A 54,635-nucleotide genomic window follows, 5' to 3' on the forward strand; every position below is an offset into this window, starting at 1 on the left:
CGTCAGGCCGGGCACGCTCATGGCACGCTGTGTCATCTCTTCGCGCAGCCCATTTTCCTGCGGCAGAACCGGTCCGACCAGACGCTCGGCGTCCTGAAGCACATAGGCGACGTTGGTCCGAAACCGCTCATTGGCCGCAAGGTCCGGATCCTGATGCTTCTGGGCAAGCAGGGTGATCTGCCCGGCCAGTTGGGGCGCATCCTTCTCAAGTTGGGGCCGCACACGCTCCAGGCTCTGGAAGACGTCCGCGAGGGCAGGGATCTGCGTATCATTCTGGGCCATGTCAGCCTCCGGGATTGACGTTTGGTGATGGGATGGGGGCAAGTCTCTTGGCCTCGCTTTCCTCCTCGTGCTGCGCCACCTGTGTTGCGGCGAGCGAAGACTGGAAAAGCCCGAGACGGTAAGTCTGCAAGGCGAGGTAGTTGGCCTGAGCCTGCTCGATCGCCAGCTCACGCATGACCGTTGCGGGTGGCATCTGCTGAAGGTTCTTGTTCCAGGTCACGCCTGAGACACGGCGATTGACCTCAAGGCTCATCGACGTCAGCCACGAGGCCTGATCCGAGACAGTCATGCCCTCGGCCTGCATCTCGGTTTTCTGCACATCGGTCAGGTTGATCGACGGGATCTCCAGCGAGGTGATGAAATTCATCACGTAGCGCGAGAGCGACATGCGGGCGTTGTAGGCGCGACGACGCAACGCAGCCTCGCGTCCGGACGTGGACGTAAGCTGCTCGCCGCGCAGTGCGGCAGGGGCTACAGGCTGGATAAGTGTGGTGCTGTAGTCGTTGGCAGCGTCCACACCGCCGTCAGCCGACAGGGTGTCCTGCCCGAACAGGGAAATGGCCCTTTGGTCCGCATTGGGCAGACGGGAAAGAGCCGAGCACAGACCGGCTGTGACGTCTTCCTGCGAGCAATAGCGCCGCCCATGCAGCGCCATGCTCGATGCCACACCCTGGCCTTTGCCATAGTAAGACGGCGTTCCAGCGTCGGCCTCTCCGCGACTGTCCGTAATCGTCGCAATCGCGCGGGTTGCCGTTCTGGCTGACTGAGACGCGCCCTGGGTGGCCTGCGACCCGTCGATCCCTGTGCAGAACTCCGGGTTCATCATGTGCTCGTCGCGGATCGTGGTATCCTGCTGGCGGCGAGCGAACTCCGCCATCGCTGTATTGGACGCATCCGCGATGCGCTGTTGAGCAGCGACACCGGCCTTTTCGTAGTTACTGAGCTGTGTGAAGCCCTTGTTCAGCATGGAACTGACGGAGTTCGGGTTCGTCAGGCTATCCATTGAATTGTTCAACTGAGACGTCAGCGTCTTGGTCATCGACGACAGCGCGGAGCCCGTGAACTTCTGCAACGCGCTGATGGCCGCGACGACCGCCGCTTCACCGATGAACGCATTCGCAGGCTTCGGCATCGCGACAAGAACTGTCGTGCAGAGGAGCATCGTTGCGATTGTTGGATTGAGGCGGATCTTCATCAGAATACCCCGTCCAGAGAGGTGCTGGTGTAGCCGGTCGGCAGACGTGGCTCCCCCCGGACATACCCGTTTGAATCGCCATTCCCGAGGCTCCCGGCCGCAAGCTGCGGACCACTGCCGCCAAAATTCAGGGAGGGGCACATGAGGCCGTTTCCGCCTGACAGGCCGAGACCGACATTCACACCGTTCAGGCTTAACCCGCATTGCTGGGCTGCTCCGACGGTATTGTCCCATTCGGTCTGGGCGGCCGAGCAGATTTCTCCTTCGACCTGCCCGACAACGTCATTAATCAGCGCTGCCGGGTTCGCAATGTTCGTCAGGAGATTGAGGCCCGTTCCATTGAAAAACTTGTCCAGGCAGGAGAGGCCACTGACACTTTCAGGCTGCTTCTCATAAGCATTGTTAGCCTTGATGCGCCCGTTTACGGCGTCCGCTGCGGCCTGCGTGAGGGTTGCGCAGGCCTGGCTACCCTGTGTTGCGGCAGATGCGCTCAGAGGGACCGAAAGAGTAGCGGCCACGAAAAGAAAGGATGCCCGTTTCATGCGGCCGCCCTTTCTGCTTCTGGATCGAGAAGGTCGCGCAGAAGCGCGAGACGATCTTCAGAAAAGACGCGCGCGGACAGCTCTGCCCTTTTCTGACTGTCTGTCCATGCGACCAGTTCAGCACGGCTGGAGACCGCAGATGCTACAAGATCCTCTCCGCCGCTGACGGTCGAGACCACTTCGGAAACAAAGGTCCGTCGCTCCTCGCTCGGTAAAGACACAAGGAGGTCGGCCAGAGAGGCGATGATCGCCCCGTCCGTGCCGGAAGTGTGTCCATTCCGGACACGGAAATGCTCAAGCAGATTGTGCCGTGCAAGAGCAAGGTTAGGGGCCAGAGAACTCTGCGGGGTGTCCCTGTGCGGTGTTGGATCGTCTGGTGACATGCCTCTCTCCTGGGTAAGTCCCAGGAGAAAAGCAGCTCGATCTGCGACTAACGCTTATTTCTTCAAAATAGTGACGTGCGCGCGCCCGACCTCGATACGCTCGCCAAGCGGGCTGACTGTGGTGGCCAGAACCTTGTTCCATTCCCGACCGCCCTGCCAGTCCACGGCCTCACCTGGATCAACGCCCGCACCGTAAGTGACACGGACACCTGATGGAACGATCTGCCTCACGGCGAACGACAATGGCACCTGATGACCATAGCCAGTCGTCATGCGGAAGTGATGAACCACTTTCGGCGGCTCGGCCTGCACGGATGGCTCTGCGGGAGGTGCCAGAGAGACTGGTCCCGAAGGGGCTGGCGAAGGAAGGGGCGGGGGCGCATGACTGATCTCGAAGGCCGCTTCAGTCAGCATTGCTTTGGGCATTGCTGGAGCTGGCTGCACATGGGCGGGAGGCAACATTACAAACACTCGGTTTCTCCTGAAATAACTTAATATTCTAAATCGCAGATCGACATGCGACTGAGGAGAGATGTTAAATTCGAACTCAGTTGTCAGGGGCGCTCTCGTAGGTATTTTGCAGTATCCGGACCCGAAGTCCGGTGCGTAAGCCTGCCGAGAGAGAGAACTAGCCATGAACAAGAAAACAGAGACGCAGGCAAATGATGCTTCTGTTGAAGGATATCTGACTGAGTTAGGCGATAGAGTACGCGAAGTTCGGGAGAAACGGGAACTGAATGTGGTACGAGTCTGCTTTATGAGTGGGCTGTCAGTAAATACAGTTCAGAACATGGAGAAAGGTAAGGCGCCCGCCTACAACTCTCTATGGAAACTAATTCAAGGTCTTGAAGAAGTTCCTGAAAACGTATTACCTCCCGACAGACATGAAATATTACCGTTGGAAGGCCAAGCCTCTGATGAGGAGCTACAGGTCTGCCTTTCGCTCAGTAAGATATTCGAAAAGAACAGAGCTTCATTGCTTGAAATCCTTTCAGAAGTGGAGAGGATAAAGACAGACCAAACTCTTAATGAGGGCAAAAAAGTCCCGCCCGACAAGAGACAGCCAGTTCTCGTAGAGCTTGGCGAACGAATACGCGACATTCGCCTGGCCAGAGGCTTGAGCGGTGCTGACTTGGCTGCTGCCAGCGGACTTCATGCGCCCGCAATCCATCTTATTGAGATAGGAATGCGAAACCCCAATCTCGATACCCTCTTGAAGATTGCGGCAGCCCTACGTGTACCGACAGCGTTGCTATTCGCAGGCTTTCCGAAGGTAGACGCCACTTTTGCTCTCTTTCGTGTTCGGGGCCTTTACAGCGGAATCCTATCCACATCCGAACAGGCAAGGATATTGTTCGATAAACTGGACGTTCTGCAGCGCGTCACGAAAGACGTTATGAACTGAAGAGACGATAAGATTATCGTTTGGTGCGGTTTTTTCTTGCATTACAGGTCTCATCGCTAGATAAGCGTATCGTTCGTAACGATAACGGTGCGTCTAGCGATGTCTGTAGCTCTCCATCCGTCATTTGCCCTGTCCACCCAGGCCTATCTGGCTTCGGGGATGCAGCTTCCGAGTAAGGACCAAGACACCTCTCCTTCGTCTGGACTCTCGCCGTTCGGCCCAGCCTTGCAAGCACGATCCCTTTTGAAAAAGATGATCGTTCATGGTGTGAATGTTGCGCACATCGCGGCCGCACTTTTCATAAGCCGCCTGGAGATCGAAGCCATTGCGCGAGAGGAAGGACTTCCTCTCAAGCGCACCGCGCTGAGGAACAGCCCTCGCGCGTGGTCCCTTCTCGACATCAGCCGCCTCAGCCGCGCATGGGCCGAGGGCGAAGACCTTCCCGCCATAGCAAAGCGCCTCGACCGCACAGTCATGGCCGTTCGCAAGAAGCGCGCCGCCCTCGGCTTGCCCGCACGAGAGCGCTATGCCGAGGTGGTCTGGACGGACGCCGACGTTGCCACTCTTCTGGCCCACCGTGAGCGTCGCATCGGGCTCCAGCGCATTGCCAAACAGATGGGCCGCAGTGTCCGCAGCCTGCAACGCAAGCTCATCAGTCTCCAGCCTCCTGCTGAGTCTGTGGCCATTCCCGCTGATCCATCCGTTGTTCTAACCTGGGAGCAGGCCTCCCGCCTGACACCAGAAGAGCGTCGGGGCCGCAGATGGCAGGTCCGGAACTCACCAACCGGGCTGGTTATCGGCTTCAGCCGGAATGCCTGCACCACACGCTGGTCCGTCGAAATGCAGCACGAGCTGGCCATGCGGCATTTTGCTCACCAGTCCCCTGATGCTGTTGCCGAGGACTTCCTGCTGACAGATCGCACCATCGTCAGCCAGTCCGGCTGGCTCCATCTGCCGCGGCGCTCCAAGAAAGACATGCGCAAGGCGTTCGATCCCAACCTGTATGAGGTCTATCTGAAGAAGATGGATTACGTGCGCCGCGAATGCCTCGGCAAGGCCGGGTTCTATTTCTGGACTACCCGCCGTAACGGCCGCCGTATCAGCCGTTTGCACCAGCAGACCGCCGTCATGCGCTCGGGCGATTAATCCGCAAATTTCTCCATTTTTTCAGCTTCAGTCGCAGATCAACGGGTCACGGTGACGATGACACAGTCATCATGAGGTTTGAAATGCCATCCGCAGCCCCGCTGTCGTTCCACGGAGATACCGCGCCATGAGCCGCTCCTCGGGATCCCTGAGCCGACGCCTGACCGATCCTGATTTTCAGGGAAAGATCGTTGAGCGTTCCTTGCAGACGTCCATCGCCCTCGCGGCTGTCGTGGTCGTTCTGGCCGTTCTTCTGGCCCGCGCGTGGTCGTATCATCCGCTCCCGAAGTATTTCTTCGTGGACGGGATCAACGCCCCTCGCCCGGCTATCGCGCTGAACAGTCCGATCCTCAGTCAGGAAGATTTCCTGTCGTGGGTCATCAAGTGGTCGCTCAAGCCCTACAACATCAATTACCGGGATTATCCGTCGCAGCTTAACGCAGCCGGATCGCATTTCACCATCAATGGCTGGAATACGTTCGCGCAGTCCTTCGTCCAGGACGGCAATCTGGCGAAAATGAAAGAGGCCAAGCTGCTCTGCTACGCGCAGCCGACGCGTGCCGCCACCATTCGCCAGCAAAGCATGGTCAACGGTCATCACCATTACGTCGTGCAGTTCCCGTTCGTTCAGACCTGCGAGAACGTCAATGTGGAAAGCTCCCAGACCCTGATTGCAACCGTGCATGTCGAGCGTGTCGATGACGCTGATCACCCTGACGGCATTGCCATCACCCAGCTTGTGGCCAGCCCGCAGTGAGGATCCGTGCCATGAAAACCCGTTCCTTTTCGTTAGCCCTTCTTGGCCTCATGGGCTTCATGCCCTTCACCGCGCTGGCACAGTCGGCAGCCCCTGGTCCGGAGACCGCACCAGCGTCTCCCCCTCTCTCTGCCGAACAACAGGATCAGCAGGCCGCCGAAGATGAGGCCATACCCCTGACGCCGGAGATGATCCGTCGTCTCGGCAACCGTCTCAAAGAGAACCAGAAGGCGCGTGAGGATGTCGCTACGGAAGTCGCGGCTCCGACAAGCCGCCCGGCCATTCGCGTGTCTTTCGCACCCGGTCAGCAGACATCGCTGATTTTCACGACCAAGGGCTATCCCACGGCCGTCTCGTTCGTGGACCGCTCCGGAGCACCCTGGCCGATTGCGTGGAACACGACCAGCACATCCGCCAATCCGGATGGTCTGAAGAACTGCTCGTCTGACGGGGGCAAAGGGGGTTCCCCTGCCGTGCAGACCACGGGTTTTTACACCTGCGTTCCTTATTCTGGCAGCAACACCATCAACATCGAGCCCCTGTCGCTGTCTCCGCGTGGTGGCCTGCTCGTCACGCTCAAAGGCGCCATCAAGCCGATCTCGTTCCTGCTTTTGGCCGGTCGGGGTACCTATGACGACAACCTGACAGTGCGCGTGAACGAAGACGGCCCTAACGCCAAACAGGAAATGGGTCCGGAAGCCGCCCCTGGCACGGCAGAGCCCTTCATGAACGCCATGCTCTCGGGGATCGCTCCGGCCTCTGCCGTGCCCCAGAGCGTCGAAGGTCTCTCCCCTGATGACGTGCGGGCGTGGAGGATGGGGAATGAACTCTACATCCGCACGCGGCTAGCGCTCATGACGCCTGCCTGGGACAGTTCTGAGCGTGGTGAAGACGGTTACACCCTCTACGCCTTCCGCCAGACCCCCTACATTCTCCTGTCGGATTCCGGTCGGACCGTGTCCGCGTCTCTCAAGGACATGACGCCATGATCCCGAAACTGCCCAAGTTCAAATCCGTCCTGTCGAGCGCAACGCGCGGAGGAAACCGTCGCCTGGTCCTGCTCGGGGCCTCGGCCGTTTCGGTTGTCGCTCTGGTTCTTGTCGTCTCGCACCATGAGACCAAGCAGATGCCCAAATCAGACCCGGGCCAGATCGCAGAGATGAATGCTTTGCCCGGGGGGACAAACACCAACCCTGAGCAGGACCGGCTGCGGCATTTGCAGAACACTGAGACCGCGCAGAAGTCCGAGGGCGAAGGCCAGTCCTACACGCCGGATCTGGCACCGGCCGTTGCGCGCGCGGACAAGGGCGAAAAAAAGGATGCGGTCCTGTCCTATGACGGCGCACATGGTCAGCCGCAGGAAGTCGGGTACAACGCGCCGATTACCCCTCCTGCACCGCCGCCAACGCCGCCGCATATCGAAAATGCACCGCAGGCACCGCTTGTGCAGACCGATCCGGCCTATTCCTCTTCTGGCAATGGCGAAACCTCCCAGGCCGAGCAGCAGGAGCGTGAAAAGCGCCGCGCCCGCTATGTCGCCGAGATCGAGCGGATCGAAGGAGGCCTTCAGGCCCGGCCCCCTGTCTCGGATCTTCAGGAAGCCGTGTTTAAGCCAGAGCAGGACGGCCAGCCTCAGGCCGAGAAGACAATGGCCACGCGTGGGGCAACGGGCGCATCCGCAGCGGCCACGGCCTCACACGATACGGCAGCTCCGCCAGCGCTGATTCCTGCCGGTCGCGGGATCTATGCCCATACCGTCACCGCGACGGACAGCGACCTGTCCGGTCAGATCGTGCTTGAGGCCGATAGCGGTCCCATCGCTGGCGACCGCATGATTGCGACAGTCGCAAGGGCACCCGGAAACGAACAGCTCCTGGTCGTGCAGGTCAACAAGATCATTCATCAGGGCCGCAATCTCGCAACAAACGGCGTAGTGATGGCACCCGACACCATGAAGCAGGGTGTCGCCTCCAGCGTCGATCCTCTGATTTTCCAGCGGTTCGTCATGCCAGCAGCGGCTGCATTCGTGCAGGGCCTCGGTCAGGCCATCGAAACCACGTCCAATGTCACGGGCAGCTACAGCGCCCTTGGCGGCATGAACTATATCCAGCGCCTGAACATGGGCCAGCAGCTCGGCGTCGCCGCAGGAAGTGCCGCCTCGGCCGTTAACAGTGCCCTGACACAGGATACGCCAACCCGCTCGCGGATCATTCTGGCCGCCAATGTGAATGTCGGCGTCATGTTCATGGATCCCGTTGTCGATAAGCCCTGAATTTCCGCACTCAGTCGCAGATCGTTCCCCGATCCTTCTGGCAGTCTCAGCCAGAAGGATCTTTTTTATGAGTTCCACAGTTCATCACCTGAACACCGAAACCACTCCGCGTCGGATGGAGCCCGCGTCGGCTGCACCCCCGCCGCCTTCTCAGCACGACAGCGTGGCGGACGATCTGGATGGTCACGAAGCCGACCCAACGGCCCACGCTGACAGTCACACGGTCGAACCGGCATCATCCCGCTCCTCTTCTTTTCTCACGCCCCTGATCTCGCGCTACGAGGCGCTGACACCGCGCCAGAAGCTCTACGGCGGTTCGGGTCTCGGGATCTGCGGCGTCCTTCTCGTGGGGATTCTGGCGGCCAGTGGGCACCATCACCACCCTGTCTCTACGCCTGGTCAGGAAGTGGGCATGGATCAGACGGCAGCGCCCGTTGCTCAGGCCCCCGAACCGCCTCCGGTGGCGGCCCCTCCTGCAACCGCCGATCTTGCGGAAATGCAGACCCTCGGCCACCCGAAAGCTGCGTCGAACCCGTCCGCGCCTGCTGCGTCGCCGAAAGCGCCTCCTGCGGCCGCCGTTGCCACGCCGTCAGCCGCAGCGCAGCCTGCACCAGCCCAGACTGACGCCACCCGGACTGAGGCTCCGGCCGTTGCTCCGCCCACACCTCCTGCCGATCCGGTCAAGACAGCCCAGACCCTTCAGGCCGCGCCCATGGCGACGCAGCAGCAGATCGACGTGCTTCAGCTCGTCACCGAAGAGGCCCGCGTCATCGAACGTGAGCGGGGCGAGGTCGAGAGCCTGCGGCAATCTCTGGCAGGGCGCAGTAAAGCTGAAGAAGACCGCCTGAACGATCTGACACGGCGGATTTCCCTGATTGAAGCCAATCACGCCGTCACGGGTGCTGAAAATTCCGGTGCGGATGAGGCCGCACAGGCCCACGCAGCAGCCGAAAAGGCGCGTGCGGCCCTGAGCGCCGCCATGAACAGGCCTGCGGCTGCGGCCCCGACGTCTTCGAACGCTCCACCCGCTCCGGCCGCCGTGGCCGGCCCGGCTCCAAAGCCTGCCTGGATCCATCACTACCGGATCGTTGCGGCCTCACCACAACTCGCCATGATCGAAGACAGCGCGGCCCCAAGCGGACAGGCCCGTCAGTTCGAGGTTGGTGTTGGCACGGTCATTCCCGGCTACGGCGCAGTCCTGACCATCAGCCAGCAGGGCGCCACCTGGGTTCTGCACACGGCTCATGGCGACCTGAACTGAGGAGGCCAGCATGGAAGGCCTTGTCAATCTCGTCCACGAGATCGCCGTCGGCATGGGCTGGCTTCTGCCCACGGCCTGCTACGCGGCGGCCGTGAGCTGTCTGATCTTCAGTCTGGTCGGGATCTATCAGTATTACCACCCGACCATTCAGGCCCTGCAGGACAAGCCGTGGCTGCCCTATCTGTCGCTTGTTCTGTGCGGTGTCTTCGCCTCGTTCAACGTCATCCTCACCAAAAGCACGGCCTCGGCCGGAACCGACGTGCAGGTCACTCTGGGCGACGCGGCGACCAGTTACAGCACGGCGGACAGCCTGATCACCGGCACCGGCCCCAAGGACGCGATCCTCGCGATCGTCACAGACTTTGCCCTGTTCTTTCAGATGTTCGGGGCCTGGACGTGCTTCTTCGCCGTCCTGACCTGGTTTGCCATCCAGAGAGGCCGCTCAAACCGGGAGCGCCTTGGCTGCGGCATCCAGTACGTCTTTGGCGTCATGCTTCTCAATCCCGTCAAAGACGCCACCTGGATCCTCTCTTTCTGGCCCTGAAACGGGCTGACGAAAAAAAACACCCCTCGCCCGCCTCAGTCGCAGATCACGCGGTCAGATTGGTTGGCAGAGGGGATTGTCCCTCACAACGGAGAAACAACTCATGACATCCCAGACAGCCCCGTCTTCTTCCCGCGCGCTCACCAAGATCGGCGCGACCGTCGCGACAGCAACCATGCTACCGATGGTGATGGCTGGCACCGCCCTTGCTGCCGCAGGTGGTACGGCCTCTAGCAACGGTCTTGGCAAGCAGATCCAGAACATGGCGCAGGAAGGTACGGACACAATTGGTGTCGGCTCTGCCGCAGCCCTCTACGCATTGGCCATTGTGGCGCTCGTGACGGGTATCGTGCTGTTCTACAAGTCCCAGAAGGAAGAGACCAAGCGCCCCGGCATGGCGATTGCCGGCGTCGTCTGCTTCGTTCTGGCCGGTGTGGCGGCTACAGGTCCGAAGTGGATCAACAACTCTGCGAACACGGCCTCCAACGGGAATGCTGAAATCAGCAATACCGCCAAGAGCTACCAGTTCCAGTAAGCTGACATGACCTCCGATCCGTTCTTCCTCCAGCCTGGTCTCGACCAGGAGATCCGGCCCGGGAAAGACGGGTCGGATGGCTCGTTCACCTGCTCCTGCTGCGGTTTGCCGTCGCCCGGGGCAGGTCTTCCCTGGACTGGTCCCTCCTCGGGGGCCGGTCTCAGGGTCTGCCAGGTGTGCAATCTCCTGCAGGACACATCGCGTGCGGCCATCGACGCCGAGGCCATGCTGGTCTGGTGGCCGGAAATCTCCCAGTCGCGCCTGATGTTTCTTGTTCGCACGGCCCACCAGACGCTCCGCCTGATGGCCAGACAACAGGGTCAGTCTGACCGCCAGTTCTGGGACACCGTCCTGAAGGCTATCCCGGACCCTCTGCTCGGCACGCAGTTTTCCCCCTCTTTCCGGACGCCCATGACGCTCCTGCGTCTGCTGGAATCCAGACGTGCGGAAGCCGAGCATCGACTGCAATCCGGCTCCATCCGTCAGATCACAACGGCCATGCGCCTGTGTGGCAGCGCCGATGAGGCCGTCCAACGCAATCTCGCTCTCCTCCGCGCAGGCCTGCGCATTCTGCCAACCGGCAGGCTGCTTGACGCTGGCGCTGACGTTTACCCGACCTTCCTCGACAAGGCCCTTGCCCTCACCCCATCCTGACGCGGAGTTTCCAATGTCTGGCTTTTTGACCGAGTTGCTTGCCAGCGCGAGCCTCTTTCTTCGTCAGCCCCTCGAATCCTTTTGCGATGTCGAGACCAATCATACGGACGCCGTCCATCAGGACCGGCTCGTGACACTCCGGGGCGAGTATGTCTCTGTTCTGCGCGTGAATGGTCTGCGCACCATGTGCTCGCGTGCAGACGTGGAGGCCGTCGCCGAACAGCAGCGCATCGAACTTCAGGGCCTGCTCGAAGGCACCGGTCATGTGATCGAAGGCTGGTATATCTCCGACCCGGATCAGGCCCGCGTCGCCGTGGATCTGCTGGCGCTCAATGGATGCGAGCAGATTTCGCGCATGATGAACGCTGACTTCCACGACATCATCAATGAGCGCCGCCTGCGGTGGCCTCAGGTGATGCGGTGGGAGGATGCCTGCTACATCCTGTGGACCCGACCGGCCGTTCTGACCCGCGAAGAAAAGAAGCAGGTGGCGGCCGAGAGAAAAGAGCAGGTCAAGGCGTGGCCAAAAGCGGGGAGCGGTCAGCGCTTTACCCTGCGCTCCGAACTCATGGCAGGCCGACATGATGCGTTTGTGGCGCGCGTGCAGGACAGCATGTCCAATCTCGGCATCTCCACAACGCTGCTCCGGGCCGATGAATCCATCACGCTGGCGCGTGAAACGCTCTACCGAGAGACGGCCGGAAGCGGCTGGAAGCCCACGCTGGTGGGCGACCCTGTCATGCCGCGTCTTCCGGATGACGAAAAACAGAGCAAAAAGACCGAAAACCTGCTCTGGCCGTCCCTGCGCGATCAGATTTTCAACGCGGATGCCGAAAATCAGGGCGGCCAGCTCGTGACGGTCGGTGACTACACCTATGCGCCCGTGGACATGCTTCTCGGCCCCGAGGATCCGCGCCCGTTCTCGGAACTGCTCAACACTCTGGGCCGCAAGCGTCTGCCCTGGCGCAGTTCCATGATCCTCGAAGGCGGTGGCAAGGCTGCGTTCGCCATCAAGGAAACAGGGGCCACCATGCTCGGCATGTTTCCGGGGAACAAAGACATCACACGGGCTTTTCAGGCCATCAAGCGGATGCGCGAGACGGAAAACCATAATTCCGTCCGGATGCGGATGACCGCCAGCACCTGGGCACCGGTCGGCGAAGACAAGCTGCTGCGTCGCCGTGCGGCCGATTTATCTCAGGGCCTCGAAAGCTGGGGCGGCTGCAAGACCACCCGTGTTCCGGGCGACCCGCTTGAGGCCGCCATGGGGTCGGTGCCGGTGCTTTCTCTGGGTTCCACGGCCACCCCGGCTCTTGCGCCTCTGGGGGATGCCATGGGCATGATGCCGTGGATGCGAAGCGCCTCCCCCTTCCCTCAAGGGTCCATCCTCTTTCGTAAGCCCGATGGCGGGATCTGGCCGTTCGATCCGACTGGCGGCGGTGTACGTGAGCATATCGCGGATATCATCGTCGCCCCTCCAGGCAGCGGCAAGACCGTGCTCGGAAACACCATTCTCCTTGGCCTGCTCCTGAGTTCTGCGGCCATGGGCAATAATGGCGTCAAGCTGCCGCTGCTGGCGAAGCTGGACATCGGCCATGCGTCTCTCGGCTTTATCGAAATGGTCCGCAACGCGCTCGGGCCGGATCGTGCCCATGAGGCCATCTTCGTGGAAATGCAGATGGCGCCCGGCTTTGAGGTCAATATCTTCGACCTTCAGGTGGGCCTGGAATATCCGCTGCCGCTTGAAGAAGTCGCCATCGACAACTTTGTGTCCCTGCTGGCCACGCCCCTTGATGGTCAGCCTTTCGAAGGGATGGACCAGCTCGTCGGCGACGTGATTGCGGAGGCCTATCGTCAGTGCACGGGTGTTGCAGGCGGCAATCCGAAGCACTACCGCGAGGGTATCGAGCCTCTGGTGGATGAGGCTATCCACCGCCTCGGCCTCCAGCTCCCGCACCACGCTGCGGCCGAAGGCGATCTCGAAAGTGCGGATCCGACCTGGTGGCGTGACGTTGTGACGGCCCTGATCGCTGCGGGCGAGCATCGTCTGGCGGGGATTGCCCAACGTCATGCCGTTCCGGTTCTTCAGGATCTGATTGCAGCGGCCCGCGCGCCGGAAATCTTCAATCGCTATTCCAAAATCGTCCTGCCCACGCACGAGACGCTCATTGATGCGTTCGAGCGCTACATCATGGCGGCCATCAAGAAGTATCCGACGCTCTCCGAGCCGACCCAGCTTGATCTGGGCGACGCCCGGATCATCGTGCTGGATCTGGCCCGTGTCGCGCCACAGGGGTCAGAGAGTGCAAACCGGCAGACGGCCCTGATGTATATGCTCGGCCGCTACCTGATCGGCCGGAACTTCTTCCTGCACCCGGAATATGCGGATCTGCCGATCATGCCCGAGAATGTGCGGGAGTATCATCGCAGCCGCTTCACCGAGAAGAAGGAGACGATCAAGCGTCTCGATTTTGAGGAGTGGCATCGTCCCAAGGAGGCCCCGCAGGTCGATAAGCAGGCGATCCGGGACGTTCGTGAGGGCCGTAAGCACAATGTGCAGCTTTCGTTCATCAGTCAGCGCAGCGGTGATTTCAGCGCCGATCTCGTGGGTCAGTCCACGGCCCGCTGGATCCTGAAATGCGGAGACGAGCGCGAGGCCAACGAGATGATCGAAAACTTCAAGCTCACACCTGCCAGCGCCTATGTGGTGCGCAACCGCCTGCCCGGTCCAGGCCGCAACGGTGCGCCCTTCTTCGTGGTGATGAACGCAGCCGAAGGCAAATATGAGCAGCTTCTGGTCAACGTGCTTGGCCCCATTGAACTCTGGGCCTTCTCCAGCACGCCGAACGACACCGCTCTGCGGTCGCGTCTCTTTGCCCGGATGCCCTCAAGCCGCGCTTTGCGGTGCCTTGCCATTGTGTTTCCAGGCGGAAGTGCGGAAAAGGAGCTGGCACGCCGCAAGGCTCTGGCGATGAAAAGCTCGTTTCTTCAGGATGAGCAGGCACAGCAGGGCGTCATGGACGCTCTGGTGGATGAGATTCTGTCGGGTCAGGGCATTGCCGGGGGCTTGTACGAGCGCCTGGAAGCTATGGACGAGCAGCAGCGGGCCGCTGCGTAAGACACACGGTTTACGAAAGAGGGGGATAAGGCCCCCTCTTTTTACAATCGGTCTTTAGCAGTTTCGTAAACGGCACTTTTGTCGCGCTTGCCAACCGCGATCAAAAGAACCGTGATCTCCTGATCGTGGACCTGATACACCCCACGGATGCCATCATCACGCAGTTTGATTTTATAACAATTCGGTAAACCGCGAAGCTTGTTCTTTGGAACATGCGGGTTATGCAGGATCTTGCGGAGTTTTTTTACGAACCGCTCTGCAACGCTGTAATCCAGCGCGTACAGTTCATCCCTTACGACTTCCGGGATGTCCAGAGAGTAGATCGTCAAGGTTCACGTTCCTCATAATTTCCCCCGGGTTCTTCAGGCGTTTCTTGACCAGATCAAGAAGAACGGCGTCATCATCGCTCACGACTTCCTTGCGGATCGGCAGACGGTTGTTTCTGACGACATATTCAAGAACGTCCCGAAACAGGTCAGCAGGCGTCGTTCCGAGTTCCTTGACCTTCCTGAAAGACTCTTCTTTGAAATCGGCTTCAAGCCGCATTCCAAAATGGGCTGTGTTTGCAGTGATTTGGGGCATCGTGTCGGGATCTCTCTTTACTCTGCGGTACTCACCGGCACTCGCATATCGTCTCTATGGGACCGACTTACTAGAAATAATAGTCAAACATATGTTCAACAAAAGCAACACAAAAACCATCAGGGACCGCAAAAATTGTCCCTGAGTGGTGATGAAACGCCTCCAAGTTTTTTCTGAAAGTCGCAGATTGAGCCGCGATGATCCTTTCAACATCTGGAGGGACCCATGCGACACCACTATCTTCTGACACCTGTTCTGCTGCTGGCCCTCTCGGCCTGCGCTACCAAACCGCCCGAGCCTGTGGCGACAACAGGCATGGCCAATCCCGAGCTTGCGCTACAACGCGCCATTGCCACGACCGACGCGGATCTGGCCCAGCTCGGCACGTTGCGGCCGACCCCGCCTCCCATGACCCCGGATCCCGGGCTGCCCGCTGACCTCAAGCGTCAGGTCTGGTTTGTCTGGCAAGGCCCGCTTGAGCCTGCGGTCCGCAAGCTCGGCAAAGACATCGGCTACAGCGTGACCGCATTCGGCCCGCACCGGAAGGTCATTGTCCAGATCAATGCCGTAGCCCCGGTGATTGACCACCTGCGCACGCTCGGCGAGCAGGCGGGAGATCAGGCCACCGTCTCTGTCGATCCCCTCTCCCACGCAATCTCGGTGACGTATCATGGCTGATCGCGCCCTGCTCTGCGGCCTCGCAACGGCTGCCTTCCTCGCATTCCCGTCTCTCGCAGGTGCAGCCAACACCGGCACTATCATGCCGTCCACAAGCTCTCTTCCTCCGCCAGCCCGGAGCGGAACGCTCGTTTCCATGCCAAACCCGCCTGAGCCGGGCGCGGATCAGATCAACGCCAATGATGAGGCCCTCGGCAATCCTGCCAACACCCCGGTCACGGGCGCGCTTCAGCTCGACCGCATCACAGGCGGTGAGGCCCCACCGTCTCTCGAAGCCTTGCAGGACGCGCGACCAAACGATGAAGCCGGCGACGACCTCAAGCCAGGCCGACGCGAGCAGATCCGGCAGGCCGCGCTGACCTACGGGGCACAGGGCGGACAGGCAGCGCGGTCTTTCGCCATCAATGAAATGCTGCGCCACAACGAGCCAATCCTCGACACCACGTTCGATTTCCGCCCCTTCGTCCTGCCGGTCGGTGATGGTCAGACGCTGATGCAGCCCCCGATCGTCAGTCAGGCGCAGATGGCCTTCGCCCTGAACGATACCGGCACCATCGCTCATGAGAGCCGCTGCGTTTTCGAGATTACCCGTGAGGCGCAGCTCACCTCTGCCGCGCCGAACTGGCGGACCTATCTCGTCCGCTCCTGGAACAAGCCGCGTCATCCGGCCTCATCCGCTTTGCCTCACACGGACAAGGAAGTGCGGCACTGGAACGACTGGGTAGCTGAAGGCTGGGCATCCGGAGAAAAGGTGGCTGATGAGATCTACCTGTCCGATCTCTCCCTACTTCAGCGCGACATCACGGGCATGGCCCGCTACCGCGTGCTTCTGCGGGCCGGTCGTGTCGAAGAGCCACGCGTGGTCTTCGAGAACCGTCAGGCCGTGGGCGGCGGCGACAGTCTGCATCTTGGCGACCGTGTCATCCGCATCACCGGACAGCCCGGCCTCCAGGCCCGCACCCGCGTCGCCTATCCGGAGGACTGCCGATGAGCGCCGTCCTCAGACTGCGCGACACCGAAACCTGGGCACACGAGCGGGCGAAGCGCGAGTACCCTTGGGTTGCTGAAGCCCGGAAACATGCACCCGGTCTCGATGACTTTTTGAAATGGGCGCATGGCCTCGGCGCGTCGCGTATTGACCTGCTGACCGGACATCGGGCCACGCTCACGGTTCATGGCCGCAACCGCTACGCCACCATGGACCCCACGACATCGCTGGATCTCAAGCAGATCGTGGATCACGTCTATGGCGCGGACGGCTCGGCGCGCGTGCTGATCAGCCTTCAGCTCGATACGGCCTATAGCGTTACGCTCAACCGTCGTGAGTCCCTGCGCTTTCGTATCAACATTTTCCCCGTGCAGACCATGCGCGGCCCGGGCATGAATCTTGTCCTGCGGCCGATCCCGACCCTGCCGAAGAGCCTGGACGAGCAGCGCGTCGAGCAGGAGATCCGCGACACGAACCTGCTCAGAAGCGGCATGGTTCTCACGGGAGGATCGACCGGATCGGGCAAGACCACGTTGCAGTTCGGGCTGATCCACGAGCGGCTGATGGATCCGACCGTCTCATGCAACATCTCCACGGGCGAGCAGCCGATCGAGTTCCTTTTCGACAGCCTCAAGCCTCCCAACGGCAACCGGATCACCCAGACGGAGATCCGACCGCCAAACATGACGCCGCCGCTGTTTGTCGAAGGCTCCATGCGCCGCGAAAACTCGGATCTGGTGCTGGGCGAGTGTCGTGACGGCCCGACCATGGAGGCGGCCATCAACTGCGCCATCACGGGCGGCAAGCTTTCCACCACCATCCATGCCGACAACGGCCCCCTCATGATCCAGCGCTCGATTGCGCTGTGCCCCCGGGCCGAGCGGGACAATCTCGTCAGCGCTCTGGCGCAGTCGCTGCGCTTCGTCATCAACCAGCGTCTGTTGGATCGCGTCGGCGGCGGACGTGTCGCGGTGCGTGAATACCTGACCTTTCATCAGGATCTCCGCCGTCAGCTCATGCGCACCGAAAGCGAGCTTTGGCCCGATCTCGTGGCTCAGGCCATCGACAGCGACGGCCAGAGCTATGCGGTCGCCATTCGCAAGGCTCTGGAAGACGGGCTGATCACCGAACAGACGGCCAATGAGGCCTGGAGGAGAGACGCCTGATGTGGCGCGCAACCGCAAAACCTGTCCGTCTGGCCATCCTTGATGGCCGGGCCTGTCTGCCGCTTCTCGTGACGGTCACGTACTGGAGCTGGACGACGCTGTATATTGGCGTCCTCGGGACCGCCCTGTTTGCAACGATCAGCTTCTTTGGGCTGACGCTGCCGGCTGCCCTCAGAACCGTCCGCCGCCTCATCACCGGCCCCGTCCGGTCTGGTCGGCCGACCTGGAAGCGGAGGCGCTACGGATGACCGCCTCTCCTGCCATCGGCGTGCTTTCAGACGTTCTGGTCCGTGCTATCGACCGCAAGGGCCTCAGCGTTCTGTTGAGGGATGCCACCAACTCAACCCCCTGCGCCAGCACGGTCGCGGCGTCCAGCAGCGGTTTCCTGCCAGCCTTCCTGATCACCGCCGAGGCGCTGTGGTTTGAAATGACGCGGCACGGTTTTGGCCTGAAGCTGGTCGATGATCCTGAAGCCGCCCTCGGCGTGACCGTCATCGACCATGACGCGCAGTCAGCCGTCACGGTCCTGCTCTGCCTGCTCGATGTGCTGGACGCGCTCCCGGTTCAGAACGGCCAGATCAATCTGTGTGATCTGACCGGCCTCTGGCAGGCGAGCATGGCGCGTCTTCAGCCTGTCTCCGTCCAGAAGGAGCAGGCCACATGAAAACCCGCCTTTTCTTTCCGTTGGCCCTAGCGGCCCTCCTGGCGGCCCCGGCTGCCTCGGCCGACGACGGCGGACGCCAGATTGCGGCCTGCCTGAAGGAGTCCGCTCATAACGCGCATGTGCCAGCGGGCGTCATGCTGGTCCTGCTCTATGTCGAAGGCGGCCATCCCGGTCAGGCCGTGCAGAATACCAACGGCACGTCCGACCTTGGCCCCATGCAGGTCAATACGATCCATGTTCCCGAGATTGCGCGCCACTGGCACACCACCCCGTCCCGCGCCTACGCGGCGTTGCGGAACAATTCCTGCGCCAATCTTGAAGCGGGCGGCTGGATCCTCGGGCAGGAAATGACCAAGGCCCGGGGCGACCTCTGGCAGGCCGTGGCGGGCTATCACTCCCATACGCCCCGCTTTGGCACGGCCTATCTTAAGCGCTTTTACGAGATTTCCCAGACCCTGATCCGCACCAGCCATCCAGGAGACCCGGCATGAGTGGCACAGTTTCGCGGTCCTCAGGCACACGCTCGTCCGGGGAAATCACCCTGATGCTGGCCGGTGTTGCGCTGTTGGGCATGGTTGTCCTGGCCTATATGGTCTGGTCAACATTCCACACCGAGATCAGCCGTTTCTACTGCAAGGCCCTGATCTGGCAGATCGGCATCCTGTCGCCGACGCCCGAGCTGGCGCATCTGAATATCCAGCTTCATCAGGCCCTGCACCATCCGGCATCCATTCGTCTGATTCAGCTCTATTACGGCCTGTCCATCGTCGGGATGCAACTTCGGTGGGTTGCGGTCCTGGTCGGTGGAATCTGCGCGGGCCTGTGCCTCTTCTTCGGGGAGAACAAGGCGCTGCGGGCCGTCCTCGATCTCGAAGGCCTGATTGCCGTGCAGGCAAAAATGTTTCCGACCCTGCGGGGGTTCGCCAAGCGCCGCATCACCCGGCTGGTTGCGCCGTCCACCGGGGCACCTCTTCCGGCCGATCCCGCCCTGACGGCTGACGAATGGCGCAGCAGCTTTGCCACGGCCGCTGATGGCAGTTTCAGTGAGGTTTGCGCGCAGGAGGCGTTCGAGCGTCAGCTCGGCCCGCACTACACAACAGCCGGACCCGTCGCGACACCACCTGCGGCTCAGGTGCTCTTTGCGGCCTTTGCGCTGCACAAACTCAAGCGTCGCGATGAGGCCATGACCCTGCTCGGTCAACTGTCTGAAGGTCTGGCAGACGCAGGACTTGATGGCGATACCGGCCCGAAGGTCAGCCTGAAGGTGCCCGCAGACGTCCTGAAGACCGCGCAGGACTTCCTTGCAGACCCCGAGGTGCAGGCCACGATCGCGCAGAGCTGTGACCGTCACGGATGGACCACGACCGCCCTCATGACGCTTCTGTGCGATGCCCGATTTGAAGCTGGCGTGCTGGCGCCTCCGGCATTCGCCATCGTCAAGCTGATCGACCGGCCGCTTTGGTACGCCCTGCACTCCCTGGGCTACCCGAGCGAAAATCCCAACGAAGACGTGCATCCCAATCCCCGGATCGAAGCCGCTGGCGCCCGCGCCCACTGGTCCGAGGAACAGCGCCTGCGTCGCCCCCTCTACATCCCGGTGCTTGATCGCGCCCTTTCCACGCTCCGCTCCGCCTGAAGGACAGTTTCATGACCCGCATCATTCTCCAGCATGGCCAGAACGCACCCCTCACGCTCGACATCGAGGAGGGCAGCACGGCTCCGATCCATCTTCATTTTTCGCAAGCCCTGCCTGTCGCGGCCCCTCTGGCAGAGATCGCCCCGGTTGGACCTCAGGCCGCTCCGGCCACCAGGATCCGCCGCTTTCTGCCGGTTGCCGCGACAGCCGCCGTCTGCGCAGGTCTGTTGTACACCTTCGGCGGCCTGCACGCCTCCGCGCCTGCGATGCCTGAATCTGCGCCTCTTCCGCCATTGCCCTCCAGCGGCCCGCTGGAGACGCAGCCGCAAGGTCCGGCACCGACCGCACCACAGCAGATCCTGAAGGCGCTGCATCAGCCCGCCCATCTGGAAATGCCGCCGTCCGCGCCAGCACAGGCTGGCTCTCCGTTCGGCCTGGAGAACTAAGGGCATGACGGCTCGTCAGATCGGCGCACCGCTTGGCCACCAGCAGGTCGAGCGGGGAAAGACATACCGCGACACGCGCCCGTTCTGGACAAAGACAAAGGAGGAGCTTCGCTCCCCTCTGGCTGGTTGGCTCGGCCTCGTGGGGGTCGGTCTGGGCTGGTTCGTGCCTGCCATTGATGGAGCGCTGATCCTCGCGGCGCCTGCCGTGGCAGCCTGGGTTGTCCTCCGTCCTGATCGTCTTCCGCTCCATATGCCGCGCTACAGCGGGCTGAAGGATGCGAACGATCTCAATCCCAAGGATCGCAAACCCCGCCAGGCCAACGGCATTCTTTATCTCGGCACCGAGGCGCGTACCCGTCGCCAGCTCTGGATGACGTCCGACGCGGCCCGTCAGCACGCGGCCATTCCGGGCACCACCGGGTCCGGCAAGACCACGGCCATTGTGTCTCTGATGACAAATGCCCTCGCGCATGGCTCGGGCTGCATTTTTGTGGACGCAAAAGGTGATAACACGGTTTATGGCGATGTTCTGGCACTCGCACGCCGCTTCGGGCTGGACGACCAGGTGCTGGCGCTGAACTTTCTCGCCGCCTCCGGTACGCGGGATTCCAACACGTTCAATCCGTTTGCCACCGGAAACGCGGATGCCATCCGCGAAATGCTGGTTAGCCAGCTTGGCGAGCAGTCGGCGAATGACTCCAACGGCGTCTTTCGTGACCGTGCTGTCGGCCTCATCGGCACAGTGGTTCCGGCCCTCGTCTGGATGCGCGACACACATGGCATCCCCATCAATATCGACGCCATCCGCTATGCCACCGACCTGCGCTGGATTGGCACTCTTGCGCGGCACAAGGTCTTCCTTATCCGTAATCCCGGATCCAATCAGGCCATCGAGCGCAGGGTCGAAGACATTCCGGACGATGTGCTGTGGCCGCTTCAGGCGTATCTCGGCGAACTGCCCGGCTATGATTCCTCTCTGGAATGGAACGCGCAGAAGGAAAACAAGCCGTCCGAGCAGCACGGCTATGCCAAGATGTATTTCTCGCGCGTCTTCACCCAGCTTGGCGTCAGCCTCGGGCATATCTTCAGCGCCGAGACGGCCGACATCATCATGCGCGATGTGGTGCTGAACCGCCGCATCCTGATCGTCATCCTGCCGTCTTTGGAAAACTCGTCAGACAGTCTGGCAGGCTTGGGCAAAATCGTCGTGGCCTCGCTGCGCGGTGTGATGGCCCAGCTCCTCGGTGCGAAGCTGCACGGCTCTGCCAGCGAAGTGTTCAAGCTGAAGGCCGGTGCCGGTGATGCGCCATTCCAGATCTTCTTCGATGAGTTGGCCGCCTATGTGACGGACGGCATGGACCGGATGCTCGCCATGGGCCGTGGCCTGAACTGCATGTTCTGGATCTCGTTTCAGGACTTACCCGGCCTGACAGCCCGGATTGGCGAAAAGGCCTTCTCCCTTCTCGGCAACGCAAACCTGACCCATGCACTACGGCTTCAGGATGCCATGAAGACCCGTGAATGGCTGGAGCAGCAGGCCGACAAGGTTGAGGTGACACAGGCAACGCGCGTGGAGAATGACGGCTATGGATATTACAACGGCTCAGGCGCTGAGGTCCGCGAAGTCTCCCGCCTCCCCTGGAACGATCTGCAAAGCCTGATCGAGGGTGAGGCCGTCACGATGTTCGGCGGCCGGGTCATTCATTCCAAGACCTTCTTTGCCGACATCAATGGACGCTCAGGCGAAGTACGACGCGCCCGTCCGGTCATGCTGCCGTCTCCCAAGACCGGCCATGGTGTGGATCCGGATGCCGAGACATGGGGCATTGTCGAAACGCTGGAAAACGGCGACTTCCAGATCGAGACGGCCAGTTCGGCCTTCCCACCAGCGGTCGCTGCCCTGATTGGCAGGATCGCGAATGAAAACCATCGGGACAGCAAGGCCCTCATGGGCGATGTCAGTACCACCCTGACAGATCTTTCAGACTACCTTCGCGCCACTACGGCTCACGGTCATGGAGAAGGTAACACGCCGTTCGCGGGGATGCTGGCCTGGGGCCGCGTCCAGCGCGACGACAACAAGGATGAAAGCCTGGTTCCAGCGCAGCCCATGGACGGGGCGTTTCTGGGGAAGGTTGAACAATTGGAGCGCCTTGTTGGCAGTCGGACAGGGCGGACGCCTCGACGCCGCGCCGTGCTCGTTCTGGCGACACGTGATCAGCTCAGCTCTCTTCCGGCCGATACGTCTGGAGCGAAAGGGGAGAGCGAAAAAGAGATCTTGGCAGCCTTCCGCAAGTTGGGGGGCAGGCTGCAGGCGTGAGCGGTTATCTTAGATGGGTACGGGATAAAGTAAGTAAGTTAGTTGGCGTCCTAACCGTCGCGATCGAAGTATAGGGGCCTCCCCTGCTCGCAGGAAGCGATAAACCGAGCCGTCATTTTTTCGGGTGCCAAAGGTACAAAAGGAGCATTTATCTTCTTGGCTTGCGTCTTCAAAACGGCAAGACGCAAGCCCGCTCCCCCTATCCAGTCTAAAATTTCATTTTCGACACTCTCTGTGTCAAATGTACAAACGTTAACCAAACCGCACGACCGAGCGATCTGCTCAATGCCCTGAGTAGACGACAAGTTAACTTCCTGACATCCGGTAGATACGTATGCTCCGTTATCTACTATCACGATTGATAGATTATCTGGTCCGAATTTCGCAACAGATGCCAGTCCTCCCAGATTCATGAGAAGGCCGCCGTCGCCTTCAAATACGAGAGTACGCAAACCGCTCGCAGTAGCTACACCTAACCCGACGGGAATTGTCATACCCATCGACCCAAGAAGATAAAATGATCTCGGACTATCGGCCACGGAATATGCAAGGTTCGCTAAATCACCCAAGGGAAATATAAACTGGTGATCAGGGAAAAACGATGGGAGGAGCGAAAGTATTTTAGCAAGTCTATCCATAGCTAATTCTCTCCCCAGAGGGCCACACACGGTAGTCTGTTGTTAATCGCTTTGCTTTTCGAAATAGATAGGGCTTCAGTGAAATCAATTGCCGTACAGGTCATTGTCATGGCCCCAAGCGCTGCAACCGCAACCCTGGTAGCATTCCCAACGGGTCTCTGGGTAAGATTATGGTCTGAAGTGCCACCCCGCATACTTATCAAGCATACCAAAGGTATTCGATAGGCGACTGCAAGAGATCCTAAGCAGTTAAGAGAATTAAGTAGGCCTGAAGATTGCATTAATACAATTGGAACGACCCCGCCAAGTGCTAGACCGCACCCGGTAGCGATTGCTTCCTCTTCACGAGAAGCCAAAATTAAGGTTTCGCAAGCTCTTTCGTCGAACACCTTTTTAAACCGCGAACACGGTACGTAAGTCGCCGCACGGAACCCATTGCGAGTAATTGCTATGTTGAGAGAGTGCTTCATCTTGCGACCTCTGCATCATGAACTGATCTCAAACCGACCCACGGAGCAACCACACAAAGGAAGAAAGCAACCAATGCCAACAACAATAATAATATATTTATAGGTATCTCTCTTATAAATGAACCTACTACAGCAGTAGAACACCCACTTCCAATATTGAATGCAGCGCCGAGAGACGCATTCAATTCAGTATGGAACTCCTCATTATAAAGCGCTGATACTAGCATGTAAGAAGAAACAAAAATTGGTGTCATGCCATAACCGAACATAATTGCTGATAATACTTCTGTGAAAATATTATCAGCAATGGAAAATAAGAACAAAGAAACGGTTAATGGGACCCCATAATATATTATCTTCTTACGTTCGTCGGCTTTGTACGGAGACAGGCGATCTCCACATGATGCCGAAATTGCCCCTGAGAGAGATATTACACCAAGAATAACCCCTGAAATCGCCTGACTCTTCGTATAAGAAGAAGCCCACGCAGGCAGCACGATCGTAAGAGTACCGATGCTAATTCCTATCCCCAAGGATGGAAGCAGTAACCCAACACTTTTCAAAGAGAAATATAGCCGAAAGGAGTTTATGCCACGATTTCCGCAGCTCTCGTTCTGCTCGATTTGGGATTGCTTCCGATTAATCGAAAACAATTTTTTTGCATCTGAGTTCTTACCGACCTGAACGACAATGTAACTACCTACAAAGCCCGCGATGGATCCCAGAGGAACTCCCCATTGAGGCCCGATTGAAACCCATATTATCGAGGTTAATATTGGCGTCAGTGCGAATACAGCTTCCTCCATCACCGAATCTATTGAATGCAAAAATTTTTTTTCGCTTGGGGAGCCTGATATTTGATTCCACGCCGATCGTACCACCGCCCCAGTAGGCGGAGCAGAAATTGCTCCCAATGCAATCAATAAGAATGCGAAAATAGTACTATGAAGATAAAATGAAGAAGCAATGCAAAGGCAAAATGATATACTACTAACGATCGCCATGGATACAATTATAACACTGGGGGAGTAGTTTTGTATTATCCTTGATTTAACCGGACCTGATAGCGATACTGCAATCATAAATATTGTTGATGAAAACCCCGCCGAAGCGAAGTCGTTTTTTGACGCGAAATAGGTTATAAGCCCAAAGGGTATCATGCCAGCGGCTATACGCGACGCACACATTGCCGCAAGAATTGAGGCGACACCTCGTTTGCGTAGAACCGACATACGACCCAATCGTTGCGCAGAGGTCATCAATCACGCTCCATAATCACATGGCTGCACGATGCCCAGGTCGACAGTTTCTGTAGCAGCAGCTCAATTTCGTCAGGGGAGATTGAGTCATCGAATTCTTGAGCTTCAATGAAGAGCGTTTCACCCGATTTCCGAGGCGCTACTCGACCGACTATTCTGTGCCCTTTTAAGACCGGCATTCCAAAGTAGCCGAATTTTCGTTTTAATTTGGGCTTATAGCTCTCCAAAATATAATCTCGTTGAAAGAGATTTTTCTGGCGTCCTCGTGACCATACGAGTGAGTCGAGGGGAGAAATAGCTACGATACTTTCGGCAGAAAAGGACATTTCTATATCCTTTGAGATGTACCAAATTGCCGCAGACCCCTCGACCATTACCCTTTCATATTCACTTTCTATTAGAATTTTACGAGCTTCTGGCAGGCTAATCTTGAAATAGTCCGCGACATCTCGATCTGTTGCTATACCAAGTGCGCGCATCGACAAATCAACCACATGCCTCAAACCGAGATCATCGCAGTGGCGAGAACTTCTTATTGGATAAGGTATGCTCTCGGTAGGAAGACTATATATGCGTTGCCAACGGCTATTGCGGCTCGTGCATACAAGGTCGCCTACGCTGAGCAGCCACTCACATGCCCAACGTGTCGCCGATGCTCTATTCCAGCCTTTGCCAACACTCGGCTCCAGTTCGGTCATTGTCTTCGGCCCTTCAGCCGAGATCACTTTCAGTACGCTCTTGCAGACAAGCTTATCAACTTCGGGACCAATGAAGCCTGAGGCCCTTAGCCTTCTGCGACGCCACTCCATATGAGGCCATAGCGACATTGGCATAAGTGAATGAGCGTGCCCCCATGTCTCGAAGTGTTCGGTGCTGACGTCAGTTTCTTTACACGATATTCCTCGGCTCAAGAAAACCAACTCATGAGATCTGCGAACCGCCCGAATAGCATCTATTTGAATGCATCCGAGTTTTTCTAAAACCGTTTGTGAACTTGTCTCTTTGTCAATATTTCGCGTAAGTAGTTGTGCAGAAACGGCTATTTTCTGTGCTTCTGACAATGATATATACTGTATATTTTGGTGACTCACTCAGGAAATTCCGAATTGTTTTGCAATTCACGCTGGAGAAATGTGACGCTACTTCTCCAGCGCGCTCTCTATTCTATGCTAAAACGAGCTTGTCATCTTTACTGTCTTCATGAAGACGTCGTTCAACCTTTGTGGGGTCGAAGGTTGAAACGCTGCACGGACCAAAACCTACGCGAACGCTTTCAAGTGGAATCTCAGCGGTAGGATCGTCCAGATTTGCCCCACTGAGCCGGACTATCGTGACAGCATGAGATGCAAAATCTTCAATGCTATTGTATTCAAAGAATGGAGGGCGGGCAAATAATGCGACGAACGCAATATCTGTTTCGTCAACCGTTACTCCCCGCGGCCCAGGACCAACCTTGATATACTTGGTGACCTCAAGGCTATCGAGGTTTATCACAGCCATCGAGTTATCACGTTCGAGCGTGACAAGCGCATGCTTACTGTCGTTTGTGAAGGCTACTGCACGTGCTCCGCTGGCCCGCAGAGAAACATTCTCGACAACTTCGTCCTTGTCGAGGTCAACAACGGGCACGAACCGTGGGGTATTGCACGCTACCAGGGCAATATTCCGCGTCTTATCGACATTGAGGCTATACGGGAAGGTATCTTCCCCGATAGTAATTTTTTTCAGCAACTTGACTGAATCAATGTCGCCCGCATCCAAGCCTGAAACGTCTATTTTCGCGAGTGCACCCTCACCCCAAAGACAGACATATGCATTGCCGCCTGCAACAATCATGTGGCGGGGATCTCGTCCCACCTCAAGTTCAAGCACTTCACGTCGCTCATTTAGGTCGACCACGGAAATCGTATCTGAGCCCGAATTGGAAACAAGAAGGTATTTATTATTTCCAACAAGGTGAAGGCCGCGCGGCCCTGATCCAACCTCAATGCGTCCGACCTCTTTATGCGTTAACGCATCAATTTCAGAGACAGTATTGGTGCTTGTATTCGAAACAAATCCCCGGCCATCAGGAGTGAATTTAACACTTCCCCGGGGGGCATTTCCAACTCGAATCTGCGCAACGCGTTCGAATTTGCCGTTTTGGTTCCGAATTACTGTAAGAAACCCTGAATCAGTGTCGGTTGAATAGACGTCCATGACTTTTGTTCCTCCGTAGATTATTTACAGGGAGACATTTACTATTCTTTATTTTTGGTTAGGAAGAAGAATCTACCTGATTATTTTTCTCCCTACCCATGGTTACTATCAGTGACGCCAAAAAGAATTTACAACAAAAAATTTCATCATCACGAAAGAGTGAATATACAAGTTTCGCATCTGGCTGCCGGACCCATATTTGATTGCTTTTCGTAAATCATGCGTCGGAAAACCAGCAAACGAATGTACCGATGCGTTTCTGAAACAAGGTGCCGCACCTGTTTTCTGTCCAGAACAGATATTGCTCGATACCGTTGAGAGGCGGGGCCCACTGTAATGCTCTAGCCAGCATTCCTGTCTCTCTCCCATTCTTGTGCTACACGAGGGCCGATAAATGCACCGAAACCCTTTTAATTCGATCAGCACGCAAATCGCGCTCTTGTTGTGACATTGTGACCCGATGATTGGTCATCATCACCTCGATTTTCTGATCCAACTCTTTGAGCCTCGGAGTTGCCGTCTTCTCCAACATGTTCGCCAGCACGCGGTTGGCCACCTCACGTCCGTAATCTCGGCCATCCTGCGCCATTTCTTCCTGCATCTTGCCGAGACGGATCAGCTCCTGAACGTGCTTTTCCCGTTCCTCCTGCGACGTGAAGGGCAGATCCATGCCAAGCGCCTTGTAGGGCTTATTGGACATACCCTTGGCCACATGATTCCACAGATCGTCGCTGGTGATCTCCGTCGTATCACCGAGCGCGCGCCCGTTGCGCACGGCCTCAAACGTCGCGCCGTCTGAGATCATGGTCCAGGTCGTCCCCTTGGCCCGGCTTTCTGCCACGTAGGACGTAAACCCGGTTGCCGTCGCCACGCCTCGTGGGAGTGCGTTGATATGCTCGTCTGAGGTGAGGCCCTGGGCGGCATCAATGGTCATGGCATGACCGAAGCCAAGCAGGATCCGGCCGGTCTTGTGGTCCTTCAGGCGACGCCATTCAACATCCGCCTCCCGTCCGTCCTTCATCCGGACTTTCAGGCCATCCTTGCCGTGCGAGACAACCTCCACGACATCCCCATTGTTGCCAACGGTGGTCCCTGTTCCTTCGACCGCCCCCCAGGTGCGCCGGAAAAGGCGCAGCCTATCGCCGGCAGCGACCTGAAGCTCATAGGTTTCGCCACGCTGATCGACCGCATCCAGTGTCACTTCATCCCGGGAAATCTCGCCACGGTTCTGCAGGATCCTGCGCACAGCGCGGCTGAGGTCGGCCGCGTCCTGGTTGGTCAGGGCCGACATGCTAATTCCGCGCTTTGATCCGGACGCGGCCAGAGCGTCGCGGCGCGTGACATAAAGGTCAGCGATTTTTTGCAACACCTCATCCTGATCGCCACCGACGAGACGGATAGTCCCGTCCTCGCGCTTCATGTCGATGGCGCGGCGGACTTCCTCAAAGTGAAAGGCGTTGCGCGGATCGTCCGCATTTTCCTGATCCCGGTTGGCATAGGCGGCCTTCCCTTTGGGGCGACGCGCCTCCAGTGCATCCGCACTCGGCTTCTCGCCACGAAACAGTCCGGCGATCTCACGATTGCGGGCCGTTGTCTGGCGGACCGTGGACAGCAGCTCCGGCATATCCTCCTTGGCCAGAACCCTGCGTAGGATCTCGACAGTATCACCGGCCTCAATGGATTGAGCCTGCTCCCGGTCGCCCAAGGCCTTGATGGTGCAGCCGCTCGCGCGTTGCAGCTCCAGAAGCTGAAGCATCTGGCGCGGTGCGATCTGGCCGACCTCGTCAATGACCAGAACCGTGTTCTCGTCCACGGTCTGCTCGCCTTTCTCAAGGCGGCTCAGGAAGGGCATCATAGCGTAGCGCTGATGGATCCCGGCATCGCCAAGCGCATCCGCCTGACGCCAGGCCGTCGCAAGGCCAATCATCTCACGGCCCTTCTCCGAGAAGCGGGTATCGCGCTTCCAGGCATCCACAAGCGGCTGAAGCAGCGTTGTCTTACCGGAGCCGGCAACGCCCGTGAGCATCGAAATCTTTCCGGCCTTCCCCAGGGCGTAGATCGCCGCCTTCTGGGACTGGCCGTGTTCGTTGTCGAAATCGAGGTCGCATCGCGCGATGGCCTCTGTGAGTTGGGCGTCCGAAAGGGAAGCAGTGCGATCCGCCGAGGCCCGAACGGCCTCCCTGGCGAGGGTCTCCTCGACACGGATCTGGGCCGTGTTGGTGACGCGCATCCGATCATTCTTCACGCACGACACAAGGCTCACCTGTTCGCCCCGAACCTCAAGGCCTTTGTCCTCGATCAGTTTGACAACCTGGTCGATGTCTTCAATGCCCCCGGGGATGCCCGCTCCGATGAGGCCGCGAGCGGCGTACATCCTCAGCTTGTCATGATCGAGAACGGCCGCCGTCTCAAACTCCTTGCCGAGATGCTTGGCCGCAAACGCGTAGGCCTGCTCATGCCGGTCCGCGACAGATAACTCCTTGGCCTCAGCCATGCCCATGACGCTGTGATGCTCCCAGCCAATCGCAGCGGCGCGTTCGCGCCAGGCCTGAACGTCGTCAGCGGATTCATTCTTCTTCTGCCTGTGCGCCAGACTGGCGGCCTTGAGCATCTTGTTCTTCAGCTCGGCCGTCATGGTGTTCCAGTCGTGCCCCTCCTTCTCGGCATAGGCCCGAGCGGATCGCGTCACCTCGGCCGTGCGGCTGGAAAAAGCGTCACAGGCCTCCTGCGGAACGGCGGAGATAACAGTCGCCTGCTCCTTGGCGTCGTAGGACTGCTCGATCCCTAGTTTGCGCAGCTCATCCGCCAGTTCCGCCTGGAAGAAGGCTCCGAACTCATGCACGCGAGAGCGCAGGCGCTTGGTGTCCAGCGAGCCCACATGACCGCTCTCTGTCACAACCACATTGTAGAGCGAGTTGTGGATGTGCATCTGCGGATCGCCCCCGGTCGGGGCCTCACGCAGATAGGTGGTATCGGTCTCGGCATCATGCAGGGTCAGGGTCGGGCGCGACGTGCGGTGACGGTAGGACGTCCAGGCGACCTCCCCGGCTTCTTCTCCGTCTTCCCCGCCATGCCCACGTCGGGCAAAGCCAAGCTCGCGGGCCACATACTGCATGGTTGCGTCATTGGCCCGTTGCACAGCGTTCCAGATGGCGGCCCCTTCGGCCTGCGTGGGCGCGAGCTCGGCAGCCAGCGTGACCGACTTGTGCGGGGCCATGGTCAGATCATAGGCGCTGATCTTTCGCTTTGCCTGAGACCATTGCTCGCCATTGTCAGCGCGCTTGCCCTCGAACAGGGCCGCAAGTGTTTCGGTCGTGGGCATGGCGCGCCGATCCACGCCGAGGACGTCCGCCATCTGCTGGCTCATGCCCGGATTGAACGAGGCCCGGCCATCGCGGCCGAGATAGTAATTCGTGAGGCGCTGACCATCACCGTCCGGCACCTTGCCGGTGTCCGTGCGGAAATCGTGCTCCGGATCCGGTGCCCCTTCGGTGAAGTATGCGGCCACGAACTTGCCGTTACACTCCGCCGAAATCTTGCGGAAGGTCATCATGACGTGCGGCCGTCCTCTGCCTTCGGACGAACCTTACGGCCTTCAAGGAGGTCGTTGTTGCGGGCGGTCGTGTGGTCGATGCGCCTGATGACCGGCTCCTGATCCTTCATCAGCTCGACGAGGCGCGCAAGAATGTCGTCCAGTGTCGGGCCGTCTCCCTTCTCCGAGGGGGTCAGAAGCTCGATCAGGATACTCAGCTTTTCGCTGATGAACCGGATCTCTTCTCCTTGCTCGTCAGAGCGGGCGAGAAGGTTCTGAAGAAGCTCCCGATCCGAAACGTCGGTCTCGGGAGCGCGGTCGGGGGTCTGGGTCTGATCTGTCATGAGGGCAGGATAGAAAGCCCTCATGCGACTGAGATCATTTCGTCGCAGCCTTCGCTAGCGCCAAGGCTTTGTTTTCCGAAGCTCGCTGGACCCATTGTGCCAGACGGGTGCTTAGGGAGATGGCCTGATCGAGCTGCTGGAGGCCTTCATCAAGTGTCAGCGGTTCATTGAGAATCGCAATCTCTGCGCGATAGCTCCGCCACAGCGACCCCACCAGCTTTGCCGAACTCACCAAAGCCTGCATGTCTGCCTGATCGCAGTCGAGTAAGATCTCGTCCATGTCGCGCGCTTCGATCACGAGTGGCGCATTCGGCAGGCTTAAAACGACATAGCGGCCCGGTGCCTGAAAGCACGCCTTTAGGTGCTGTTGGTCTTCAAGGTTTTCAGATGAACCTCCTGGGAGCGCGTAGAAACCTGTCTCCCGGATGCGAGGAATAACCTCTTCTGTAATCCAGCGGCGGAAGCGTTTAGCGATTGGTTTCCGGGATACGAAAGAGAGATGATACGCGCCGCTCTCGGTGACACACACGACCTGCTGCGGGCCACCTGCGGTCTGAACTCGAATGAGAGTCTTTTCGTCATCGTCCAGTCGCTTCGCCGCATCGGCAGGCCCTTTGATTTCCAGCGCTCCGCAGATGTCCGCAATCAGAAACCATTGCCGCCCCTGGTAGGAGGCAGAGCGCAGCGTCGCTCCGGCGAAGATGAACTCAGACGACGTTTCAAGCGGTAGGCCACCTGCCTTCTGTTGCTCGTAGGTTGTCTCTGCTGCCGGTGTCACTGGCGTCTCCTTCGGGTTGGGACAGTGATCATGACAGCGTGGTCTGCGACTGAACCGATCGTCAAAAGCGCGACCAAAGGGTGAGGCTACTAACCGCACCCTTTTCCTCTTTTGCCTCTCGGCGGCGAAGCCGTCCGCACCAACGGTGCAATGGTCTATGAAGAAGCTCTTTTCTATGCCGTGCTTACGCCGTGCCTTCGCCGCGCTTACGCCGTGGGATCGCCGTAGAAACGCCGTGGAAGCGCCGTGGTAACGCCGTGAACGCGCCGGACTTGCGCCGTGAAAACGCCGTGTGTATAGCTCCAGACGGCTGTATTGGGCTCTGGGACCATGTCACGCAGAGGCCGTCAGTCCCGCGCTGTGCCCAAAACGGACACACTTCGAGGAGACCGCCCGTGACAAATCCACTCCACGACCTGAAGACTTCCAGGAATGGAAAGCGCGCATTGCGGGACCGGGCGAGCCCACTCTACAGGTGGCTGCGCACGAACATGGCCGAGGTCTCCGACCTTCGTGAAACCGGGGTCGCAACGTGGAAAGACATTCTCGGCGCTGCGCGTCTCTCGGGCCTGAACGTCGAGGTCAGTCAGCGGATGGCGAACGTCATCAGCAAACAGTGGTACCGTCTTCAGAATGAGGCTCAGGGGCTCCCAGTGGATGCCAAATCAGACACCTCGGCAGTGAGGCCAGAAAGGATTTTGCCTCCGAGCAAGATTGATCCCGACTGGCGTCCGGACGAAATTGAGGCTCACTGGGCCGAACGCGAGGAGCCTGTTTCAGTGAGGCCGAATGAACCGAGCGGCCCCGAAGAAACAACCGGAGAGGGGCTGGTGCCAGCTCATCCGATCCGGGCGACACCTCCCGTCGCGATCGAAGACAATGAGAAAATTCCGCAGCACAGCAGAGATTCACTGAAGCGCCTGCGCGACAAGATCCGTGCCCGCAAAGAGGAAAAGTACCGTCTGACACCAGACTGATTTTCTTACCCAGGAGCATCTCAGTCGCAGATCAAGCGGTCATCATGGCTTTCGAAAGAGGAAGACCAGTCCGCTTCATCGGGAAGCGGATCACCTCAACAGGAGCCTGACTGTGACCAAGGACGCTGACGTTAAAGCCACCCCGTCTGCACCGGCCCCCAAGGCCACCGCCAAGAAAAAGCCCGTTATCTTCACAATCATCGGTCGTCAGCGGGTTGGCAAAACGACCCTGCTTAATGCTCTCGCACAGACCGTTCATGACCAGGGCGGAACGCCGGAGATCTGGAACACCGATCTCCTGAACCGCTCACACTCAATCTCGAATTTCCATGACGCGGATAGTCCGGCCGCAGGCGACACAAAGCGCCAGAGAAAATGGCTGGAAGAAAAAATCCAGTCTCTTATGGAAAGTCGCCATGACGCCATTCTCGACATCGGCGGCGGATGGACAGCCCTGCACGAGTTGATCAACACGGAATCCCTAAGCCGCGCGCTTGACATGATGGGGATCACGCTCTCGGTGGTCTTTCTGATCGGGCATGAGCGGGCTGATCTGGACTATCTGGAAGATCTCCAGAAAAAGAAGAAGTTCTCGCCCCGCAATTCCGCGATCATCATCAATGAAGGCCTCATCCCTCCTTCACTGGACGTGGATGACGTTGTTGATGTCGTTTCCCACCATCCAGCCGTCGAAGAGGCGATGGAGAATGGCGCGGACATCTTCATGTATCCGGCCGCTGAGCCAATGAAAGACGTGTGCGACCGGGCGATGACATTCTCGGCCTACGCCGCAGGCGAGCAGAAAGACGGCTTCCCGACTAGCTCCATTTTTGATCGACTGGCCATGGACCGCTGGTATCGCCGTGATTTTCCCGCATTTCTTCAGGAACTCGGCGCCAGTCGCCTGCCGAATATGCCTAAGGGCCTCCCGGTTCCGGCCGAAAGTGACGTGTAATGTCTGATGGCCTTACCCAGAGGATTTCCGACTGTCAGGCCAGATTTGAAAGCTCACTGGATGCGCTGCGCGAGCAGACGCATCGTTGGACGCTTCGGCCACGTTCACCTGAGGCCAAGGTTCTGGATGGCCTCATGATCCTGATGGAGATGAACAATCTTCATCAGGCCCTCCTTCTCAAGGATCGTGAACACTCGGAGGCAGCGCATAGAGCGCTGTTTCAGGAGGCCGAGACACGAATGGAGCAGTGCGTTGCCAAGTGCGAGAGCCTGCTGGATCAATGCACACGCTCGGCAACAGAAGAGGTTATTGAGGTCAGGCGTGCTCTTCATGAAGGCGTGGCAGCCTCTCGCCAGCTCCAGAAGATTGACGAAAAGACCGTCAAGGCGAAGGTCGCGGAAGTCCTTGGCACCGTTAAAGGCGAAATCGCCGAAAGCATGAAAGCGCAGATCGTGATGGCGGGCACTCGTGTTCGACGGGACGAAATCAGCAAGCGGGCCGGATGGTTCGCTACCATGATCGTGGGCGGAACCGTCTTCGGAATTATCCTCGATCACCTGATTTAGGTGTGTCCAAAACGGACACACCACCTCGGGCCAACAAGCGCTGTTCAGACAATACTCAAAGTCGCAGACTACAGGCGGATACTGACCACCCCAACACAGGAGTGCTCAATGCCGCCGCCCTTCAAACAATCCTTTTTGATTACAGGTCTGGCTTTCTCGGCCGGACTTGGCCTCAGCGGTTCGTGCCAGGCGCAGTCGATTGAAGTGCCGAACGGCCTGCCGGAAGTCCCGCATGTCGTCTATCCGGAAGTCGGCCTGCCGAACTTCACGGTACCAGCCGGGACTGTCCAGCAGATCGGCGGGGACGGGAAAGTGATTCAGACCACGCAGCCCGTTTCTACCGGCTCGGACTCACTGCAAACGCTCTATAGCCGCGCATGGGGCTATCAGGCCGCTGACAATGCGTCCTCCATTGGCGTGAACCCTGCTGCCTTGGCCGCAACGTGTCAGGTCGAATCAGGCTGCCAGAATGTCTATACGGCCACCGGATCAGGCCACACCATCACGGGCGCATTTCAGATGTCGAACGGCACATATTCAGAAGAAATGAGCAAAGCGCTCGCCGCCAACCCGGGACTGGCCAGCACCATCACCTCGGGGACTGCCGGGCAGCAGGACCCGGCCACACAGGCTGTTGCGGCCGCACAATATCTTAAAGACGCAGCCCTTTCTCTCCAGAAAGCCGGCGTCAGTAATCCGACCGCCGTTGATACCCGTGGCTATTATAATTTCGGCCCAACAACTGGAAACGCCCTTGCCCAGGCAAACTCAAGCGACCTCATGTCCGACTACATCTCCAGCAGCAAGATGAGCAGCAACGGCGTTACAAGCGGAATGACCGTAGGACAGTGGAGGCAGTCTGTTGCGGACAAAATGGGGACTGGAGCCACGAGCCCTGTCCTTTCATCGTAATGTGATAGAGAGAAGAAATGAACAGACAAATCCTCTTAGCGGTTGCCGGTTTCGCCTCTGTCCTTGGGACAGCTCATGCCGCGAACGTCACTCCGGTAAAGCCGATCGAACATCATGTCTGTATGGCATTGGATGCGCCCGATGACGTCATGATGGACACGCACCATCCCATCTCTTTCATGTCAGCTCCTGATCCATCAGCTACCGTCATTTCCGACGCTTCGGTGGTCATGGCTATTGATACCGTCGAGCCAAAGAAAAATGGCTACGCTCTCGCGATGACCTACACGCTCCAGCCTGCATGGATCAGCACGAAGTGGCTGAAGCCGTACTCGGTTGTTCACCCAGGAGTGACATGCACGCCGTATGTGATGAGCAACGGAAAGCTCGGCTTCGACTTCAAGCACCACCAACACTGACGACGGCAAGTTTGTTATTTGAAGGCAGCCTCCGGGCTGCCTTTTTCGTATCCCCTGAGCCTGGACGTGGAGACACCGGAACCCACCACGTCGCGGGCAATGTCACCCGGCTTTGCGGATCTCGGCGAGAATGGGATCGGCCTTTCTCTGCCGGGGACAGGGATGGGCCACATGGGCCGCTTCCAGATCCAGTAACCACAAAGACAGATCAGCCGGGAGAGAGGACGTGCCCTCCAGGCAGCGCCGGAACTGGTTGCGGTGCATGTCGCATTTCTCGGCGGCCTGACGCTCGGACCATCCGATCCGGAACAGGGCAAGAGACAGGCGCGGCCCGGTCAGGTGCTTCGGGCGGCTATCGAGAGGGGAAAGGCTCTTCGTCATAAGAGCATCCTGCCGTCGCGTTCTGCGACTGAGCGTAAAAAATCGCTCCTTCAAAATACGCATCCAGAGAGGCCGCGAAGCCCGGAAAACCTTGCCATTTCTCGCAAAAACCGCTAATTTCTCCCTATGAGTTCAGCCAAAACCCTCTTCGCTCCGACGCCTTTTTCCGCCCTTTCGGATGAAGAGCGCGCGCGCCGTCAGGACGCGGTCGAGTGGACCCTCGCGGCCCAGAGACGGCAGGGCTACACGCATGATCCCCTTATCGAGGATGCCTGCCAGTCGTTCGTCGCCGGACAGATCGACCTTGCTGAACTGGGGCGGAGACTGAATCCCGCCCTCTGACGCGTCGATGCCTTCCGCCCACGGCTACACCTACCCGAACGTCTCGGATGATCCTGACCAGACGGACGTCCTCCGAAACCGCCTCGGCCTGCGCCGCCACTCCGAGCTTCACCCTGAGGAATACCGCCGCACCAGTCACAGGATTCTGGAAATCCGGATGGGTCTGGGGCCATCCGGCCATTTCGATGCCGACCACCTGAAGGCCATCCATCGGCATATCTTCCAGGACGTCTATGAGTGGGCCGGTCACATGCGCCACGAAAGGCCGGTCGTGGACGGGGCACGGGTCGAACCGATCGGCTCCATGCGGAAAGGGTCAACAACCTTTCTGCCCGGCTCCCATATCGACATGGGGCTAAACGAGGCCTTCAAGCCCATTCGCAACCCGGATGTGCTGAAGAACTCCACGCCGGAACAGTTCGCGGCCGTCGCCGGAAAGGTTCTGAACGAACTCAATTATGTCCACCCGTTCCGCGAAGGAAACGGCAGAACGCAGGAGGCCTTTCTTTCAGAACTCGGCCGTCATTACGGGCATAACGTGGACCTCTCCGTCATCACAAGAGCCCGCATGGTGTCCGCGTCTATTGCCGGCACGCAGGATCCGGATCACCCTGCTATGGCGGCCTTGCTGACAGATGCCACCGCTCCCGCCCGTGCGCGTGCCCTAAAGGAGCTGATGCAGGACATGGGCTCTGGCCCTGCCGCAAGGCCGCTGGATGACCTCGTCATCCGCACGGCCGCACCTGGGGAAACGGTCTCGGGGATCTTCAAGGCACGGACCAGCCTCTCCGGTGCGTTCGAAACGCCTGACGGGATCGTGGCGGTGCCTGTCGCAGATCTGCGAAACGCTGTCCGACAAGATGGCGGATACACTGTCACCGTGCAGTCCGATTTTTTGACGGCCTCTGCTGCTCCAACGCTTCGGCCCGTGCCGCGTCCGGTCATCCCGGCTGTCTTCGGGCCTGCGGAAGAGAAGCGCGAAAGCGCGCTCCTGGCGCAGGCCAAGGAAGAAGGCCGCAAGGCCGCCGCCTCTCTTCATGCGTTCTGGTCGGCCCCGCCTTCCCTCGTCTGCCGCGACATCGAGGCCGCGATCCGCCAGGAGGGCGGCGATGCAGCACAGGCCTTCACCGGCATGAAGGCCGGAGGCCGTCATGCGGCGCTCGGGAAAGAGATCGAAAAGGAACTGCGCCACAATCCCACCTTCGCGCGCGAGCTGGGCAAGGTGCAGAAGGACATGGCAGCCTATGGCGACAGTCGGGAAAAGGCCTTTGCGTTTGGGGCCGCTCACGGTCGGGAAACAGCAATCCTGACAGACCTGGCCGGGACGGATCGGGAGATCGCCCGCCATGCCAGCCGGACTCCCACCTCTGAACCGGGCCGCGCCCTGATTCAGACCCTGACCGGCCAGCCGGCCCTAAACGCCCCGGAAGACCCGACAGGCCGCCCGTCTCTTTCGTCCGCCCGAACACCCGGCCCCGGCTAATCGCCCCCTGTTTTCCTAGACCCATCCTGCCCGTGCGGCGAGCACACTGACGGCGACGAGAATGGAACGACGGTGGCGTTTTCCTGAGCCCATCCTACCACTGGCCAAGACGGGCGACGGGACAGGCCGTCAAGCCCGGAGCGTCCTGAGCAAGGGGGGCAGGCTTGCGGCTGATGCGGGGTCGCGTGCGGCCCTGCAGCAGACGCGGGCCTGACACCTGCCGCCGAGGGTCGCGCAGTGGCTTTACGGACTGGCACGGCGACTGTCAGACTGAACGCTGGATGCGAGGCCGCCGTCGTGGAACGTGCCTCCCCGGACGGTCCGCAGGACTGGCCGGGGAGGTTGAGGAGCCGTCTCACGAACCGATCAGCCACACCAGGACCGTCCGTCATCGGAAAAGGATGCGGGTGAACCGTTACCCGGAAGGGCCGAGACGCAGGGGCCAGACGCCCGACCAAGGGCGGCTGGACCTTGTGGCTCGGTGGAGCTTGGCGACGCAGGAGCCTAGCGGAATAGGGTGAACGAACCCGTCAGGGCCGCCCCGATCCTTCTTTCACTTCTGGCTCGGGAAATTAACTTCGGACAGAGTTTTCAGTCGCAAACTGCTCACGCATGATTCTTTCGACGCCACAGAACCGAACTGCGCCCCGAACGGGCCAGTGTTTTGCGTCCGGAGATCGAGACGATGCCTCACTTTCCTACCGTATGGCCTTATTTTACAGCCCTTTTCGTGGTTCAGATTCTATTCAAAACTGCCGTCTCGGCGACGCAAGACGGTTCTGAAAGCGGTTATGGCGCAACTTCCCTCGTTCACTCACTGACCAGAGCCGTCTTCGACACGGCCATGGGATGGGTGAGACGCAGCACGCGCTATGGTCTCTTTCTCGCTGTCCCTCTGACGGCGCTGCTTGGAGCGATGGCGCTTGGAGCGGCGCTAATGGGCCATGAAAAGGAAGGCATGACCTGCCTTGAGGCTGCGTTCATTTCCGGCATGACTGGATGGTTTTTGGATCTGCTATCGAACGCGATTGAGGATTAATGAAACGGGCACGCTCCTGGCGCAGCCCCCCTGTGGGGGGCGAGCATTGGGGGCAAAACACTTCGCGCCGACGAGGCGCGTCCGCCTTCCTGGAAAAAACGACGGGGAAATGAGACGGGCGAACGGGAGAAGAGGCCGAGGGCAACGCCGAGGCCGTCAGCGCGGCCCCGGTGAGTGGCCGGACCTGCTGGCCCGGCCTGTGGGGGTTAGAGAACGGCCCCCCATTGTGCGGCACGGACGTTCTCGGTGAGGCTGCGGGCGTTGTCCTTGACGTAAGGCTTCCAGTCTTCCCCGATCAGTTCGCGGTAGGCGTCACATGCGCCCTGAGCCATGACGGCGAGCGCGTAAGCCTTAGGGGCCTGCTGTGCAGCGAAACGGACGGCCCGATCTACGCGGTTTTCCCCGCCGTCGATGCCTTGGCGGTCTTCGTCGCGGCTTTCGTTGCTGAAAGAGTTCTGCTCGTCGCGGGCAATCTGGCGCTTGTTCTCATAGAAGTTGGCGGCACCATAGGCAGAGCGGATCAGGCCGTCCACGATGCGGCCAAGGTGCATTTCCATGGCCTTGAAATTGCGCTCGCCCCGGAAGTCGGTGACGACAAGCACATCCTCAAGAAGCGTGTACTGGTCGCGGATCATGCTGAGACCGGCCCCCATCAGCTCGTCATAGTCGCCAGCCTCGAAACCGAAATGCTGAACGATAGCGGCGATCTTGTCATCGTTGGGGGCGAGGCGCATGACGTCTGCCAGCGTGGGAGCGGCAATGGCCTTGGTGCGCTCGCGGGCTTCGTTGAAACGGCGGACGGCGGCGGGGCTGGCCTTGTTTGCAGCCTTGCGGTTCTGGGCCTTCGGTGCGATTGTGGTTGCTGCGTCGGACATGAAACTCACCTTTTCTAGTCTAGCGAAGTCCCGGCTTGGTGTTCCAGCACTAACCGGGGCGCTTTGTCTTGAGGGCCAATCCCTCTCGACAAGTAAAAGATAGCCTTTCTGGCCTTTCATGACAAGCGAAAAAGCGCAGAAAACCGCCATAAAACGCGCTTTATTTTCGCATGACAAGTAAAAAGATTACTTGGTTACTTTATGAATACCTGTTGTTTTCCTAGACCCATCCTGCCCGTGCGGCGAGCACATTGACGGCGACGAGAGTGGAACGACGGTGGCGTTTTCCTGAGCCCATCCTGCCACCGGCCAAGACGGGCGACGGGACAGGCCGTCAAGCCCGGAGCGTCCTGAGCAAGGGGGGCAGGTTTGCGGCTGATGCGGGGTCGCGTGCGGCCCTGCAGCAGACGCGGGCCTGACACCTGCCGCCGAGGGTCGCGCAGTGGCTTTACGGACTGGCACGGCGACTGTCAGACTGAACGCTGGATGCGAGGCCGCCGTCGTGGAACGTGCCTCCCCGGACGGTCCGCAGGACTGGCCGGGGAGGTTGAGGAGCCGTCTCACGAACCGATCACCCACACCAGGACCGTCCGTCATCGGAAAAGAATGCGGGTGAACCGTTACCCGGAAGGGCCGAGACGCAGGGGCCAGACGCCCGATCAAGGGCGGCTGGACCCTGTGGCTCGGTGGAGCTTGGCGACGCAGGAGCCTAGCGGAATAGGGTGAACGAACCCGTCAGGGCCGCCCCGATCCTTCTTTTGCTTTTTCTACTGACGGCCCTGATTTCTGCCTGAAGAGTCCCGCGTGAGGAAGAACGCGGCAAACCCGACGGCAAGCACGAGCAGACCTCCTCTGATGGGATGCAGAAAGCCCTGCCAGATCAGAAGAAGAATGGCGAGCTGGATACTCAGCGCACCGACGCGGATGACTGTTTGTCGTGACATGGGGCCAGTCTAGTCTTTTTCTCTGTCCTGGCGCAGCCCCCCTGTGGGGGGCGAGCATTGGGGGCAAGACACTTCGCGCCGAGGAGGCGCGCCCGCCTGACTGAACCGGGCGAGCGGACAAAAAAAAGCGGCCCGGAGGCCGCCTGTCGGTGTCACTGATGGGACGTTCGCAGCTTTGCCAGCCGGGTGGCAATGGGTCCGATCGCAAGCCCCAGACCGATGGTGAAAGCAGCGGCAGGAAGAAGAATAAACAGGATACTCTGGGTTACGTTATCCATTGGTTTTCGCCTCCGTCTTGTCCTCAGGATAGGGGATATACGCCAGAAAAGTCAAAGAAATTGCCTCAAGCGCGGCTCCCAGAAAAAAGCAGGTGACGGCACGCATGGGGGTCAACGGTCCTGTCCCTGAGATGAGCGGGGTCACGATGCCGAGCCCCCACGCGCTGAGGGCGAATGTCTGAAGGACGCTGGCAATCGCCTTGTAGCGGTCTTCCTTGTGTTTGGAGCGCTGCGGCGGGGGCAGCAGCGCCATGAGGCGGTCTTTGTTCATCTGGCGCTAGGCTCCTTTTTCCCGGCACTCAAAATGGGATTTCGTCATCGAGGTCGTTCCCGCCCGGTGCGTCCCAGCCGCCATTGCGGTTTCCGTTGCCAGACGATCCCCCGGACCGGCCGCCATTGCTTCCACCAGCAAAGCCGCCCTCGCCTTCATCGCCATTGCCCCGGTTGCTGTCGATCAGCACCAGCTCACCCCGGAAACGGTCAATAACAACCTCTGTGGTGTAGTGCTCCTGACCGCCCTGATCGGTCCATTTCCGGGTGCGAAGTTCGCCTTCGAGATAGACCTTGCGGCCTTTGCGGAGAAAGCGCTCGGCCACATCACCCAGACGGTCATTGAAGATGACGACCCGGTGCCATTCGGTGCGCTCACGGCGTTCGCCGCTCTGGCGGTCATTCCATGTGTCAGACGTGGCGAGCGTAAAGCTCACGACCTTGGACCCGGACTGCGTATGACGGACTTCCGGGTCTTTACCAAGGTTGCCAACGAGAATGACTTTGTTAACGGAACCAGCCATGAGAGCCTCCAAGACTTAGGGAACGTATCGACTGGACTTGTTCGGCGTTATTGCCTCTGTCCATGAATAGATAATAGGTTTTTACTTGGTATCAGTCAACGAGAAACGGCAGGAAACCGCCATTTCCGAAGAAATAAAACTGAATGTAAAGGCGTTTTATTTGTTGATTACTGAAAGGGTATTTGATGTTTTCCTAGACCCATCCTGCCCGTGCGGCGAGCACACTGACGGCGACGAGAGTGGAATGACGGTGGCGTTTTCCTGAGCCCATCCTGCCACTGGCCAAGACGGGCGACGGGACAAGCCGTCAAGCCCGGAGCGTCCTGAGCAAGGGGGGCGGGTCTGCGGCTGATGCGGGGTCGCGTGCGGCCCTGCAGCAGACGCGGGCCTGACACCTGCCGCCGAGGGTCGCGCAGTGGCTTTACGGACTGGCACGGCGACTGTCAGACTGAACGCTGGATGCGAGGCCGCCGTCGTGGAACGTGCCTCCCCGGCCGGTCCGCAGGACTGGCCGGGGAGGTTGAGGAGCCGTCTCACGAACAGATCCCCAGACCAGGACCGTCCGTCATCGGAAAAGAACGCGGGTGAACCGTTACCCGGAAGGGCCGAGACGCAGGGGCCAGACGCCCGGTTGAGGGCGGCTGGACACTGTGGCTCGGTCGAACTTGGCGACGCAGGAGCCTAGTGAGATAGAGTAAACGAACCCTTCAGGGCCGCCCCGATCTTCTTTTCTTCTGCCCTTCAAATCACCCACGGGTCCGTGTCGAAGAGATGGAAAAGACTATTCTTCCCTTCCCGGCCCGCCTTCCTCGTCTTCCTTCTCAGAACCTTGCGTTCTTGACGGGCCTTGCGCCTTTTCTTCTCGTCAGCCTTCCAGCCGTCCCGGAGAACCGGGCGCAATTCTTGATACTGGCCTGTAATGCGGCCGTAGGACACGCGGCGGTAGCGCGCGAAGCCTCCGAAACGATCGACATTTTTCAATAAAGTGGCTCTCCCCAGCCCGTGATAGAAGATGACGGCAGCGCCGTCCCGTGCATCTGAAGCTGAGGGCAGCCGGAGGAAAAGAGTGGCGAAGCCATCCGAGGTCTGAACCCATCCGGGCGCTGGCCCTGCCAGTTGCCGCAGCGGCATCAGGTCAAAGTCCGGACAGTTCTCGGCTATGGCTGCCGTGAGAGGCGGAGACCTGTGCCAGAAGCTGGCGCTACAGCCCGGCCAGTCTTTTGAGGCGTCCGTCGGAAACAGGATTCCGAAGACGGTGATGAGATCAGCCTCATAGACAAGCTGACCGCCCTGCCATTTGGCAAAGCCCGGATCATCGAAGCAGTCGAAATATTCCATCCCCCGGATACTGACATCGGGGTACTCGTCAGAAAGCCCATCTCCGTGACGGAGGAAGGACGTGCCGATGCCGTTTTCGAGGGTCATCACCAGCGTGGTGTCGTTCTCCCACGCCATCTGGTCCGGTGCGCAGGTCCGGTAGGCGCGCTCTTCGGCGATCTGGCGCAGACGGTCCTGGGGGCCGGTGAGCGTGAAGACTGTTGTGACGGCAGTAGCCACGGAAAACATCCTTTTCTCTTTTCAGATGCTTCCCCGCGAGGCGCAGACGGCTGGACGGGACAATGGCGCGCCCTCCAGGGCGCGGGCCGCGTGCGGCCGAACCATTGTGGCGGCCAGACGGCCTGTGGCGCGTCTTCCCTGTTTTTTCTTTTCTTATTTACAAAGTACGCGTCCGAGGAGTGCACGATTGACGGCTGGTTACGCCTACATCCGACACATACGGGGATGACAGCTCACTTTCCACAAAGCAGACATTTGTAATTGAGGCGACTGCAGTGAGGCAGGTTTCGCAAGGCCGACACTGTATATCGTCGTTCGCTAATAATTCGTGCCCTAAGCCTTAATCAGCCTATATGCACGGCTAAGTTATGCGACCAAGGTCCTACTCCAGCTATTTCAAGCTCGAGATGTACCAGTATTCGACGTTCGACGAGATCTCCCAATATCGCGACCCGAAACACACGTTCGACGCACATGAGTGGCGTATAGGATTCATTCGAGATAGGACTAGAATAAGGGATCGAAGCCAACCTCACGATATCAAGCTTGAGCAGCTCCTCTAACCAAGGAGAGCCCATGTAGTTTACCCAGTATTCGGACAGACGAGAGCCAAAGTCTTGAAAGAAAGGGCTCTCGCCGCGGCGCATCGACAAGCACATCATAAGCTTTTGTGGGAGGGCCGCTATGCCACTCACTACGGCGATGTCTCCACCATCGAGCATGAGGTCGTTATTGGCTGAAAGAGCGAAGTCACTTGGAAGACTTGCGGCGGGAGTGCGGGGGGCGTTTGGTGCCACCTGGCACTCAACGAGTACTAGGGTTCTTTCTCGTCGCACCGAAAGACTCCCTATCGAGCGGCCTTCCCCCAGACTGTTTACCAGCACATATCGATCATACTCCGGTATCGATCTCAGATTGCCGGCCAAACGGACCAGGTCGGAAAAATCGCCGGTTACGAAATGCTCGATCTCAAAGTGCCATTGGTCGTCTTGAGCGTAGTTTATTTCCCCCACCGCCACGATTTCCGGCCCGAATGCAATTAAGTGTTTGATGTTCTGCTCTCCAGCAGCGCCGGTTAGAGCCTGCTTACACCGAGAATAGTGGTCCGCCTTGTACCGCTGCAAAACCTCTACCGTGTATGTAAAGACGTCGGTATCCACGAGGCGTCCGTGGTTAGCGCAGAGCCATATGCCGTTGTCGATGCTGGCGCGCTCACCCGGGGTCATTTTGGAATCATAGCGCGGACCGCCTGGTGCTGCGGCGCAGATGTGTGCCGCAGTTCCTATATTGGAGATCGCGGCTGGCGCCTCGTCACTCGGCCCCACCGTTGCCTGATTGCAGATCGAACATTTGTAAGCTGCCCTCAACGCGAGAGCGTTCCGAACGGATGCTGAAAAGTTATCACGAGCGGCCACGTTTTAAGCCTCAGTTTCAAATGCGTCATCCAGGTAGTCAGCATATTGCCCTGACTCGCCTTGTAACGTTTGTGATTGGCCTCCCTCCAGAGGAGTTGTAAAGTGTATAGCAGCGGTCATTATTCTTTCCCTGTATTCTATACTTCACCATGTGAATAGCAGGAAATGCTCCTCATGTCGGACGCTACTGCGTCAATATACGTTTTCAGAAAACAGACTTGAACTTTCGACGCACGAACGCTGGCTGCCGTCAGTTTCGGAGCGGGTCAGCTTGCGACGGCAAAAAGCATACTAGACGAGTAGGGAAAACATTACTGGACCTCACTTGGTTGAGATAATGAGATCTCTTCGGCATAATCTCATTATGCCAATTACAATCGACAATTCGATCTACGATAAAAGCGGTCGCCTGCTATTTTGTAGCATAGAGAAATTCGTTTCTGAGATATGTGAGGGCAATAATTGTTTTATATGCGGACGACATCCTGAAGGAGTCTCATTCAATAAAGAGCATATAATACCAAATTGGCTGTTGAGACTGGTCAATATTCACTCAGGAGATATTCAACTTCCAAACGGTAGGCTGCATCAATATGGAAGATATACCATTCCATGTTGCACTGAATGTAACACGCTCCTTGCGGAGCATTTTGAAAAACCAATCAGCAAAGCATTAGGGCAGGGATTTTCAGGTGTGCGCGCATTGGTCGAACGCGAGGGGACCGAGCGCCTGTTTTTGTGGATGGCGCTTCTCTTTGTTAAATTACACCTTAAAGATAAAACTCTTTTAGAAAATCCTGATATCCGTCTTGGACGATCTTACATATCAGATCGCTATGATTGGTCAACATTTCATCACATGCATTGTCTTATACGCGCTCATTATACGGGCGCAAAAATTGGAAAGTATGTCCATGGATCAATTTTATTCTTAGAAGTTGGGAATAGTTTCGAAGATAATTTTTTTGATGTTGCTACTATAACCAATGCTTACACCTTGTTCATTCGAGTCAAGAATATTGCTATATACACTGTTTTTGACGATTCTGGTATTTGCTTGGAGGCTATTGAGCCCGTTTTGTCAAAAATAACGGGCGTGATGAATTCGGCGCAAGCTCGCGAGCTGGCCGCAGAACTGGCGGCGGCAAATATTCACCTTAAAACTTCTCCCAGCTTCGGTACCAGCATGTCGAACACGGATGGTGATAATCTTGAAATTATAGCTTTCCATCCAGAAGATGAGGCCGAGTTTTTTCCTAAAAACAATAACTTAATAGGTCACATCAAGCGCCACATTTTAGAGAATTATTGTCAAACAACAATGCATCATACGCGCGAAGAAGCCCTAGAATTACTTAGCTCAAACAAATACTCTTTCTTATTCAACAGCGAGGGGAAGTTTGTCACTGGGGGCTGTAAGGAAAATTCGCAGCCTGCGCGTAGCTAGTGACCCCTCTATATGACAAATCTTGGGTAGGAACGAAGGCAGCTGAATACGGTCTGAATTGCTCCGAGATTGGTGGAGACGTCCGATTGCAACGAAATTTTACCCGATAGCTGCCCGTCTGCTTTCCCCCTCTAATTAGGCGTTGGCATCGGCAGAGTGTGACAGATGTTCTCGCGATGCGGTGCCAAATAGAGAGACCGCAAAGTCGCAAAGCACGTCGCTAGAGTCAGGATATCGTTTGCCAGACCAGAGACATGCCATGCGCTTTACCAAGCCCCATACTTTCGCCTGGAGGCGCGCCTTCGTATGGTGCGCCTGAGACTTCGGCCGCGTGGCGGCCCCTCTCGCATCGAGCGGAGCGACAGCGCGCACGCAGCCTGGAAGAGCCTTCAGGCCGAACTCAAAGGCGCGAAAGGCGAAGACAGGATCCGCACCCTCCTGAACGATCTGGGACGGCCAAGCCTCCATGACGTTCGTCTTCCCAAGGCCTCTGGTGATGGCACAACCCAGATTGACCATCTCGTCCTTTTGCCCCGTGCCCTCATGGTCATCGAGACCAAACACTATGCGGGCCACCTGAGTGGGCATCCGAATGACGAATACTGGCGTCAGCGTATCGGAAAAGAAGAAGAGGGCCGGCTGATCTACAGCCCTCTTCGCCAGAATGCGGGGCATTGCGCAGCCGTCCGCGCTGTGACGTCACAGGCCTGTCTGGATGTGGAGATCCTGAATCGCGTGGTCCTGACAGGACGCGCTAGCGTCAGCCCGGCCCTTCAGGCCAGTGTCAGAACCCCGGACGCCCTCGCCGACGAACTGCGACACAACTGCGGAGAGGCGTCAGGACTGATGATGGGCTTGTGGCAGAGGATCGTGCGCGTCGCCCATCACACAAAGAATTAAGCGCGCAACGCCTTATTCCACGGCAATACCGATGGCGGCCGCTGTATACCGGGTTGTCGGAAGGATCCTGACCACCACCTCCCCGCTAACGTCGGAGAGATAGAGAAGCCCGTCTTTCGGGCAGCCCAGAGGGCGCCCATCAGGATCGAGCACCAGGCGAAGGCTGGTGATCGGGCTGACTTCATAAACATGATGCTCGTCCCAGGAGACGAACGCATGAATCCGCCCTTTTTCGACCACCGTATGCAGCGTTCCCGGGAGAATCCCTCGGGTTTTCTGCTTCAAACGCTCTGACATGAACTGACCAACAGCCTCTTTCTGCCGCTCGGTCAGGCTCTCATATGTGCAGGGGGCGGGATAGATCGGTTCACCAGTCACGCGGCCAGTCCTTCCTTGCTGAGATGGATAAGGAAAGCGCCAGAGGGGCCTCCCTTATCGGGACAGGTCAGTGTTTTGCCGACGCCTGGCGTTGCTCGTCAATAAAGTCCGTGACGTCTTTCAGGACGCCATCCGGAATTTCCTCGCCGTCATCAAGATCGACTTCCAGACCTTCAGCCGGTGCCTCCGTGCTGCCAGCAGACAGGCCCAGGCAGAGATCCGGATCTTCGGGATCGTAATCGACCCGCACAGCCCATCCATCCGACAAAAAGACGAAATCGCTGAGCAGGCCGTCATCCTCTAGATCGTCGTCATCCTCAGCCTCATCGGCATCTGACGGCAGATCGGAGGCCTTGCAGACACCCGCATACAGGCCAGGAAAGGCCGTGTTCAGCGCATCCACAATCTGCTGGGTCTGCGGACGGAACGGTCCTGCCTTTGAAACCGGCATCACATCGCTCATCAGTTCAGCTTCCAGCACAAAGAGGACACATGCTGACTGAAGGTCAGACGCGTATTGCCGTTGTGATCGCCGATCAGCTCGCACCGCACCCATTTTGACGGGGAGGTCCGATCCACAAATTTCTCAAGGGTCAGGATATTACCTTCTTCGCCAGCCGACGTGCGAAGAACGTAGCCGGCATCGAGCAGTGTCTGAAGACTTTCGGGAATGGCGGCAAAAGACGTGGACACGGAGGCCGCGTGGCCTTTGGATGTCGGTGTCGGAGGCGCAAACCCCATACTCCCAAGCGCGGGATCGAGGGCCATGGCTGGCGAAAGGGCAGCGGCCGTGAGGCCGGCTGCCAGGGCGAGAGAAGAAAAAAGGCGGGTCACGGTCTGTCCTTGCGGTTCATTGGATCTGAAAAGATCCCTTTACCCCGCAAAGGTAAAGACCGCTTCTGCGACTTCCTAAAAGAGACTCAGCCCTTTGCAGGGCGTCCGCGACGCTTCTCCGGGATTTTCCGCACGGGCACCTCAGGCTCGGTCTCTTCGGGCTCAGGTGCAGGCTGGCTCCGACCACCCTTCGCGGTCCCAAGACCGATCTGATGAGCCAGCTCGGTCCGATGCCGTGAATATCCTGGCGCCGTCATGGGATAGTTGGACGGCAGTCCCCATTTTGAGCGGTACTCATCCGGGGTGAGATTATAGACGCTCTTGAGATGGCGCTTGAGCATCTTCAGCTTCTTTCCGTCTTCGAGACAGATGATGTAGTCCTCGAACACGGACCGCTTCGGATGGACGGCCGGGACCAGCTCAACTGGTTCTGGCTCCGGCGGCTGGCCGGCCGACGCAAGAGCTGTATGAACACTGCGGATCAAATCAGAAATCTGCTCTGCGGGAAGTTCATGGGCACTCACATAGCTTTCCACAATATTGGCTGTCAGACGCCGAAAATCTGTCTCACTATTTGAGGTCATTGCAAATTCCCTTTTCAAATTTCGACTGTGCAGGATCGCACCCTATACGAAAGATAACCTGACAGGTCACTGCGGCCGCGTGGTTCGCGGCATGGGGGCCGGAGCCACGCCTCGTCCCAGATGACGGTGTTCGGAGCAGTAGTGCGTATCGCCTTTCGGCCCGGTGAACCCGAAAGCCGCGCCCTTTCCACAAATCTCGCAGTCATAAAGCCAGCCAGACTTCGTCCTGGGCCGCTGAGAGATGTAAGGCCTGTCGTCAGGACTGTGATGATCGGACATCCCTTAAAACCCCATGGCATCAAGAGCGGCGGCCGTGTGGCGGAACCGGCCCCCTGTCTCTCTTCTCTTCGATTGCCCCTGCTGGCGCAGCCAGCCCGTCACGCGATGCTCGGCTGGGATTTCCTCAATGAATCCTGACGGCCTCGCTGAAACACCCTGACGATAGCCGACACTGCTGATCGTAGCCTGCTGCATGGCCCGGGTCAGCGACACATAGGCCAGACGGCGCTCTTCCTCATAATTGCGCTCGCCCATCCCCGGAAAGACTGTCTCCTCCCAGGCTGGCAGGAAGACGTGGGGAAACTCCAGACCTTTGGCCCGATGCATGGTCATGAGCTGCACCCGGTCGCGTCCGCGCTCATTCGGTGAGGCCGTGGCCAGGGCTGCGTGCTCCAGAAGATCCTGAAGCCGGGTAAAGCCCTCGGCCAGCCCGACCAGCTCGGACAGGTTCTGCAAGGCCGTCTCCCCCTCTTCGGACGCGGCCTCCCTCCACATCGTGTAGTAGCCCGTCTCTTTCAGGAGCGTATCGAGGCGATCGCAAAGCCGCATGTCCGGGATCTGCCCGATCCGGGAGACCGTCTCTCGGAAGGCAAGCAGGCTGTCACGCACCTTGGCGGGAAGCGTTGCCGTGGTGACGGCCGCACACAGGCTGAGGCCGCGATCCTGCGCTTCCTGTTCGATCTGGCCAAGCGCCTTGGCGCCAAGGCCTCGCCTGGGCACATTGGCCACGCGCCGGAACGCCTCATCGGACTGGCGCCTGTCCGGACAGGCCGCCAGCATCAGGAAAGCGAGCGCGTCCTTCACCACGGCGCGATGATAGAAGCCGACATCGCCGATGATCTCGTAGGGGATACGCGCCTTGAGCAGCGCTTCTTCCAGAGAACGGGACAGACGGTTGATCCGGTAGATCATCGCCATGTCATGCCAGGCGACACCTTCTGCCGCACGACGTCCCATCTCGGCTGCAATCGCGTCGGCCTCATCTGACGCATAATCGTAGGAGAGCACCTCAATCTTCTGACCGTCGCCCTTCTGGGTAAACAGCGTCTTCGGGATCCGGCCCGGGTCTCGCGCGATGATGGCGTTGGCAGCCTGGAGGATATGATGCGTCGAGCGGAAGTTCTCTTCGAGCTTGAAAAGTCTGGCCCCGTCAAACTCCCGAACGAAGTTCCGGATGAAGCCAATTTTGGCCCCACGCCAGGAATATATTGATTGCGAATCATCGCCCACGGCAAAGAGTTCTCGTGAGTATTCAGACATATAGGTGAGCCACAGCATCTGCGCACGGTTCACGTCCTGAAACTCATCGGCCATCACGGATGTGAAGCGCTGCGACCACCTGTCACGATAGGATCGGTCATTCATCAGCGCAAGCGTTGGCCACATCAGCAGGTCCGAAAAGTCAGCGGCATTCTGCTCGCGCAGGGTCGCCTGATAGATCTGGTAGAGCCGGACCGCAAACTCCCAACCTTCGACATCGACCATCTGACGCGCCGCACGGCGGCGCTCGATCAGCCCGCGCACCCAGGCCGGCGCGGCCTCAGGTGTGACGAGGTTCTCCTTCATATGCCCGATCCGCTCGCCCATCTTTTTGACCTGCCGGACGTCACACTTCTTGCCTGTGTCCGGTTCGGGCACAGTGTCGGGGTCCATGGCCTTCATGAGACGACGGATCAGCGCCGTCGCATCGTCCGCATCGCGGATATCGAAGCCGGGGTGTAGCTGGGCAACCTCAGGCTCCGCCCGGAGCTGCCGCGCGCCGAGGCCGTGAAAAGTGCCAAGCCAGAACGGAGCCTGTCCCTCACCTAAGACGGTCGTGATGCGCTCGCGCATCTCCTGAGCAGCCTTGTTGGTAAAGGTCACGCACAGGATCTGTGACGGGCGCATCCCATACATCTGGATCCGGCACGCCACACCGGCCGTGAGCGTCTTCGTTTTTCCCGTTCCGGCCCCGGCCAGCACCAGCACGCGGCCAAGCGCCATGGCGGCCTCACGCTGCACTGGGGTCAGCGGATCCAGTACGGGTGCGAGGGATTGGGGATAAGCGCTCATGCGGGCACCTGCTCAACCGGATAAACTTCAGACGCCACCGGATCCTCAACGGCCACGACATTGCTGCTGTCAGTAAAGAGGGTCAGCGGATGATAGAGGTTGAAGCCCTCATGAGGGCCGTCCCACCGTCCGGCAATCACCAGGGCCAGTGCGCGGTTCAGGCCGCTGCCCAGCCACACGAGCTGATGCGGGACCGGCATCTCCGGCGCTTCAGGATCCGTGCAACCGAGGCGGCGCGCATGATCCATCCAGATCGCAGAGGCCTTTTCATGGCCCAGCATGTTGAAGGTCAGGCCGCTCTTGAGGACCATCCGGTCGATATGCTGGCGAGCCGTGGATCGGGTGTCGTTATACATCATGACGTCCTCAAAAGCCTTGGGGCAGGCTGACAAAGTGAGCGTTGAGAGTTCAGGTCCGTTCAGACGGACGATCGTGGATTTGCGGGTGAAGACGATCAGCTCGCCGTCGCGGTCCCAGGCGTCATTCAGGCGATCACCGCCGATCACGACCCCCTGCACCAGACCCTCGGGCGTCTGCGCCTCACAGAAGACTTCAGGGGCAGAAGATCCCACCCCGGCACGCTTCCAGACGTTCATGGCCTCTGCGTCCTGCCGCCACAGGATCAGGGTGATGGCCTGCCAGCTCAGACGGGATTTACTCTGTTTCATGCGGCCACGTCCTGACGGGCGCGGCGCTGCAGGACGGCGTTCCAGTCCTTGTCTCGGGCACTGGGTGAGTACCGCAGGGGTTTCAGCCCGGCCTCACGGATCATGGGCGCATAGATCTCTTCGTAACGGTCGCCCTGAGCATCGCAGTCCACGGCAATCATGACGCGGCCGCCTGCCTCAAGGGTGCCAAGAAGCGCACGAAACTCCTCCAGGGCCTCGGGGCTCATGCCGCCACCTGATGAGACATACAGGCTGGGTTCAAAATTGAACGGGTCCATGGCGGCATAGGACAGCACGTCGATGGCAGACTCACCGATGACCAGACGAACGGGCGTTTCCCCTTTTTCGCCAGTCCTCATCCGAAAGAGCAGCTTGCCACCGCCGCCCGAGGAGAAGCCGCGATAGTCCGGACCGCGCATTTCCATGCCGGTCAGCTCACCGGCATTGTTGCTATGGGCGAACCAGGCCGTTCCCTTCATACCTTCACGCAGGAGACCCTGCTCGATGGCCAGACGCACGATGCTCTCCGGCAACGCCCGGTCGCGGGTCAGATAGATCCAGGCGGCCGACCCGGGACGGGGAGCCTGACGGTTCTTCCACATATATTTCGGATCACGCGCGGGCTTGCGCTCCTTCGGTTCCGCCACGTACTCGGCCCCGCTCGGCGCAAGGCCCAGCATTCCACGGAGTTCCACGCGCGCATTGCCAAGGGACATGCCCGGATTGAGGAACCGGACCAGGTCGATGACCGAGCCTTTGACGATCGAAGAGGAATTGTGCGGATCCCACCAGCCCTTGCCACCGTGCGTCACGATGATGCTCTCGCCCTTCTGCCGACGAAAGCGCATGTGACGGGCCGAGCTTTCGGAGCGGTCGAACCTGTAACCGGCCTTCTCCAGAACCACGATGCAACTGATCTCGTCACGAAACTTCTGGAGTTCGTCGTTCATCTGCTGGGGCGAGTTCTGGTAAGCCATGGCGGAATATCCTCCCGAACGTCCGTTACTTTCGATCTGTGATAAGTATAGTAAATTCCCGCCATAATATCCAATGAATACAACATAATATCGCGGAATATATTTACTTGCTTTGGTGAAATAGTTCTTGCGTCCAGAGCGACAAAAACCGGTTTTTCTTGTTCGTCCTGCGGGGGTTTCGGGGGCAGCGCAGCCCCCGGTGTTGCCGCTGAAAGGAGGTGTGTGGAGACGTTTTTCTCGTCCCGTCCTGCCAGGAACACGACAGTTGCGGGCCGAGGGTGTCAGGACCGGAAGACTGCGGATCGGCAAGAGCGGGTTGCGGGCAGCGCGGGACACCGTCCTGCGATGAACGCGGCCCTCTTTTGACGAAAGACGCGGTCTGGAGCCCGAAGGGTTGTCTTGAGACCCTCGGACCGTGACTGTCACACTGATCGCATGACGGCGAGGTCGGAACACAGCTCCGTGCCACCCCGCAAGGGGTGGTTGAAGCGGCAACGTCTGATGATACGGCATGAACGGATCCTTCAAGAAGTGTCACCAGTCTGCCCGTGCCATCTGCGACTGATGCCCCCCGGCCTCAGCTTTTTTTCGAAGGCCCTGTGTCGGCCATCCCGTCTTCGTCCTTCTTCGTCTGCCCTTTCTGTCGCTCCAGCTCCGCCAGTGTGCGTCTCACGGCCTGTGAGAACCGCGTTTTTCCTTCCCAGAAACGGCGTGAATACGCGCGGCGGTCCACCGTCGCCGTCCTCATGCCACACCTTCCGGACGATCGAGGCTGTCCAGGAGCTTCTCCTGCGAGCGGCGGCGCAGCGTCGCGGCCTTGCGGCGGAAACCGGCCGTCAGGCGCGATGGCAGCATGAGGGACTGATCCGTGTCTTCCAGGAACACGGCCTCTGCCATGAGGCGCACACTCAGGGCGCGCGCCTGACTGCGGGGGACTGTGAGGGGAGCGGGTGTCGAGTAGAACATAAAGCCTCCTGAAACCCGCCTCCTTCAGGAAGCGGGTATATAAAGACCGGCTCCAGGGCCGGTTTACGTGCATGTTTCGAAGAAAGAGGGCGTCAGCGGCCTGTGTCGGTGAGGATCCTCACGTCCCCGTCTTGGGCGCTCACGACGATCTCGGGTTCAGGCGGCCCCTGATCGGTACCCGGGCGGACTTCGTAAGCGCCGCGCACGAACACGAGTTGACCCTTGCGGGCGCGTCGCTCCAGAAGATCCGTCAGAAAGTCGTTGTGGCAGACGATCCTGTGCCACACAGTCTGGGGGACGCGGCGGCCGGTGTGTGTGTCGGTGCGGTGGCTGTCCGTCGCCAGACGGAAGAAGGCCACACGGTGTCCGTCCTGCCCCGTGCGGATCTCGGGATCCGCGCCAAGGTTGCCAATGACGATGGCAAGGCTGAGGGTCTGAGCCATTGCTCTGTCCTTTTCTCTGGCCCGTGTCAGAAAAGCTCGGCCTGCACGGGCGCGGCAGGGAGAGGCTGGTGTTCGGATGGCAGGGCGATCCGGAAGCGTTGCGCCAGGCGGGCCAGATCGGCCCGGTCGCGTGCCTCCTGCTCGGCGGCAAGGGCGCGCGTGTAAGCGTCGATCAGCCCACTGCCGATGATGCGGTTGCGGATGTCGCGTTCGACGTCCGACCAGGTCCAGGCCGGATCGCCATAACAGCCGTACAGGACGATGCCGCGCAGGAAGCCCAGACGCGCCTGTGTCGTGGAGAACTGCGCCCCCCAGAAGCCGTGGATGTCGTAATGGGCGATATGCCCGAACATCTGGCTCAGGCGGTTGTAAAGCG

At 59.0% G+C, this 54,635-nt stretch carries 64 protein-coding genes (2 of these 64 cut by a window edge); 31 read left to right on the forward strand and 33 right to left on the reverse strand.

The window, feature by feature from the left end; all coding sequences use genetic code 11:
• The 5 genes in view from GAL01_RS10965 to GAL01_RS16020 are tightly spaced (at most 54 nt apart) and all read right to left on the reverse strand, a layout consistent with a single transcriptional unit that may run on beyond the window.
• Window positions 1–282 carry the beginning of a hypothetical protein gene (locus GAL01_RS10965; RefSeq protein WP_062028281.1) on the reverse strand. It extends 1,266 nt beyond the left edge of the window, so only the first 282 of its 1,548 coding nucleotides appear in the window; its start codon is at window positions 280–282; the stop codon falls past the left edge of the window.
• Between the two features lies 1 nt (window position 283).
• A complete protein-coding gene (locus GAL01_RS10970) occupies window positions 284–1,477 on the reverse strand; it encodes a hypothetical protein (protein WP_062028283.1) in 1,194 nt (397 codons plus the stop codon).
• A complete protein-coding gene (locus GAL01_RS10975) occupies window positions 1,477–2,019 on the reverse strand; it encodes a hypothetical protein (protein ID WP_062028285.1) in 543 nt (180 codons plus the stop codon). Before GAL01_RS10975 ends, GAL01_RS10970 begins: the two co-directional genes overlap by 1 nt.
• Window positions 2,016–2,402 carry a hypothetical protein gene (locus GAL01_RS10980; protein WP_061501009.1) on the reverse strand — a complete coding sequence of 129 codons (387 nt, stop codon included), beginning with the start codon at window positions 2,400–2,402 and terminating at the stop codon, window positions 2,016–2,018. Before GAL01_RS10980 ends, GAL01_RS10975 begins: the two co-directional genes overlap by 4 nt.
• 54 nt (window positions 2,403–2,456) lie before the next feature.
• The gene (locus GAL01_RS16020) at window positions 2,457–2,873 is read right to left on the reverse strand and encodes a hypothetical protein (RefSeq protein ID WP_145995626.1); all 417 of its coding nucleotides are present in this window, start codon (window positions 2,871–2,873) and stop codon (window positions 2,457–2,459) included.
• 163 nt (window positions 2,874–3,036) lie between these two features.
• On the opposite strand from GAL01_RS16020, the gene GAL01_RS10990 reads away from it, so the two are divergent.
• From GAL01_RS10990 to GAL01_RS11035, 10 genes are all read left to right on the forward strand, one after another.
• The gene (locus GAL01_RS10990) at window positions 3,037–3,807 is read left to right on the forward strand and encodes a helix-turn-helix domain-containing protein (RefSeq protein ID WP_062028295.1); all 771 of its coding nucleotides are present in this window, start codon (window positions 3,037–3,039) and stop codon (window positions 3,805–3,807) included.
• Between the two features lie 99 nt (window positions 3,808–3,906).
• The gene (locus tag GAL01_RS10995) at window positions 3,907–4,953 is read left to right on the forward strand and encodes a hypothetical protein (RefSeq protein WP_255308584.1); all 1,047 of its coding nucleotides are present in this window, start codon (window positions 3,907–3,909) and stop codon (window positions 4,951–4,953) included.
• A gap of 127 nt (window positions 4,954–5,080) precedes the next feature.
• Window positions 5,081–5,710 (forward strand): DotI/IcmL/TraM family protein, encoded by a 630-nt coding sequence (locus GAL01_RS11000; protein WP_062028298.1) that lies wholly within the window; start codon window positions 5,081–5,083, stop codon window positions 5,708–5,710.
• An 11-nt stretch (window positions 5,711–5,721) separates the two neighbouring features.
• Complete coding sequence (locus GAL01_RS11005; protein ID WP_062028301.1) at window positions 5,722–6,699, forward strand: DotH/IcmK family type IV secretion protein; 978 nt, start codon at window positions 5,722–5,724, stop codon at window positions 6,697–6,699.
• A complete protein-coding gene (locus tag GAL01_RS11010) occupies window positions 6,696–7,982 on the forward strand; it encodes a DotG/IcmE/VirB10 family protein (protein WP_062028304.1) in 1,287 nt (428 codons plus the stop codon). The genes GAL01_RS11005 and GAL01_RS11010 overlap by 4 nt, the downstream gene beginning before the upstream one ends.
• Before the next feature lie 67 nt (window positions 7,983–8,049).
• Window positions 8,050–9,243 carry a hypothetical protein gene (locus GAL01_RS11015; RefSeq protein WP_062028319.1) on the forward strand — a complete coding sequence of 398 codons (1,194 nt, stop codon included), beginning with the start codon at window positions 8,050–8,052 and terminating at the stop codon, window positions 9,241–9,243.
• 10 nt (window positions 9,244–9,253) lie between these two features.
• On the forward strand, window positions 9,254–9,787 hold the full coding sequence (locus GAL01_RS11020; protein ID WP_062028327.1) for a hypothetical protein: 534 nt from the start codon (window positions 9,254–9,256) through the stop codon (window positions 9,785–9,787).
• 103 nt (window positions 9,788–9,890) lie between these two features.
• Entirely contained in the window at window positions 9,891–10,322 is a 432-nt protein-coding gene (locus tag GAL01_RS11025; protein WP_062028329.1) for a hypothetical protein, read from the forward strand.
• A gap of 174 nt (window positions 10,323–10,496) precedes the next feature.
• On the forward strand, window positions 10,497–10,976 hold the full coding sequence (locus GAL01_RS11030; RefSeq protein ID WP_231865245.1) for a hypothetical protein: 480 nt from the start codon (window positions 10,497–10,499) through the stop codon (window positions 10,974–10,976).
• Window positions 10,977–10,989: 13 nt separating this feature from the next.
• Window positions 10,990–14,094 (forward strand): secretion protein, encoded by a 3,105-nt coding sequence (locus tag GAL01_RS11035; protein WP_062028333.1) that lies wholly within the window; start codon window positions 10,990–10,992, stop codon window positions 14,092–14,094.
• Between the two features lie 41 nt (window positions 14,095–14,135).
• Here GAL01_RS11035 and GAL01_RS11040 read toward each other — a convergent pair whose 3' ends face one another.
• Together GAL01_RS11040 and GAL01_RS11045 are read right to left on the reverse strand one after the other, a co-directional pair.
• Entirely contained in the window at window positions 14,136–14,423 is a 288-nt protein-coding gene (locus GAL01_RS11040) for a type II toxin-antitoxin system RelE family toxin (RefSeq protein ID WP_015074959.1), read from the reverse strand.
• On the reverse strand, window positions 14,380–14,676 hold the full coding sequence (locus GAL01_RS11045; RefSeq protein ID WP_062028335.1) for a type II toxin-antitoxin system RelB/DinJ family antitoxin: 297 nt from the start codon (window positions 14,674–14,676) through the stop codon (window positions 14,380–14,382). Before GAL01_RS11045 ends, GAL01_RS11040 begins: the two co-directional genes overlap by 44 nt.
• 225 nt (window positions 14,677–14,901) lie before the next feature.
• Between GAL01_RS11045 and GAL01_RS11050 the strand changes: the two genes are divergently transcribed.
• From GAL01_RS11050 to GAL01_RS11090, 9 genes are read left to right on the forward strand one after another with little or no spacing between them, the layout of a single operon-like run.
• Window positions 14,902–15,354: a DotD/TraH family lipoprotein gene (locus GAL01_RS11050; RefSeq protein ID WP_061500982.1), complete on the forward strand. Its 453-nt coding sequence runs from the start codon at window positions 14,902–14,904 to the stop codon at window positions 15,352–15,354.
• On the forward strand, window positions 15,347–16,345 hold the full coding sequence (locus GAL01_RS11055) for a type IV secretory system conjugative DNA transfer family protein (protein WP_082790647.1): 999 nt from the start codon (window positions 15,347–15,349) through the stop codon (window positions 16,343–16,345). The genes GAL01_RS11050 and GAL01_RS11055 overlap by 8 nt, the downstream gene beginning before the upstream one ends.
• Complete coding sequence (locus GAL01_RS11060) at window positions 16,342–17,508, forward strand: type IV pilus twitching motility protein PilT (protein WP_062028337.1); 1,167 nt, start codon at window positions 16,342–16,344, stop codon at window positions 17,506–17,508. The genes GAL01_RS11055 and GAL01_RS11060 overlap by 4 nt, the downstream gene beginning before the upstream one ends.
• The gene (gene icmT / locus GAL01_RS11065) at window positions 17,508–17,756 is read left to right on the forward strand and encodes an IcmT/TraK family protein (protein ID WP_015074953.1); all 249 of its coding nucleotides are present in this window, start codon (window positions 17,508–17,510) and stop codon (window positions 17,754–17,756) included. Before GAL01_RS11060 ends, icmT begins: the two co-directional genes overlap by 1 nt.
• Window positions 17,753–18,172 (forward strand): hypothetical protein, encoded by a 420-nt coding sequence (locus GAL01_RS11070; protein WP_062028339.1) that lies wholly within the window; start codon window positions 17,753–17,755, stop codon window positions 18,170–18,172. Before icmT ends, GAL01_RS11070 begins: the two co-directional genes overlap by 4 nt.
• The gene (locus GAL01_RS11075) at window positions 18,169–18,663 is read left to right on the forward strand and encodes a lytic transglycosylase domain-containing protein (protein WP_062028341.1); all 495 of its coding nucleotides are present in this window, start codon (window positions 18,169–18,171) and stop codon (window positions 18,661–18,663) included. Before GAL01_RS11070 ends, GAL01_RS11075 begins: the two co-directional genes overlap by 4 nt.
• The gene (locus tag GAL01_RS11080) at window positions 18,660–19,808 is read left to right on the forward strand and encodes a secretion/conjugation apparatus DotM-related subunit (protein ID WP_015074950.1); all 1,149 of its coding nucleotides are present in this window, start codon (window positions 18,660–18,662) and stop codon (window positions 19,806–19,808) included. Before GAL01_RS11075 ends, GAL01_RS11080 begins: the two co-directional genes overlap by 4 nt.
• 11 nt (window positions 19,809–19,819) lie before the next feature.
• The gene (locus tag GAL01_RS11085; RefSeq protein ID WP_015074949.1) at window positions 19,820–20,254 is read left to right on the forward strand and encodes a hypothetical protein; all 435 of its coding nucleotides are present in this window, start codon (window positions 19,820–19,822) and stop codon (window positions 20,252–20,254) included.
• A 4-nt stretch (window positions 20,255–20,258) separates the two neighbouring features.
• The gene (locus GAL01_RS11090; protein ID WP_062027316.1) at window positions 20,259–22,574 is read left to right on the forward strand and encodes a type IV secretory system conjugative DNA transfer family protein; all 2,316 of its coding nucleotides are present in this window, start codon (window positions 20,259–20,261) and stop codon (window positions 22,572–22,574) included.
• A 50-nt stretch (window positions 22,575–22,624) separates the two neighbouring features.
• Here the strand turns inward: GAL01_RS11090 and GAL01_RS11095 are convergent, their stop codons facing one another.
• The 7 genes from GAL01_RS11095 to GAL01_RS11125 form a co-directional block, all read right to left on the reverse strand.
• Complete coding sequence (locus tag GAL01_RS11095; protein ID WP_016738535.1) at window positions 22,625–23,212, reverse strand: thiamine pyrophosphate-dependent enzyme; 588 nt, start codon at window positions 23,210–23,212, stop codon at window positions 22,625–22,627.
• A 466-nt stretch (window positions 23,213–23,678) separates the two neighbouring features.
• On the reverse strand, window positions 23,679–24,941 hold the full coding sequence (locus GAL01_RS11100) for an MFS transporter (RefSeq protein WP_082790599.1): 1,263 nt from the start codon (window positions 24,939–24,941) through the stop codon (window positions 23,679–23,681).
• Complete coding sequence (locus GAL01_RS11105) at window positions 24,941–26,032, reverse strand: DNA glycosylase AlkZ-like family protein (RefSeq protein WP_015074944.1); 1,092 nt, start codon at window positions 26,030–26,032, stop codon at window positions 24,941–24,943. Before GAL01_RS11105 ends, GAL01_RS11100 begins: the two co-directional genes overlap by 1 nt.
• A 73-nt stretch (window positions 26,033–26,105) precedes the next feature.
• Window positions 26,106–27,140, reverse strand: a complete 1,035-nt coding sequence (locus GAL01_RS11110; RefSeq protein WP_062027314.1) for a YncE family protein — start codon at window positions 27,138–27,140, stop codon at window positions 26,106–26,108.
• Between the two features lie 376 nt (window positions 27,141–27,516).
• A complete protein-coding gene (gene mobF / locus GAL01_RS11115) occupies window positions 27,517–30,693 on the reverse strand; it encodes a MobF family relaxase (protein WP_099253264.1) in 3,177 nt (1,058 codons plus the stop codon).
• Complete coding sequence (locus GAL01_RS11120; RefSeq protein ID WP_015074940.1) at window positions 30,690–31,040, reverse strand: hypothetical protein; 351 nt, start codon at window positions 31,038–31,040, stop codon at window positions 30,690–30,692. Before GAL01_RS11120 ends, mobF begins: the two co-directional genes overlap by 4 nt.
• A 10-nt stretch (window positions 31,041–31,050) precedes the next feature.
• A complete protein-coding gene (locus GAL01_RS11125) occupies window positions 31,051–31,794 on the reverse strand; it encodes a BRO-N domain-containing protein (RefSeq protein WP_015074939.1) in 744 nt (247 codons plus the stop codon).
• A gap of 395 nt (window positions 31,795–32,189) precedes the next feature.
• Between GAL01_RS11125 and GAL01_RS11130 the strand changes: the two genes are divergently transcribed.
• The 5 genes from GAL01_RS11130 (at window position 32,190) to GAL01_RS11150 (ending at window position 35,623) form a co-directional block, all read left to right on the forward strand.
• Window positions 32,190–32,771, forward strand: coding sequence for a hypothetical protein (locus GAL01_RS11130; protein WP_062027991.1), 582 nt, complete (start codon window positions 32,190–32,192; stop codon window positions 32,769–32,771).
• Window positions 32,772–32,883: 112 nt separating this feature from the next.
• The gene (locus GAL01_RS11135) at window positions 32,884–33,726 is read left to right on the forward strand and encodes a P-loop NTPase family protein (protein WP_062027993.1); all 843 of its coding nucleotides are present in this window, start codon (window positions 32,884–32,886) and stop codon (window positions 33,724–33,726) included.
• Window positions 33,726–34,292, forward strand: a complete 567-nt coding sequence (locus GAL01_RS11140; RefSeq protein ID WP_062027995.1) for a hypothetical protein — start codon at window positions 33,726–33,728, stop codon at window positions 34,290–34,292. Before GAL01_RS11135 ends, GAL01_RS11140 begins: the two co-directional genes overlap by 1 nt.
• A gap of 108 nt (window positions 34,293–34,400) precedes the next feature.
• Window positions 34,401–35,204, forward strand: a complete 804-nt coding sequence (locus GAL01_RS11145) for a hypothetical protein (RefSeq protein ID WP_062027997.1) — start codon at window positions 34,401–34,403, stop codon at window positions 35,202–35,204.
• Window positions 35,205–35,221: 17 nt separating this feature from the next.
• The gene (locus tag GAL01_RS11150; protein WP_062028000.1) at window positions 35,222–35,623 is read left to right on the forward strand and encodes a hypothetical protein; all 402 of its coding nucleotides are present in this window, start codon (window positions 35,222–35,224) and stop codon (window positions 35,621–35,623) included.
• 102 nt (window positions 35,624–35,725) lie between these two features.
• On the opposite strand, the gene GAL01_RS16025 is transcribed toward GAL01_RS11150, so the two are convergent.
• Window positions 35,726–36,004: a hypothetical protein gene (locus GAL01_RS16025; protein ID WP_225198652.1), complete on the reverse strand. Its 279-nt coding sequence runs from the start codon at window positions 36,002–36,004 to the stop codon at window positions 35,726–35,728.
• 126 nt (window positions 36,005–36,130) lie between these two features.
• On the opposite strand from GAL01_RS16025, the gene GAL01_RS16030 reads away from it, so the two are divergent.
• The 4 genes from GAL01_RS16030 (at window position 36,131) to GAL01_RS11165 (ending at window position 38,868) form a co-directional block, all read left to right on the forward strand.
• Window positions 36,131–36,346, forward strand: a complete 216-nt coding sequence (locus tag GAL01_RS16030) for an antitoxin VbhA family protein (protein WP_063905511.1) — start codon at window positions 36,131–36,133, stop codon at window positions 36,344–36,346.
• 7 nt (window positions 36,347–36,353) lie between these two features.
• On the forward strand, window positions 36,354–37,829 hold the full coding sequence (locus GAL01_RS11160; RefSeq protein WP_082790629.1) for a Fic/DOC family protein: 1,476 nt from the start codon (window positions 36,354–36,356) through the stop codon (window positions 37,827–37,829).
• Between the two features lie 61 nt (window positions 37,830–37,890).
• A complete protein-coding gene (locus GAL01_RS15715; RefSeq protein WP_169926421.1) occupies window positions 37,891–38,043 on the forward strand; it encodes a hypothetical protein in 153 nt (50 codons plus the stop codon).
• A 516-nt stretch (window positions 38,044–38,559) separates the two neighbouring features.
• Complete coding sequence (locus GAL01_RS11165) at window positions 38,560–38,868, forward strand: hypothetical protein (protein WP_156476368.1); 309 nt, start codon at window positions 38,560–38,562, stop codon at window positions 38,866–38,868.
• A gap of 206 nt (window positions 38,869–39,074) precedes the next feature.
• Here the strand turns inward: GAL01_RS11165 and GAL01_RS11170 are convergent, their stop codons facing one another.
• Window positions 39,075–39,743, reverse strand: a complete 669-nt coding sequence (locus tag GAL01_RS11170; protein WP_062028005.1) for a hypothetical protein — start codon at window positions 39,741–39,743, stop codon at window positions 39,075–39,077.
• A 251-nt stretch (window positions 39,744–39,994) separates the two neighbouring features.
• Here GAL01_RS11170 and GAL01_RS15720 point away from each other — a divergent pair, with 251 nt between their 5' ends.
• Window positions 39,995–40,162 (forward strand): hypothetical protein, encoded by a 168-nt coding sequence (locus tag GAL01_RS15720; protein WP_156476369.1) that lies wholly within the window; start codon window positions 39,995–39,997, stop codon window positions 40,160–40,162.
• A gap of 348 nt (window positions 40,163–40,510) precedes the next feature.
• Here GAL01_RS15720 and GAL01_RS15725 read toward each other — a convergent pair whose 3' ends face one another.
• The 6 genes from GAL01_RS15725 to GAL01_RS11190 form a co-directional block, all read right to left on the reverse strand.
• Window positions 40,511–40,687 (reverse strand): hypothetical protein, encoded by a 177-nt coding sequence (locus GAL01_RS15725; RefSeq protein ID WP_156476370.1) that lies wholly within the window; start codon window positions 40,685–40,687, stop codon window positions 40,511–40,513.
• A 152-nt stretch (window positions 40,688–40,839) separates the two neighbouring features.
• Complete coding sequence (locus tag GAL01_RS16035; protein WP_255308585.1) at window positions 40,840–40,965, reverse strand: hypothetical protein; 126 nt, start codon at window positions 40,963–40,965, stop codon at window positions 40,840–40,842.
• Window positions 40,958–41,236: a hypothetical protein gene (locus tag GAL01_RS11175; protein ID WP_010505526.1), complete on the reverse strand. Its 279-nt coding sequence runs from the start codon at window positions 41,234–41,236 to the stop codon at window positions 40,958–40,960. The genes GAL01_RS16035 and GAL01_RS11175 overlap by 8 nt, the downstream gene beginning before the upstream one ends.
• Before the next feature lie 28 nt (window positions 41,237–41,264).
• Window positions 41,265–41,759: a single-stranded DNA-binding protein gene (gene ssb, locus GAL01_RS11180; protein ID WP_062028032.1), complete on the reverse strand. Its 495-nt coding sequence runs from the start codon at window positions 41,757–41,759 to the stop codon at window positions 41,265–41,267.
• Between the two features lie 741 nt (window positions 41,760–42,500).
• Window positions 42,501–43,325 carry a hypothetical protein gene (locus GAL01_RS11185; RefSeq protein ID WP_062028007.1) on the reverse strand — a complete coding sequence of 275 codons (825 nt, stop codon included), beginning with the start codon at window positions 43,323–43,325 and terminating at the stop codon, window positions 42,501–42,503.
• A 335-nt stretch (window positions 43,326–43,660) separates the two neighbouring features.
• Entirely contained in the window at window positions 43,661–44,731 is a 1,071-nt protein-coding gene (locus GAL01_RS11190; RefSeq protein ID WP_145995627.1) for a hypothetical protein, read from the reverse strand.
• Window positions 44,732–45,095: 364 nt separating this feature from the next.
• Between GAL01_RS11190 and GAL01_RS11195 the strand changes: the two genes are divergently transcribed.
• Together GAL01_RS11195 and GAL01_RS11200 are read left to right on the forward strand one after the other, a co-directional pair.
• Entirely contained in the window at window positions 45,096–46,178 is a 1,083-nt protein-coding gene (locus tag GAL01_RS11195) for a hypothetical protein (RefSeq protein WP_145995628.1), read from the forward strand.
• A gap of 306 nt (window positions 46,179–46,484) precedes the next feature.
• A complete protein-coding gene (locus GAL01_RS11200; protein WP_062028011.1) occupies window positions 46,485–47,078 on the forward strand; it encodes a nuclease-related domain-containing protein in 594 nt (197 codons plus the stop codon).
• A gap of 12 nt (window positions 47,079–47,090) precedes the next feature.
• Here the strand turns inward: GAL01_RS11200 and GAL01_RS11205 are convergent, their stop codons facing one another.
• The 11 genes from GAL01_RS11205 to GAL01_RS11250 form a co-directional block, all read right to left on the reverse strand.
• Window positions 47,091–47,456, reverse strand: coding sequence for a hypothetical protein (locus GAL01_RS11205; protein ID WP_062028013.1), 366 nt, complete (start codon window positions 47,454–47,456; stop codon window positions 47,091–47,093).
• Between the two features lie 67 nt (window positions 47,457–47,523).
• Window positions 47,524–47,919, reverse strand: coding sequence for a hypothetical protein (locus GAL01_RS11210; RefSeq protein ID WP_062028015.1), 396 nt, complete (start codon window positions 47,917–47,919; stop codon window positions 47,524–47,526).
• Window positions 47,919–48,290 (reverse strand): hypothetical protein, encoded by a 372-nt coding sequence (locus GAL01_RS11215; RefSeq protein ID WP_062028017.1) that lies wholly within the window; start codon window positions 48,288–48,290, stop codon window positions 47,919–47,921. The genes GAL01_RS11210 and GAL01_RS11215 overlap by 1 nt, the downstream gene beginning before the upstream one ends.
• 86 nt (window positions 48,291–48,376) lie before the next feature.
• Complete coding sequence (locus tag GAL01_RS11220) at window positions 48,377–48,874, reverse strand: MucR family transcriptional regulator (RefSeq protein WP_062028019.1); 498 nt, start codon at window positions 48,872–48,874, stop codon at window positions 48,377–48,379.
• Window positions 48,875–49,156: 282 nt separating this feature from the next.
• The gene (locus GAL01_RS11225; RefSeq protein ID WP_062028022.1) at window positions 49,157–51,205 is read right to left on the reverse strand and encodes an ATP-dependent helicase; all 2,049 of its coding nucleotides are present in this window, start codon (window positions 51,203–51,205) and stop codon (window positions 49,157–49,159) included.
• Window positions 51,202–51,873 (reverse strand): hypothetical protein, encoded by a 672-nt coding sequence (locus GAL01_RS11230; protein ID WP_062028025.1) that lies wholly within the window; start codon window positions 51,871–51,873, stop codon window positions 51,202–51,204. The genes GAL01_RS11225 and GAL01_RS11230 overlap by 4 nt, the downstream gene beginning before the upstream one ends.
• The gene (locus GAL01_RS11235) at window positions 51,870–52,850 is read right to left on the reverse strand and encodes a DUF3991 and TOPRIM domain-containing protein (protein ID WP_062028027.1); all 981 of its coding nucleotides are present in this window, start codon (window positions 52,848–52,850) and stop codon (window positions 51,870–51,872) included. Before GAL01_RS11235 ends, GAL01_RS11230 begins: the two co-directional genes overlap by 4 nt.
• Window positions 52,851–53,427: 577 nt before the next feature.
• A complete protein-coding gene (locus GAL01_RS15730; RefSeq protein ID WP_169926422.1) occupies window positions 53,428–53,598 on the reverse strand; it encodes a hypothetical protein in 171 nt (56 codons plus the stop codon).
• On the reverse strand, window positions 53,595–53,816 hold the full coding sequence (locus tag GAL01_RS11240) for a hypothetical protein (protein WP_062028029.1): 222 nt from the start codon (window positions 53,814–53,816) through the stop codon (window positions 53,595–53,597). The genes GAL01_RS15730 and GAL01_RS11240 overlap by 4 nt, the downstream gene beginning before the upstream one ends.
• 92 nt (window positions 53,817–53,908) lie before the next feature.
• Window positions 53,909–54,259 (reverse strand): single-stranded DNA-binding protein, encoded by a 351-nt coding sequence (ssb, locus tag GAL01_RS11245; protein WP_061500342.1) that lies wholly within the window; start codon window positions 54,257–54,259, stop codon window positions 53,909–53,911.
• A 26-nt stretch (window positions 54,260–54,285) separates the two neighbouring features.
• Window positions 54,286–54,635, reverse strand: partial view of a hypothetical protein gene (locus tag GAL01_RS11250; RefSeq protein WP_082790631.1) — the 3' portion only. 172 nt of this gene lie beyond the right edge of the window; only the last 350 of its 522 coding nucleotides appear in the window; the start codon falls outside the window, past its right edge; it ends in the stop codon at window positions 54,286–54,288.

Origin of the sequence: Gluconobacter albidus (genome assembly GCF_002723915.1) — a bacterium.
Taxonomy (GTDB): domain Bacteria; phylum Pseudomonadota; class Alphaproteobacteria; order Acetobacterales; family Acetobacteraceae; genus Gluconobacter; species Gluconobacter albidus.

Bases quoted from the DNA above. Each gene is read 5' to 3' on its own strand.
- GAL01_RS10970 (WP_062028283.1), bottom strand. From the start codon at position 1,477: ATGAAGATCCGCCTCAATCCAACAATCGCAACGATGCTCCTCTGCACG.
- GAL01_RS10975 (WP_062028285.1), bottom strand. From the start codon at position 2,019: ATGAAACGGGCATCCTTTCTTTTCGTGGCCGCTACTCTTTCGGTCCCT.
- GAL01_RS10980 (WP_061501009.1), bottom strand. From the start codon at position 2,402: ATGTCACCAGACGATCCAACACCGCACAGGGACACCCCGCAGAGTTCT.
- GAL01_RS10990 (WP_062028295.1), top strand. From the start codon at position 3,037: ATGAACAAGAAAACAGAGACGCAGGCAAATGATGCTTCTGTTGAAGGA.
- GAL01_RS10995 (WP_255308584.1), top strand. From the start codon at position 3,907: ATGTCTGTAGCTCTCCATCCGTCATTTGCCCTGTCCACCCAGGCCTAT.
- GAL01_RS11000 (WP_062028298.1), top strand. From the start codon at position 5,081: ATGAGCCGCTCCTCGGGATCCCTGAGCCGACGCCTGACCGATCCTGAT.
- GAL01_RS11005 (WP_062028301.1), top strand. From the start codon at position 5,722: ATGAAAACCCGTTCCTTTTCGTTAGCCCTTCTTGGCCTCATGGGCTTC.
- GAL01_RS11010 (WP_062028304.1), top strand. From the start codon at position 6,696: ATGATCCCGAAACTGCCCAAGTTCAAATCCGTCCTGTCGAGCGCAACG.
- GAL01_RS11015 (WP_062028319.1), top strand. From the start codon at position 8,050: ATGAGTTCCACAGTTCATCACCTGAACACCGAAACCACTCCGCGTCGG.
- GAL01_RS11020 (WP_062028327.1), top strand. From the start codon at position 9,254: ATGGAAGGCCTTGTCAATCTCGTCCACGAGATCGCCGTCGGCATGGGC.
- GAL01_RS11025 (WP_062028329.1), top strand. From the start codon at position 9,891: ATGACATCCCAGACAGCCCCGTCTTCTTCCCGCGCGCTCACCAAGATC.
- GAL01_RS11035 (WP_062028333.1), top strand. From the start codon at position 10,990: ATGTCTGGCTTTTTGACCGAGTTGCTTGCCAGCGCGAGCCTCTTTCTT.
- GAL01_RS11045 (WP_062028335.1), bottom strand. From the start codon at position 14,676: ATGCCCCAAATCACTGCAAACACAGCCCATTTTGGAATGCGGCTTGAA.
- GAL01_RS11050 (WP_061500982.1), top strand. From the start codon at position 14,902: ATGCGACACCACTATCTTCTGACACCTGTTCTGCTGCTGGCCCTCTCG.
- GAL01_RS11055 (WP_082790647.1), top strand. From the start codon at position 15,347: ATGGCTGATCGCGCCCTGCTCTGCGGCCTCGCAACGGCTGCCTTCCTC.
- GAL01_RS11060 (WP_062028337.1), top strand. From the start codon at position 16,342: ATGAGCGCCGTCCTCAGACTGCGCGACACCGAAACCTGGGCACACGAG.
- icmT (WP_015074953.1), top strand. From the start codon at position 17,508: ATGTGGCGCGCAACCGCAAAACCTGTCCGTCTGGCCATCCTTGATGGC.
- GAL01_RS11070 (WP_062028339.1), top strand. From the start codon at position 17,753: ATGACCGCCTCTCCTGCCATCGGCGTGCTTTCAGACGTTCTGGTCCGT.
- GAL01_RS11075 (WP_062028341.1), top strand. From the start codon at position 18,169: ATGAAAACCCGCCTTTTCTTTCCGTTGGCCCTAGCGGCCCTCCTGGCG.
- GAL01_RS11080 (WP_015074950.1), top strand. From the start codon at position 18,660: ATGAGTGGCACAGTTTCGCGGTCCTCAGGCACACGCTCGTCCGGGGAA.
- GAL01_RS11085 (WP_015074949.1), top strand. From the start codon at position 19,820: ATGACCCGCATCATTCTCCAGCATGGCCAGAACGCACCCCTCACGCTC.
- GAL01_RS11090 (WP_062027316.1), top strand. From the start codon at position 20,259: ATGACGGCTCGTCAGATCGGCGCACCGCTTGGCCACCAGCAGGTCGAG.
- GAL01_RS11095 (WP_016738535.1), bottom strand. From the start codon at position 23,212: ATGGATAGACTTGCTAAAATACTTTCGCTCCTCCCATCGTTTTTCCCT.
- GAL01_RS11100 (WP_082790599.1), bottom strand. From the start codon at position 24,941: ATGACCTCTGCGCAACGATTGGGTCGTATGTCGGTTCTACGCAAACGA.
- GAL01_RS11110 (WP_062027314.1), bottom strand. From the start codon at position 27,140: ATGGACGTCTATTCAACCGACACTGATTCAGGGTTTCTTACAGTAATT.
- mobF (WP_099253264.1), bottom strand. From the start codon at position 30,693: ATGATGACCTTCCGCAAGATTTCGGCGGAGTGTAACGGCAAGTTCGTG.
- GAL01_RS11120 (WP_015074940.1), bottom strand. From the start codon at position 31,040: ATGAGGGCTTTCTATCCTGCCCTCATGACAGATCAGACCCAGACCCCC.
- GAL01_RS11140 (WP_062027995.1), top strand. From the start codon at position 33,726: ATGTCTGATGGCCTTACCCAGAGGATTTCCGACTGTCAGGCCAGATTT.
- GAL01_RS11145 (WP_062027997.1), top strand. From the start codon at position 34,401: ATGCCGCCGCCCTTCAAACAATCCTTTTTGATTACAGGTCTGGCTTTC.
- GAL01_RS11150 (WP_062028000.1), top strand. From the start codon at position 35,222: ATGAACAGACAAATCCTCTTAGCGGTTGCCGGTTTCGCCTCTGTCCTT.
- GAL01_RS16025 (WP_225198652.1), bottom strand. From the start codon at position 36,004: ATGACGAAGAGCCTTTCCCCTCTCGATAGCCGCCCGAAGCACCTGACC.
- GAL01_RS16030 (WP_063905511.1), top strand. From the start codon at position 36,131: ATGAGTTCAGCCAAAACCCTCTTCGCTCCGACGCCTTTTTCCGCCCTT.
- GAL01_RS11160 (WP_082790629.1), top strand. From the start codon at position 36,354: ATGCCTTCCGCCCACGGCTACACCTACCCGAACGTCTCGGATGATCCT.
- GAL01_RS15715 (WP_169926421.1), top strand. From the start codon at position 37,891: ATGGAACGACGGTGGCGTTTTCCTGAGCCCATCCTACCACTGGCCAAG.
- GAL01_RS11170 (WP_062028005.1), bottom strand. From the start codon at position 39,743: ATGTCCGACGCAGCAACCACAATCGCACCGAAGGCCCAGAACCGCAAG.
- GAL01_RS15725 (WP_156476370.1), bottom strand. From the start codon at position 40,687: ATGTCACGACAAACAGTCATCCGCGTCGGTGCGCTGAGTATCCAGCTC.
- GAL01_RS16035 (WP_255308585.1), bottom strand. From the start codon at position 40,965: ATGGATAACGTAACCCAGAGTATCCTGTTTATTCTTCTTCCTGCCGCT.
- GAL01_RS11175 (WP_010505526.1), bottom strand. From the start codon at position 41,236: ATGAACAAAGACCGCCTCATGGCGCTGCTGCCCCCGCCGCAGCGCTCC.
- ssb (WP_062028032.1), bottom strand. From the start codon at position 41,759: ATGGCTGGTTCCGTTAACAAAGTCATTCTCGTTGGCAACCTTGGTAAA.
- GAL01_RS11185 (WP_062028007.1), bottom strand. From the start codon at position 43,325: ATGTTTTCCGTGGCTACTGCCGTCACAACAGTCTTCACGCTCACCGGC.
- GAL01_RS11195 (WP_145995628.1), top strand. From the start codon at position 45,096: ATGCCAATTACAATCGACAATTCGATCTACGATAAAAGCGGTCGCCTG.
- GAL01_RS11200 (WP_062028011.1), top strand. From the start codon at position 46,485: ATGGTGCGCCTGAGACTTCGGCCGCGTGGCGGCCCCTCTCGCATCGAG.
- GAL01_RS11210 (WP_062028015.1), bottom strand. From the start codon at position 47,919: ATGAGCGATGTGATGCCGGTTTCAAAGGCAGGACCGTTCCGTCCGCAG.
- GAL01_RS11220 (WP_062028019.1), bottom strand. From the start codon at position 48,874: ATGACCTCAAATAGTGAGACAGATTTTCGGCGTCTGACAGCCAATATT.
- GAL01_RS11225 (WP_062028022.1), bottom strand. From the start codon at position 51,205: ATGAGCGCTTATCCCCAATCCCTCGCACCCGTACTGGATCCGCTGACC.
- GAL01_RS11230 (WP_062028025.1), bottom strand. From the start codon at position 51,873: ATGAAACAGAGTAAATCCCGTCTGAGCTGGCAGGCCATCACCCTGATC.
- GAL01_RS11235 (WP_062028027.1), bottom strand. From the start codon at position 52,850: ATGGCTTACCAGAACTCGCCCCAGCAGATGAACGACGAACTCCAGAAG.
- GAL01_RS15730 (WP_169926422.1), bottom strand. From the start codon at position 53,598: ATGAGGACGGCGACGGTGGACCGCCGCGCGTATTCACGCCGTTTCTGG.
- GAL01_RS11240 (WP_062028029.1), bottom strand. From the start codon at position 53,816: ATGTTCTACTCGACACCCGCTCCCCTCACAGTCCCCCGCAGTCAGGCG.
- ssb (WP_061500342.1), bottom strand. From the start codon at position 54,259: ATGGCTCAGACCCTCAGCCTTGCCATCGTCATTGGCAACCTTGGCGCG.